We start from the raw sequence: 48,406 nt of genomic DNA, 5'->3' as shown, positions 1-48,406 counted from the left end.
CGGCCCGCCCGGGGCTGGTGGGCGGCGCGGCGCCCGCGCCGGGCCGGCGCCCCCCCGCCGCCCCCCGGGGGGGGGGGGCCGGGGGGGGGGGGGGCGGCGGCCCCCCCCCCCCCCCCCACCTCAGGCCACGTCCAGGCGCCGCTCCAGAAGGATCACCCCGTACACCCGCCCGTCCGCGGCCTGCTTCGACGGGAACTCGCCGACGATGCGGTAGCCCGCGTCCCGGTAGTAGCCGAGCAGCCGCGGATTGGTCGAGACGCAGTCCAGGCGGGAACGCTCCCGCCCGGTCCGGGCGATCCGCCACTCGGCGTGTTCGAGCATGCGCCGGCCGGCGCCCGGGGGCGCGGCCTCGCGCTCCACCATCAGCCGGTGCACGTAACCGGCCACGGGCGGCTGCACGCCCCAGGCCTCTTCGTCGGACCACCACAGCTCGTACCCGCCGACGACCCGGCCGTCGGCGTCCTCGGCCAGCCACACCTCACCGTCGCGCATGCGCGCGCGGAAGTGCGCCACGTCCTTCTCGCCGGGCTTCCACTGGTCGATCCCGTTCTTGCGCATCCACCGGGCGGCCTGGTCGTACAGCTTCACCAGCGTGCCGGCGTCCTTCTCCCCGGCCTGCCGGAACAACATCCCGTCGTCAATGATCACGCGGGCATTATCACGCGGCGCCCGCGCCGCGTCATGATCACCGGGTGCCCGGCACCAGCGCCGCCAGCCGCCCCACGAGCACCCCGAACGGCCCGTCGGCCGGTTCCGAGGACAGGATGCGCACCAGGATCTGTGCCATCTCCTCGTCGTAGGCGGCGCTCACGGCGGCCAACGCCGCGAAGTCGTGCACCAGTTGCAGTTCCAGCTCGGAGCGCGGGATGCGCCGCCCGTCCAGCCAGATCAGCGCCGTGGACTCGGCCAGGGACACCCACGACCGCACGACGAGCTCCAGCCTCGCGGGCGGGGAGTCGGGCGGGACGCCCAGGTGCTTGAGGATCTCCTCGTACGCGGCCTGCCGCACCTCGTCGATCATCGCGTTCGCGCGGCTGCTGCCGACGGCCGGACCGCCCCGCATCAGCGCCGAGAACCCGGGCCCGTGGTCGTCGACGAACGCGAAGAACCGCCCCATCACCCGCAGCAGCCGCCCCCCGAGCGGCCCCTCCTGCGGCTCCACGAACCGCAGCGCGAGTTCGTCGGCCGCCCGGCGCAGCGCCGCCTCGTACAGGCTCAGCTTGCCGGGAAAGTAGTGGTAGACGAGCGGCCGCGATATGCCCGCGGCCGCCGCGATCTCATCGATCGACACATCGTCGGGAGACCGGTGGCTGAACAGCTCCAGGGCCACCCCGATCAGCTGCTGCCGCCGCTCCTCGACACCCATCCTGCGCCGCACCCCGGTTGTCATGCGGACACCCTACTTCCACTCCGCGGGGCGTCCGGCGGGGTGTTCGCGCCGCTACAAGTCCAGGACCAGGCGCGCCGATACGGCGCGGGAGACGCACAGCAGCATCGAGTCCTCGCGTTCGGCGTCGGCGAGGAGGTCGTCGCGGTGGTCCACCTCCCCCTCCAGCACCCGGTGCCGGCAGGTCCCGCAGAAGCCCTGCCCGCAGGAGTACGGGGTGGCGGGCACGGCGCGGCGCACCGCCGCCAGGGCGCTCTCGTCCGCGGCGACCTCGACGGCACCGCCGGAGCGGCGCAGTTCGATCGTGAAGGCCCTCTCCCCGCCCCCGGGTGCCGAGGGGGTGAAGCGTTCCAGGTGCACCGCCGAGGGGTCCGGCGCGGCGGCCAGCACCGCGTCCATCAGCGGCTCCGGGCCGCAGCAGTAGACCGGGACGCCGGCGGCCGCGGCGAGCGGGCCCAGGTCCGGCAGGCCGGCCTCGTCCTCGGGGACGAGCGTGACCCGGTCCCCGTACGCGTCGAGTTCCGCGAGGAACGGCATCGAGGCGCGGGAACGGCCGCCGTAGAGCAGCGTCCAGTCGGCCCCCGCCGCGGTGGCCGCCCGCAGCATCGGCAGGATCGGGGTGATACCGATCCCGCCCGCCACGAACACGTACGCCGGGGCGGCCACGAGCGGGAACCTGTTGCGGGGCGCACGCACCCGCAGCACGGCGCCTTCCACCAGCCGGTCGTGCGCCTCGCCGGAACCGCCCCGACCGTCCTCGACACGCCGGATCGCGATCGTGTAGCGGCCGGTGTCCGCGGGGTCGCCGCACAGGCTGTACTGGCGCACCAGCCCCGAGGGCAGTACGACGTCCACGTGCGCCCCGGGGGTCCAGGCGGGCAGCTCCGGCGACTCCAGGGTCAGTTGGACGACGCCCTCGGCGGGCTCGCTCCGCGCGACGACCGTGGTCCGCAGCAGCCTGCGCGGGGAGTGGCCCGACACCGGTTCCTCCAGGGCCGGCAGCGGCCACAGGGGGGAGCGCCGGATGCGGCGGCGCAGGGCGCGCCGGGTGAGGAGCGCCGCGCCCGCGGCGGCCGTGAGCGTCAGGGCGCGCCTCATGCCGGCACCCCGTGGTCCGCCGCCTGCGCACCGGTCCCGCCGCCCGCGCCCCCGCCCGCGCCGGCGTCCGCACCGGTCCCGCCGCCCGCGCCGGGCGACGTGGCGAGGTAGGCCACGGCCTGGGCCGTCGAGCCCTCCTGCGAGGGGTGGTAGGTGCGGGAGAGGTAGGTCGGGATGGACCTCAGCATCGAGCCCGCCGAAGGGAGCACGCCCTGCCGGCCGGCCCGGAACAGCTGGCCCAGCGAGGCCTTGGCGGCCGGGAGTTCGGGGTCGTTCTCCACGAAGAAGCGGGTACCGCGCTGCCACAGGAACGTCAGGGCCGCGAAGGCCGTCGCCCAGGTCCGCACCCGTCGCCGGTAGCCGCCGTCGACGTGCATGAACAGGTCGAAGGCCACCGAGCGGTGCTCGACCTCCTCCGCCCCGTGCCAGCGCAGCAGGTCCAGCATCATCGGATCGGCGCCCCGGCGGTCGAGTTCGTCGGCGTTCAGGACCCAGTCGCCGAGGAACGCCGTGTAGTGCTCGACCGCCGCGATGATCGCGACCCGCTCCATCAGCCACCACTTCCGGGCCCGGCCCGGGGGCAAAGTCCGGTCGCCGAGCAGCTTCTCGAAGAACCAGTCGACCTGCGCCGTGTACGGGGTCGGGTCCAGGCCGAGCCGTTTCAGGTGCGGCAGCACGTCGTCGTGTGCGGCGGCGTGCATGGCCTCCTGGCCGATGAAGCCGACGACGTCCGCCCGCAGCCGCTCGTCCGTGATGTACGGGAGCACCTGCTTGTAGACGTGGACGAACCAGCGCTCCCCGGCGGGCAGCAGCAGGTGCAGGACGTTGATGGTGTGCCCGGCGAACGGGTCGCCGGGCAGCCAGTGCAGCGGGGTGTCCTCCCAGGAGAAGGACACGTTCCGCGGCTGGAGGCCCATGTGGTCGTACAAGCCTATGTGTTCCGACGCCACGGGGGCGGGAGCGTGCGGCGTATTAGACATGCTGTCAATGTACTGAGGGGTAGCGGGGAGCAGAACCCCTGTGCGGCGGGATTTTCCACCCCGCCCCCGCCCCCGCCGTGCCCGCGTCCGCTGCGGTCAGCGCAGGGCTTCCGCCTTCGAGCCGTCCGTCAGCCTGCCCGAGAGGTCGACCTGTGTGCCCTGCGTCGCCTTCAGCGCGAGGCGGTTCCCGTTCACGCTGCCGCTCACTCCGCCGCCCGACGCCGTGACGGAGCCGAACTGCGCGCTGCCCGCGGCCAGTACGTACCACTGGCCCGCCTTCGACTTCCACAGCACGCCCGCCAGCACCCGGGGCTCCCGGGGGCCGCACGCAGGGGAGCCCTCCGCCTTGGCCGCCTGCGCCGCGAGCGGCGCCCCCGGAGCCAGGAACTGGGCCTGGACCCGGTCCGCGGTGCCCTGCCAGGTCTCCGCCCGGCTGCACAGCCAGGTCGCCGTCCCGTCCCCCTCGGGCAGCGGCTGCTTCGCGTACGTCCAGGCGTTGACGCTGCGCACCCCGTGCGAGCGGACCGACGGCAGCAGGCACGCCGTCCGGGACCACTCGCCCAGCTCGGCCGGCTCGGTCACGTCCCGCTCCGCGCCCGGCGCGCCCGAGGTCAGCCGGGCCGGGGTCAGTTCACCCAGGTCCGTCACCAGCCGGGTCGCGCCGTCGCCGGTCAGGGCCAGCGCGTTCCAGCTCGTACAGCTGCCCGCCGGGGCGGGGCCGGGCACCGGCGGCGTCATCCCGTCGGGGGTCAGCTTGAGCACCGAGGGGGACTCGCCCGGCTTGAGCAGGTCCCGCAGCGAGGCGCCGAGCACCCAGGGGGCGGTCAGGTAGCGGACGTTGCCGTCTACGCGGCTGAGCACCAGAGCGGTCGCGGTGTCCGCCGACGCCCCGTCCGTACGGGCGAAGTCGAGGGCGGCTCCGGCGGTCCCGCTGCGCGGCTCCGCGTACCGCACCACGCGCAGCCCGTCGTACAGCAGGACCACCACCGCCTGGTCCACGGCCCCCGCGAAGAGCAGCTGCGGCGGGCCCATCGGCGGCCCCGACGGCGTGCCCGGGGTGGCCGAGACCACCACCGAGCGGCCGGGGCGGGCCCACACCGCGAGCGCCCGGCGCAACAGCGCGGTGTCACCGGAGCGGTCGCCGCGGGCCGGCCAGGCGGAGAAGTCCGTACGGGAGGAGGTGTGCCAGAGCGTCGGCGCGACCCGGACCAGCTGGCCGGGGTCCAGCGCCTGCTCCGCCACGGTGTTCTTCGCGTAGAGCGGGGCGGCGGGCCCGTCCGAGCCCCAGCCGCCGCCCGGCAGCGCCAGTAGCGCGCCGCACACCGCGAGGGCGGCCGCCGCGGCGATCCCGGCCCGCGTGAACCGGCGGCGCCGCAACAGGTCGGTCGGCCGGGCCTGGAGCACGCACGGGTCGAACTCCGGCGAGGCGAAGAGGGCGTCGTGCGCCGGGTCCCCGGACTCCGCGACCGCACCCGTCGGGTTGGCCACCCCGGCGTCCGCGAGCACCCTCAGGACGTCCGGCTCCGCCAGCCCCTCCAGCGCCCGCAGCACGCAGGCCGCGCGCCCGGGACCGCTCAGGGTGGTCAGCCACTGGTCCAGCGCCAGCTCCTCGGCCCCGCCCGAGCGCGGGAACAGCCGCAGCCCCCACACCTGGGGGAGCACCCGGGGCAACTGCCCCCGCAGCGGGAGCGCCCGGAAGGTGAACGGCACACCCGCCTCCAGGGCGGAGCGCAACACGCGCAGCCGCACGTACGGGTACCCCGACTCGGCGCCGTCCAGGCCGCCCCGCTGCGCCGGGACCCCGCCGCGCACGGCGGAGGCGTCACCGCCGCGCCGGCCGCGCGGCAGCGCGCGCTGGGTCAGCGAATGGGCGGTGAGGACCCGCCGGTTGCGCCCGAGCGAGGGCGGCAGCACCAGGTAGGCGAGCCGCACCAGCCGGGGGTAGTGCTCGACGATGGCGGCCTCGGCCTGCTCCAGGCCGGGCGTCAGGGGAGGCTGGGGGCGGGTGGCGGTATCCGGCGCAGTCACGTTCAGCAGAACGAGCGAATCGTCGGATGGTCACCCGCTTCCGGCGCACCCGTTCGAGCGGTTCCGCGCCGCGGGCGGTGACCGGCCGGCCGGGTGACGGCCGCCGGGTGGCCCGGGGGCCGCGCGCCCGTCGGCGATCAGGCGATCAGACGGGCCCGCAGCGCGTCCACGGTCCCGTCGGGAACGCCGAGGCCCTCCCGTACGTACTTCTCCATGGAGCCGTAGCGGGCGGCCACCTCCTCCAGCGCCGTCTCCAGGTACGAGGGGAACACCCCGATCAGCGCCAGTGCGATCTCCGGATCGCCGCCGGCCACCGTGAAGCCTTCGATCATCGGCGCGAACGCCCGCTTGACCGCAGGGTTCACCGACAGGTACTCGTCCATCAGGGTGGCGTCGTCCGCGCCGAGCAGTGACAGGATGACCGTCGCACCCCACCCCGTACGGTCCTTGCCGGCCGTGCAGTGGAACAGCAGCGGCCCCGCCTGCGGATCGGCCGCCTCGGTGAGCAGCAACCGGTAGGCGCTCTGCGCGGAGGCCGAGTTCACGAAGGACCGGTAGACCTCCCCGAAGACGACCTGTGCCTTGCCCCCGCCCAGGTGCTCCTCGGCCACCACGGGGTCCGCCATCAGGTCCTTGAGCTGCGCGGCCGGGGGCATCTTCCCTATCCCCGCGTGCATCTTGTCCGCCAGCACATCACTGACCAGCAGCCGCGCGCCCGCCGGCAGCCGGTCCGGGTGGTCGGCGCGCTCGGCGTCGCTGCGGAAGTCGATGACCGTACGGATCCCCAGCGCGGCCACCGCCGGGTCGGCGTCCAGGTCGAGCCGGTCGAGCGCACCGGAGCGCAGGACCAGCCCCGGGCGGACGGTGCGGCCGCCCGCGAGCGGGGTGCCGCCGAGGTCGCGGAGGTTCGCGACGGTGGTGGACGGGGTGGCGGTCATCGGGTGGCTCCAGTCTCCGGCGGCGGGGAGGAGAAGGCGGTGGCGTCGGGGCGGGGGTCGGTTACTCGTGTCATGCGGGATGTTCGAGACCGATTTTCTGATGATTCGTTCCGGAAAGACAATCGACGGCGAGCGAGAGGCCGATGCCGAGCCCGAGGGCGACCAGGTGCCCGGCGTCGGTGAAGGTGCGTCCGCGCCTGACCACCGGCCGCGCGACGAGGGCCAGCAACCCCGCCCGGGCGGCGGACCGGACGCGCCCGCGCGGCAGCGCCGAGGTGAGTGCCCCGAGCACGGCGCCCAGCCCGTAGCTGGTGCCGACGTCCACGGCGCGCCGGGTCCCGCGGTCCGCCCCGCCCCGCAGTGCGCCGTAAACGAGCAAGGTCGCCGCCGCGTGCCCGAACAGGAACACCGCGGCCGTCCACCAGGCGCCGTACGCGTACTCGGCGTACCCGAGCACGGCGACCAGCAGCAGGGCGTAGGGCAGCGGCATGGGCTCCTCGACGGTGAGGGCACTGCTCAGCAGGGTCCCCCAGCGGCCCGCGTCCAGGTTGTCGACGTTCGTCGAGCAGCGGCGCAGCAGCCGGTCCCGCTTCTCGGGGTCGAGCCGCTCCAGCGCGTGGGCCCCCAGCTGGACCCCGGCGGCGTAGACCACGCCGAGCGGCACCGGCCACGAGGAGGGCGACCGTGTCGACTTCGGCCGTGTCGACGTCGACGGGGACGGGGACGGAGACGTCGACGGGGACGGAGACGGCGACGACCTCGGCCACGGCGGCTGTTTCACCCGTCCATGATCGGACACGGCCTCCTCGCGGAGGGCGGCGGGGTCCGTGGGAACATGACCCGGACATGTCTGACTCCCGCGCGCCGCTGCGTGCCCTGCGGGCCGCGATGTTCGCGGCGGTATGCGTCGCCCTGGCCGCGGTGGGGCATTCGTACATGTCCGGGACGGATGTTCCCATTACAGGGCTTCTGGGGTCGTTCGGGGCGATCGGCGTCCTCGCCCGGCTCGCCGCCGGGCGCCGAAGGGGCCCGTGCGCGATCACCGCCGCGCTGCTCGGCGCGCAGGGTGTGCTGCACCTGGCCTTCACCGCGAGCCAGGCGGGCGGACCGGGTTCCGCCCCGGCCGCGGCACCCGCGCACCACCACATGCCCGGCATGGACCACATGCCCGGCATGGACATGAGCGCCATGGGCGCCGACGCCACCGCCATGGCGGGGATGCCCGCAATGGCGGGGATGCCCGGCATGGAGGGGCACGGCCACGGCGGCCTCGGCATGATCGCCGCCCACGTCCTGGCAGCGGTGTTCTGCGCGGCCTGGCTGGCCTGTGGCGAGGCGGCCGTCTTCCGGCTCGCCGCAGCCCTCGGAGCCACCGCGCTCGTCGCGGCCCGGCCGCTGGCCCGCGCGTGGGTACTCCTGCGGACCCGGGTGGTCCCCGTACCGGCTCCGCCGGCGTCCTGGGCCCCGTACGAACGACCGCGCCGACTGCGCGGTGCCGTGCCCGCCCACACCGCGGTCCGGCGCGGGCCCCCTGTCCGACGGGACACCCGAGCCACGGCCCCCGGCCTGCCCGCCACCGCCTGAACGACGCGTGCGGCGAGGCCAGGGGCCGGTCCCCCATGCCTCCGCCGAATCTCAGGACACCCATGTCTCTCGACGAGTTCCAGGCCGACCCCTCACGGGCGGCCGAAGCACCTTCCGACCCGACCGCCGACGCATCGGCGCCCCCCACCCCGGGAGCCTGGGCCGCGCTGCGGCCGCTGCTCCTGCGGATGCACTTCTACGCCGGGCTGCTCATAGCCCCGCTGCTGTTCGTCGCCGCCGCCACCGGGCTGCTGTACGCCGGCTCCTGGCAGGCCGAGAAGATCCTCTACGCGGACGAGCTGACCGTCGCCCGCGTCGGCGACCACACGCTCTCCCTCGGCGACCAGGTCCAGGCGGCCAGGTCGGCCGCGCCGCAGGGCGAGGTCGTGGCCGTCTGGCCCGCGCCCGACGCCGAGGCGACCACCCGGGTGATCATGGAGGCCCCGGGCCTCGCGGAGGACGAGAACCTGACCGTCTTCGTCGACCCCTACACGGCGGACGTACGCGGGCAGCTCACCACCGCCGGCGACGCACTGCCGCTGCGCGCCTGGCTGAGCGGGCTCCACGCCGACCTGCGGCTCGGCGCGTTCGGCCGCAACTACAGTGAACTCGCCGCCAGCTGGCTGTGGGTGGTCGCGCTGGGCGGGCTCGCCCTGTGGATCGGCCGCCGCCGCGGCCGCAGGGCCCGTCTGGTCCTGCCCGACCGCTCGGCGACCGGCCGTCGACGGACCCTGTCCTGGCACGGGACGGTGGGCCTGTGGGCCGCCGCCGGACTCGTCGCCCTCTCCGCCACCGGCCTGACCTGGTCGAAGTACGCCGGTGAGAACATCGGGCGGCTCCAGGACGGCCTCGGCGGCGCCACCCCGTCCGTCTCCGCCGTCCTGTCCGGGAGCGCCGGCGCGGACGGCGGGGACGAGCACGCGGGGCATCTCATGCCCGAGGGCATGGAGATGCCCCCGCCGGCGCCCACCGCGGACGTCGGCATCGACCGTGCCGTGGCCGCGGCCCGGGCGGCCGGCGTCACCGAGTCGCTGCGCGTGACGCTGCCCGCCAAGGGCAAGGGCTACGTCATCAAGGAGGCGGACAAGCAGGTGCCCGTGCACCTGGACTCCGTCGCCGTCGACCCGGCCGACGGCAAGGTCATCGACGCACTGCGTTTCGACGACTACCCGTTGCTCGCCCAGCTGACCCGCTTCGGCATCGACCTGCACATGGGTCTGACGTTCGGCATCGTCAACCAGCTGGCACTGGCGGCGCTGGCCGTGGCGGTGATGTTCCTCGTCTTCTGGGGCTACCGGATGTGGTGGCTGCGCCGGCCCACCAAGGAGCGCAGGCTCTCCGCGGGCCGGGCCCACCCGCGCGGGGCGTGGCGCAAGTTGCCCGTGACGCTGCTGCTTCCGCTCGCCGCGGTGACGGCGGTGGTGGGCTGGTTCGTGCCGATGCTGGGCATCAGCCTGCTCGCGTTCCTGGCGGTCGACGTCCTGCTCGGCTTCGTCGCCCGCCGCCGCGCGGCGGCCCGGTAGCCCAGGGGACGGCCCCGTAGTCCACGGGGCGGGCCGGCAGTCCACGGGGTGGGCCCGTAGTCCACGGGGGTGGGCCCCGTCAGTCCGCGAGGTGGGCCCGTACGCGCCTCCTCGCGCGCACGGGCCCGCCCCTGCCGGCCTGTCGGTCCGCCGGTTCAGGGGGCGTACTTGTAGCCCACCCGGCGCACCGTCCGGATCGCGTCGCGGTGGGCGGCGCCCAGCTTGCGGCGCAGGCGGGCGATGTGGACGTCGACCGTCCGGCCGTCGCCGACGTGGCCGTAGCCCCACACCGTGGTGACCAGCTGGTCCCGGCTGTGCACCCGGTGCGGGTGCGCCACCAGGTGGGCCAGCAGCTCGAACTCCAGGTACGTCAGGTCCAGTACCCGGCCGTCGACCTCGGCGGTGCGCTGCGCCGAGTCGATCCGTACGAGGGCGTCGCCGGTGATGTCCGGCGCCGCGGCGGTCTTCGCCGGGGCGGGAACGGAATGCGGCGCGAAGGCGATCGGCGGCTGCTGGTCGGCCGGTACGAGGACCAGGTAGCCGACCATCGGCGGGTTTCCGGGCAGCGCCGGCAGCGTGTGCTGGGGCGCGGGCAGCCAGGTGGCGCCGGGCGGGAGGAGGTCCGCCACCCGGACCGCCTCGTCCCGGTCCACGGCACGCAGCCGGTGGCGCGGACTGGGCGGGCGGGTCAGGGCGGCGGAGGAGGTCGCAGCGGAGGCGGCAGAAGCGATGGAGCGGGTGTTCGCCATGAGTGGTCAGCTCTTTCACGCGGAGTGGTCGGCAGGAGACGTACGTACGTGGTCGTCCGTCGTCGTTGTCGTACCGCGCAGACCGAAGGCCTCGGGGAGGTCCGGTGGTCGGGTCCCGGGGGCTTTAGAGGGCCGGCGCGTTCTCCGCGCGGCAACACACCCGATCGAAATCGTGGTCCTGACGGGACGGCCAGAACGGCTCCAGGTCGCTGCGACCTGACGAGGTGTGCGAGTGGCTGGCCATGAGCGCCATTCAAGCAGACGTCCGGGGCCCGGGGCAGAGTGCGTCTCACTTCGTGGAGCGGTATCTCATATTCCGCCGCCATAGCCCTACGAGACTGCAACAAACCCGACAAAGGACCGGCCTCCGAACCCGGCCGGGCGGCCTGGTTCCCCTACCCCGTACCGCATGCTGGGCAGATCCGTCCCGGCCGTTGACGACGGCGCCCGCCGGACCGGGTGCGGTCGGCGGGCGCTGTGGCGTTCGGGCGGCGGTCAGACGAGGCCGTCCTTCTCCAGTCCGGTGCAGCAGGTGTCGGTGATCAGGCGGGTCACCACGTACGGGTCCACGTTCGCGTTCGGGCGGCGGTCCTCGATGTACCCCTTGCCGTCCCTCTCCACCTGCCACGGGATGCGGACCGAGGCGCCGCGGTCGGAGACCCCGTAGCTGAACTCGTTCCAGGGGGCGGTCTCGTGCAGACCCGTCAGGCGCTCGTCGATCCCGGCGCCGTAGTTCTTCACGTGGTCCATCGGCTTCGACCCCTCGCCCAGGGCCTCGCACGCCGAGATGATCGCGCGGTAGTCCTCGCGCATCGCCCTCGTGGAGAAGTTGGTGTGCGCGCCCGCGCCGTTCCAGTCGCCCTTGACCGGCTTCGGGTTCAGCGTCGCCGAGACGTTGAACTCCTCGGCCGTGCGGTACAGCAGCCAGCGGGCGATCCACAGCTGGTCGGACACCTCCAGCGGGCCGACCGGGCCGACCTGGAACTCCCACTGGCCCGGCATGACCTCCGCGTTGATGCCGGAGATGCTCAGACCTGCCGCCAGGCAGTGGTCGAGGTGCTTCTCGACGATCTCGCGCCCGAAGATCTCGTCCGAGCCGACGCCGCAGTAGTAGCCGCCCTGCGCGGCCGGGAAGCCGTTCACCGGGAAGCCGAGCGGGCGGGTGCCGTCGAAGAAGGTGTACTCCTGCTCGATGCCGAAGACCGGCTCCTGCCCGGCGAACCGCTCCGCGACCGGGCGCAGCAGGGCGCGGGTGTTCGACTCGTGCGGGGTCATGTCGATGTTCAGGACCTCGCACAGGACGAGGACGTTGCTCCCGCCGCGGATCGGGTCCGGGCAGGAGAAGACCGGCTGCAGCACGCGGTCGGAGGCGTGCCCCTCGGCCTGGTTGGTGCTCGAACCGTCGAAGCCCCACACCGGCAGCGCGTCGCCGTCGGCGAGGATCCTCGTCTTGGAGCGCAGCTTCGCCGTCGGCTCGGTGCCGTCGATCCAGATGTACTCAGCCTTGTAGCTCACGGGCCCCATCCTTCGGTACGTCGCTCCGGCGCAGACCCCGTCTGAACCGCCCTGCTCATCGCAGCGTGCCCCGTGGCGATTTCTCATCCGTTGCCCGTGTGTGAACCCCGTGTTACCGAGGTTCACACCGCAGGTGGGGGTGGCTGTGCGGGTCGAGGAGGGCACACCCGTTCGGGTGGGGCAGACTGGGCGGGTGAGCGTTTCGTACGATTTGAACTCCTCCGCCGACCCCGCCCCGCCGGCCGGTGGCGGCCCCCGCCCCCGGGTCGGCCTGCTCGGTACCGGTCCCTGGGCGCACCGCACCCACGCCCCGGCCCTCGCCGCGCACGCCGGGGCAGAGTTCGCCGGGGTGTGGGGCCGGCGCCCCGAAGCGGCGGCCGAGCTGGCGCGCGCGCACGGCGTGAAGGTGTACGAAGACCCCGACGCGCTGTTCGCGGACTGTGACGCCGTGGCCTTCGCCCTGCCGCCGGACGTGCAGGCGCCGCTGGCCGTGCGGGCGGCCGGAGCGGGATGCCACCTGCTGCTCGACAAGCCCGTCGCGACGACCGTGGAGGAGGCCCGCGCCGTCGCGGACGCCGCCGCCCGCAGCGGTGTGGCCTCCGTCGTCTTCCTCACCCTGCGCTTCGCGGAGCCGACCGCGACCTGGGTCGAGGAGCAGGCCGGGCGCAGCGGCTGGTTCACCGCCTCCGCCCACTGGCTCGGCGCGGTCTTCCCGCCCGACGGCGAGCCCAGCCCGTACGCCGACTCGCCTTGGCGCAAGGCCAAGGGCGGCCTGTGGGACGTCGGGCCGCACGCCCTGTCCGTACTGATCCCGGTGCTCGGCGACGTCACCGCCGTCTCCGCCACCCGGGGGACCTCCGACGTGGTCCAACTCGCCCTGCGCCACACCTCGGGCGCGGTCAGCACCGCCGTGCTCAGCCTGGGCGCGCCGCCCGCCGCGGCGGGGGTCGGCCTTGAGCTGCGCGGCACCGCGGGCGTCTTCGGCCTGCCCGACTGGAGCGACGTACCCGGCGCCTACGGCCGGGCGCTGGACGCGCTGCTCACCTCGGCCCGGACGAAGGTGCCGGATCCGCGGGACGCGGCGTTCGGGGCCAGGCTGACGGAGATCCTGGCGGAGGCGGAGCGCCTGGCGGCGGGGACCGCCTGACGGGCCGGCGTCCGTGCGGGGCCGCTGCCCGTGACGGCGGCGGTCCGTGGGCGCGGCTACTTGATGAGGGCGTTGGCCACGATGACCACCACCCCGATCCCGGCGTCCGCCAGCCCGATGAGCAGCGCGGAGCTCAGCCGGTAGCCGACCCGCACGGCCGCGAGGGTGCCCCAGCCGAACAGCAGCGCGGTGTTCAGGGCGAGCGCGACACCGGTGACCCCGTTCTCGGGCCACCCCGTGAGCCCCGCGAGCAGCAGGAGTACCACGCTGGGCAGGGTGGCCGCCACCATGGGCCACTCCTGCCACATGGCGCGCCCGAGCCCCCGCCACCGGTGGCCGGGCGAGCCGGGCTGATGGGTGGTCATGTGATGGGCGTAGCCGTGCGCGAGCCCCGCCGTGACGGCGGTGATCAGGACCCAGGTGGCGTCGTAGTACGGCGTGTACTGCTCACCCGTCCGCTCCAGCGCCGCCATCAGCCCACTGGCGAGCACGGTCCCGTACACCCCGCTGAACCGCCAGCCTGCGTGCCGGCGGGGCGGGGGGAGCGGCAGTGAGCGTTCCTGCGGTGATGCGGTCACAGTGGTCCTTTATGGCGTATTGGGGTGGTGTGTACTCCTTTGTCGTGATCCAGGGTAGGGGGTCGCGGATGGGCCCCGGGTAAGCGCCTGCTTTCGGTAGACCCCCGGCGGCGACCCGAAGTGCCGTTTGAAGGCCTTGGCGAAGGCGAACTCCGACGTGTAGCCCGTGTGCTGCGCGATCGTGCTCAGCGGGGCCGGCGAGCGGTGCAGCAACCGCGCCGCGGTCGCCATCCGCCAGTTGGTCAGATAGGTCAACGGCGGCTCGCCGACCACCGTGGCGAAGCGGCGGGCGAACGCCGCGCGGGACAGCCCGGCGCGGGAGCCCAGCGACTCCACGGTCCAGGGGTGGCCGGGATCGTCGTGGATCGCCCGCAGGGCCGGGGCGACCGCCGGGTCGGTCAGCGCGGCCGCCCACCCCCGGGTCCGCTCCTTCGGCAGTTCGGCGTACCACGACCGGAGGATGTACAGCAGCAGCAGATCGACGAGCGCCGTGACGACCGCGTCCGAGCCCGGTTGCGGGGCGTGGAACTCGGCGCAGAGCTGATCGACCGCCGAGCGCAGTACCGGGTGGCGGCCGGGCACCGCGGGGAGGTGGACGACCTCCGGAAGATCGCTGAACAGCGGGTGCGGGCGGTCGACGTCGATGGCGTACGCGCCGCACACCAGCACCGTGTGCGGCCCCGGTCCGCCCACGGCGACCCGGCCGATGGGCGAGGAGCGGTCCACGCGGTCCGGTACGAAGTCCACCGGATCGCGGTCGGGCGCGTCGCACAGGACGTGTCCGCTGCCGCGCCGCAGGAACACGATGTCGCCGGGTCCGAGCGCGATCGGCCGGCCGTGCGGTGGCAGCAGGTGGCAGTGCCCTTCCACGACCACATGGAATCCGGCGCCTGAGACGGGCCGGAACCTCAGGGCCCAGGGGGCGTGCGCGTCGGTGCGGGTCACCATCGGGCGTCCCGTGCGCAGGACTTCGAGGGTGTCGCTCAGGATGTCCATGGCGCCACTCTATTGCCTTGGCGGCAAGACGATATGACAGGGAATCGAGATCTTGGGTTATTCATCGTCTCGATGCGGAGGCGTACGTTGCTGACCATGGGCGGCTGCCTCACCGCGCGCCGCATCGACGAAGGAACGAGTTGCATGTATCTGGCCGGCAAGAAGATCGTGATCATCGGCGGAAGCTCCGGCATCGGCTTCGCCGTAGCCCGACAGGCCGTGGCGGCCGGCGCGCACGTCGTGGTCGCCTCCAGCAATCAGGACCGCGTGGACGCCGCGACGAAGCGGTTGGGTGAGCCGGCCGAAGGCCGCCGCCTGGACGTCGCCGACGGCGACGCCATCGCCGCGTTCTTCGAGCAGACCGGGGAGTTCGACCACCTCGTCTACACCGCGGGCGAATCCCTGCTGATCAAGCCGTTGGCCGACACCACCCCGCGGGAGGCCAGAACCGTCTTCGAGCGCCGGTTCTGGGGCGCGTTCCTCTCCGCCAAGTACGCCGCACCACGCCTGCGCGACGGCGGCTCGATCACCTTCAGCTCCGGCGTCCTCGCGACCCGGCCCCTGTCCGGAACCGCGCTCACGGCGGGCATCACCGGCGGCATCGAGGCCCTGTCCCGGGCACTCGCCGTCGAACTCGCCCCCCTGCGCGTCAACGTGATCCAGCCCGGTGTGATCCGCACCGAGCTGTGGGACGGCAGTGTCCCGGACCCGGAGGCATTCCTCCGGGACGCCGGGTCCGAGCTGCTTACGCGGCGGGTCGGCACGGCCGAGGAAGCCGCGGCGGCCTACCTCTTCGTCGTGGCCAACGCCTACGTCACCGGCACCACGCTCGCGGTGGACGGCGGCGCGGCACTGGTGTGACACCTGTGACGCGGGCGCCGGAGGAGCGTCAGCGGCGGGAGAGGGCGTCGCGGACCGCTTCCTCCGAACGGGCCACCACGGCGGTGCCGTCCTCGGCGGTGATGATGGGGCGCTGGATCAGCTTCGGGTGCGCCGACAGGTGGGCGATCCAGCGCGAGCGCGCCTCCTCGGTCTCCTCGCGCGGCAGTTCCCGTACGCCGGTCTCCTTCGCCAGCGGATCCGAGGTGCGGGTGATGTCCCAGGGCTCCAGGCCGAGACGGTCCAGCACCTCGCGGATCTCGGCCTCGGACGGTACGTCTTCCAGGTAGCGGCGCACCGTGTACTCGGCGCCCTCCGCGTCCAGCAGGGTCAGCGCACTGCGGCACTTCGAACAGGCGGGGTTGATCCAGATCTCCATGTCCCCCAGCGTAGCCAGGCGCCGTCTGGCCTGGGGCGATTGTCAGTGGCCCCCACTAAAATCGAAGGAGCACGACAGGAAGCCAACTACCGTTTGGGAGGCTGTAGATGGCCGCTGCCGCGATCATTGCGATGCCCAAGAAGAAGCCACTGCCGGCCGGGCTGCCGCGCGAGTGGTACGAGAGCCACAACCGCCGCCTCAAGGCGATGCGGCTGGCGATATCCCTGCTCGACACGGGGACGTACGACGCCAAGCGCGCCACCAACCGCAAGATACGGACCATGGCGGTCCGGGTGGGCATCCACCGCCCGTCCAACACCACCTGCCGGATGGTGCGCTCCTTCATCCGCGACGGCGGCTGACGCCTCGGCGGCGGGGGCCGGCCGGCCCGTTCCGGGGGCGGGTCCGGGGGGCCGTTCCGGGGCCGGATCCGAGGGCCACGGAACGGGCCCTCGGATCCGGCTACTCCGGTACGGCACCGGCCCCCACCGCCGACAGCACCAGCACGGCCACGTCGTCGCGCGGCCCGCCGTCGGTGAAGGCCAGCAGGTCCCGCCACACCGCGCGCGGCAGTCCCTCCGGATCCTTCACCAGCACCGGGACCCGCTGCGCCAGCGGGTAGAAGTGCCCGGCGGCGTCCCGCGCCTCCGTCACCCCGTCGGTGTGCACGAGGAGCCGGTCGCCCGGCAGCAGCGGGACCTCCGTGAGCCCGGTCGGCGCCGGGCCCGCGAGCCCGAGACCCAGCGGCGGGCCGGGTTCCGTGGCCAGCTCGCAGGCCACGAAGTCCCGCAGCAGCAGCACCGGCGGATGCCCGCAGGAGACGATCCGCACCACGTCCCGTTCCGGCGGGAACTCCAGCAGCACCGCCGTCGTGAACAGCTCCGGGTGCTCCTCGCCCCCGTTCGAGGCGTCCTGCACCAGCCGCCGGTCCAGCCGGGCCGCGACGGCCTCCAGGCCGGGGTCGTCCAGCACCGCCTCCCGGAAGGCGCCCAGCAGCGCGGCCACGGTCCCGACCGCGGCCAGCCCGTGACCCTGTACGTCGCCCACCACCGCCCGCACCCCGTACGGCCCGGCCCGTACGTCGAACAGGTCGCCGCCGACGAGCGTGCCGCGCTGGGCCGCCCGGTAGAGGCCGTCACAGCGCACCCGGCCCACGCGCTCCGGCACGGGGGGCAGCAGCGCCAGCTGCGCCGCCTCGGCGACGGTACGGACGCTGACGAGCTGTGCGTCCCGCCGCCGCCGGACCCAGGCGATGACCACGCTGAGCAGACCGACGGTGGCCACGGTGGCCAGGTCGGCCCCGCGGGCGTGCCCGACGCCCAGCTGGGGGAAGCCGAGCAGCACCAGCACCACGACCGCGAAGGCGGCCGTCACGGTGGCCCCGTAGGAGAAGGCCGCCACGGCCGGGAGCGCGGCCAGGAAGTAGCCGAGCTCGGCGACGCCGGGGGTCAGCCACTGGACGCCGGTCAACACCACCAGGGCCACCAGGGGCGCGGCCCGGGCCCAGCGCGGCGGCGGCGCACCGCGCAGCCAGCCGGGCTCCTCGCGTCCGTGCATCACCCCTCCACCCTGGCGCCGGTGACCGCCCCCCGCACGCCGGGTGGCCCCGAACGCGCCGACACCGCACAGTGGCTCCGTGGCGGAAACGGCGGACACCCGCAGCGGGGCCATCAGCACCCGGCTGAACTGGCTGCGGGCAGGGGTGCTGGGCGCCAACGACGGGATCATCTCCACGGCGGGCCTGGTGGTCGGGGTGGCCGGGGCGACGACCGCGCGCGAGACGATCCTGGCGGCGGGGGTGGCCGGGCTGCTGGCCGGGTCCTTGTCGATGGCGGCGGGGGAGTACGTGTCGGTCAGCTCCCAGCGGGACTCCGAGCGGGCCGCGCTGGAGGTCGAACGGCGGGAGCTGGCGCAGGAGCCGGACGCGGAGCTGGAGGAACTGACCGCGCTGCTCGCGCAGCGGGGGCTGAGCCGGGAGCTGGCCCGGGAGGCGGCCGAGCAGCTGACGGAGCGCGACGCTTTGCGGGCGCACGCGCGGGTGGAGCTGGGGATCGACCCGGACGAGCTGGCCAACCCCTGGCACGCCGCGTGGGCCAGTCTGATCGCCTTCACGGTGGGGGCGGTGCTGCCGTTGCTCGCGATCGTCCTGCCGGGGCCTTCGGCGAGGGTGCCGGTCACGGTGGCGGCCGTACTGACGGCGCTGACGCTGTGCGGAGCCGCCGGCGCCCGCCTGGGCGGCGCCCCGCCGGGCCGGGCCATCCTCCGCAACGTCCTCGGCGGCGCCCTGGCCATGGCCGTCACCTACGCGGTGGGAACCCTCCTGGGCGACACGTCCTGACGCCCCCGCGCCCGCCCGCCGGCGGGTCCGTCCCGCACACTGGGCCCATGCGCATCGCAGTCACCGGATCAAGCGGGCTCATCGGCAGTGCCCTCGTGCGGGACCTCCATGCAGACGGCCACGACGTCGTGCGTCTCGTGCGCCGCGCCCCGGCGCGGCACGGGGAGGCGCTGTGGGACCCGGCCGGGGGCTACGTGGACCCCGCCGGGCTCGCCGGCTGCGAGGCCGTGGTGCACCTGGCCGGCGCCGGGGTCGGGGACCACCGGTGGACGGCCGCCTACAAGCGGGAGATCCGCGACAGCCGCGTGCTCGGCACCGCCACGATCGCCCGGGCCGTCGCGGCGATGGAGCAGCCCCCGGCCGTGCTCGTCAGCGGCAGCGCCGTCGGGTACTACGGCGACACCGCCGACCGCACCGTCGACGAGGACGCCCCGGCCGGGGAGGGGTTCCTGCCCTCCGTGTGCGTGGAGTGGGAGGCCGCCGCCGCGCCCGCCCGGGCCGCCGGGATCCGAACCGTCTTCGCCCGTACCGGCCTCGTGGTCTCCGCCGAGGGCGGGGCCTGGGGCAAGCTCTTCCCGCTCTTCCGCGCCGGACTGGGCGGCCGGCTCGGCAACGGCCGCCAGTACTGGTCGCACATCTCGATGCACGACGAGGTCGCCGCCCTGCGCCACCTCATCGACACCCCGGGCCTCGCCGGCCCCGTCAACCTCACCGCCCCCGAGCCGCTGACGAACCGTGAGGTCACCGCCGCGATGGGCCGCGTCCTGCGCCGCCCGGCGGTGTTCGCCGTCCCGGCCCCGGCGATGCGCCTGGTCCTCGGGGAGTTCGCCCACGACGTGCTCGGCAGCCAGCGGGTGCGGCCCACCCGCCTGCTGGAGTCCGGCTTCGTCTTCCGGGACCCGGACATCGACGCCTCGATCCGGGCGGCCCTGGCCGGGCAGGCCTGAGGGCCGCCCCGTAGTCCCCGGCGGCCCGGGGGAGCGCCGGCCGCCCATGTGCGACCGTTCGTGACCCGTATGCGACCGCCATGCGACCGGAGTTGTGCGCAATACCCCACAGCACTTGGGTTCTGCCGCAGCCCGAGTGGGGAAGGAGGACCCCACACAGCCGCGCCGACCTCGGGGAGGGGCACGTGCTCAGCAGCGCACACCATGCGGACGTCGTCATCGTAGGAGCCGGAGTCTCAGGACTCGCGGCCGCACACCACCTGATCGCCCAGGGGGTCACCGTCACCGTGCTGGAGTCCGCCGACGACCCCGGCGGCCGCATGGCCACCGAGTCGGCCGACGGATTCCGGCTCGACCGGGTCGGCCAGCTCCTGAACACCTCGTACACCGAACCCGCCCGCACTCCGGGCCTGGAGGCCCTCACCCTGCGCACCTTCGCGCCCGGCGTCCTCGTCCACGGCGCCGACGGCAGGCAGCAGCGCGCCGGGGCCCTCACCCCCGCCCGCGCCCTGGCCAGCGGCTCACTCGACCAGGCCCGGCTCAGCGCCGCCCTCGCCCGACTCGCCGCCCAGCCCGAGGAGCGTCTGCTCGCCCGGCCGGAACGCACCGCCCTCGCCGCCCTCACCTCGCGCGGCCTGCCCCCGCGCACCCTGAACGGCGTACTGCGCCCCCTCCTGGCCGCCTTGCTGCGCGACCCGGGGCTCACCACCTCCAGCCGCGTCGCCGACCTCGCCCTGCGCGGCTTCGCCCGGGGGCGGCTGGCCGTCCCCGAGGGCGGCGCGGCGGCCCTGCCCGCCCTGCTCGCTGCCGGCCTGCCTCCCGGCACCGTGCGCACCGGGGTCCGCGTCCGCTCGGTGGCGACCAACCTGGTCACCACCGACGAGCACGGCGACTTCGGCTGCCGCTCCGCCGTCCTGGCCACCGGCGCCCGGGCCGCCGCCGGGCTGTTGCCCGGGCTGCGGGTACCCGACTTCCACGACGTCACCGTCCTGCACCACGCGACGCCGGCCGCCCTGCCCTGGGACGGCTCGCTGCTCCTGGACGCCGACCCGAGGTGGCCCGTCGCCCACACCACCGTGATGAGCGCCGTCGACCCGACGCGCGCCCCCGCCGGACGCGGCCTGGTCACCACCACCGTGCACGGACCGCCGCCGCCCGCGCGGACGGTCGCCTCCCGGCTGGCCCGGCTCTACGACACCTCCACCCGGGACTGGGAGCTGCTCGCCGTCCACCACACCCCGGAGGCGGTGCCCGCCATGCCCCCGCCCTACGACATGCGGCGCCCCGTGCGGGTGCTGGCCGGGCTGTACGTGTGCGGGGACCACCGGGACGCCAACACCGTCCAGGGCGCCCTGCACTCCGCCCGCCGCGCCGCGGCCGCCGTCCTGCGCGACTTCGGCATCCCGGTGCCGGCCGCCACCGAGCGCCCGCTGCGGGTGGCGGCCTGAAACCACCGCCGCCCACCGCGGGGCCGGTCTGGGACCACCGCCGCCCACTGCGGGTGGCGGCCTGAAACCACCGGTTCCCGGCCGGGTCGCGGCGGCTCACGCCATCGCCGCGACCCGGTCCCGGTAGGTCCGTACCGCCGGGGCGTCCCGGTACGGCTCCAGCCGCCGCTCGAAGTCCCGCACGTACTCCACCGCGCGCACCGAGCGCATCTCCATCGCCTGCTGCGCCGCCTCCGCGCCCAGCGCGCACGCCTGGTCCAGCTCACCCAGCCCCAGCCGGGCCGTGGCCAGCACCACCCGGCAGAACAGGCGCGAGCGCGCGTACGCGGGGGCCCGCAGCTGGAGGGAGCGCTCGGCGTGCTGCGCCGAGGCCCGGTACTGCTGCAGGTCCCGGTGGCAGTGGCCGAACTCGTCGGCGAGCTGCGCCTCGTCGTAGTCGCGCGCCCAGTGCGGCACTTCGTCCCCCGGGCGGGCCGCCCCCAGCGCCCGCTCGGCCCGCACCAGTGAGGCCGTCGAGGCGCGGACCTCCCCGAGCACGGCGTGCCCGCGCGCCTCCGCCGAGTGCAGCAGCGCCTGCACCACCGGCGGCGGCCCCGATCCCACGCCCTGCTGGGCGACCCGGGCCAGCTGCACCGCCTCCCGCCCGTGGCCGAGGTAGACCGCCTGCCGGCTCATCGTCACCAGCACGTACGACCCGTACGGCCGGTCCCCGGCCGCCTGCGCCAGGCGCAGCGCCTGCACGAAGTACCGCTGGGCCAGTCCGTGGGCGGCGATGTCGTACGAGGTCCAGCCCGCGAGCCGGGTCAGGTCGGCGGCGGCGGAGAACAGCCGGCGTCCGGTGGTCTCCCCGTAGGTACCGCGGAGCATGGGCTCGGCCTCGTGCTCCAGGTACCGCACCAGGGCCTGGCGGGCGTGCCCGCCGCCGTAGGCGTGGTCCAGGGCCCGGAACAGCTCGCTCACCGACCGCAGCGCCGCGATGTCACCGCCCGTCACCCGCTGCCCGGGGCCGCGGTCGATCTGCCGCTGCCGGGGCACCGAGGTGCGGCCCTGCATCGGGACGCGGGCGGCGGCGGCCTCCGCGCCCCGCCCGACCCGCTCGTCGGCGCGGCCGATCAGCCAGTCCCGGCTGGGGACGACCAGCCCGGCCGGGGTGAAGGCGATCTTGCGCAGCTCGGCGTGGGAACCGGAGTCCTTGCGCCACAGCCCGCTCGCGATGTCCACGGCCTCCTCGGGGGTGGCGGCGAACTCCAGCCCCGCGTAGACGGGTGCGCAGGCGTCGAGCCCCAGGTCCTGCGCCGACAGCCGCCGCCCCAGGCGCCGGGTGAAGACCTCCGCGATCAGCGCGGGGGTGGTGCCGCGCGGCTGCTGCCCGCGCAGCCAGCGGGTCACGGAGGTCTTGTCGTACCGCAGATCGAGACCGTGCTCCAGGCCGAGCTGGTCGACGCGGCGGGCGAGCCCGGCGTTGGAGAACCCGGCTTCGGCGATCAGCGCCGCGAGCTGCCGGTTGGGGACACGCTGGGCAGGTCGTTCCGTCATCGGCTCCACGGTTCCTGACGTGACGGACCGGAGTCACCGGCCCTGTGAACGGCGTGAATGTAGCGGCGAACTCCGCCCGTACCGCCCGCTCTGTCCCACATTCATCCGATCGTGTGCAGAACGATCCCGGGGGTGGACAAACCGGCGTGACCAGGAAGTATCCAAGCGGCCAATATGACCTGACGGCCGGTGTCAGTCCCGGCCGTCACGGCGCAGCCGTGCGCCGCGGCGGCGGCCGATGGGTGCGTGCGGGGGCCTTAGCAGCCCGTCGCGTCCTCGCACGCAGGGCAGGGCTCAGGCCACCCCTTCGTGTGTACGAGCGGGATGACCCTTTACGGATCGGGCCGCTCCGCCCGCATAGGCTGACGGCATGACCCGCCGTACCACCGGGGCGCCGTTCCGAGGCGACTGCGCAGAGTCCGCCGCCCCGCTGCCCGCGCCCGAGCTGACCGAGGCCGAGTGCCGGCGGTGCGGTACGTACATCGCCGGGCTCGACGGGCGGTACGCCTGCGGGGTGTGCGGCTGGGTCAACGACCACTCCGAGGGGCACCGGCGGCTGCCGCGCGCCGAGGAGGACCCGGACCGGCCGCCGAAGGGGCGCCGGCGGCCCAGGCCGGGGCCCTGAGGGGCCGCGCCGGGACGGCCGTACCCTTGCTGGTGCGATACGTGCACACAGCAGGTTCAACGAGGAGGCGCTGCGGTGACTGACCTTCGGTTTGTCCATCTGGGCTTCGGGCCGGATTACGTCGAGTACACCGAGGCCTGGGAAGAGCAGCGCCGCGTCCACGCCGCCCGCTTCGCGGACGAGATCGACGACACCTGCCTGCTGCTGGAGCACCAGCCCGTCTACACCGCGGGCCGGCGCACCGACGACAGCGAGCGGCCCCTGGACGGCACGCCCGTGGTCGACGTGGACCGCGGCGGGAAGATCACCTGGCACGGCCCCGGCCAGCTGGTCGGCTACCCGATCATGAAGCTGCCCCGACCGGTCGACGTCGTCGCCCATGTCCGCCGCCTGGAGGACGCACTGATCCGCACCGCCGCCGAGTTCGGCCTGGAGACCACGCGGGTGGAGGGCCGCAGCGGCGTGTGGGTGCTCGGCGACCCCGTGGAGCAGCGCCCGAAGCTCGGCGGCCTCTCCCTCGACTTCGACCCCCGCCTGCACGACGAGGAGTTCGACCCCCGGCTGAACGGCCCCGAGTACGCCCCCTCCAACGCCGGCCAGCGCCGCGAGGACCGCAAGCTCGCCGCCATCGGCATCCGGGTCGCCAAGGGCGTCACCATGCACGGCTTCTCCTTCAACGTGAACCCGGACAACACCTGGTTCGACCGGATCGTGCCCTGCGGCATCCGGGACGCCGGTGTGACCTCGCTCTCGTACGAACTGGGCCGGGAGATCACCATCGCCGAGGTGCTCCCGGTCGTGGAGCGCCACCTCAAGGACGTCCTGGAGCAGGCGGAGCTCAAGCCCCGGGAGATAGAGCCGGCCGCCGGCTGACGCTCGGGAATGGGTCGGGCGGCCCCCGGGTTGCCGGACGTAAGAGCGTACGAAATTACGGGCGTACCCTGGTGGGCGCCGAAGAATCGAAGTCACAGGGAGCCGGTCGTGTCCGCAGTCGCACCCGACGGACGCAAGATGCTGCGCCTGGAGGTCCGTAACAGCCAGACCCCCATCGAGCGCAAGCCCGAGTGGATCAAGACCCGGGCGAAGATGGGTCCCGAGTACACCAAGATGCAGGCCCTGGTGAAGGGCGAAGGACTGCACACGGTCTGCCAGGAAGCCGGCTGTCCCAACATCTACGAATGCTGGGAGGACCGCGAGGCCACCTTCCTCATCGGTGGCGACCAGTGCACCCGGCGCTGTGACTTCTGCCAGATCGACACGGGCAAGCCCGAGGCCCTCGACCGCGACGAGCCGCGCCGCGTCGGCGAGTCCGTCGTCACGATGGACCTGAACTACGCCACCATCACCGGCGTCGCCCGCGACGACCTGGCGGACGGCGGTGCGTGGCTGTACGCCGAGACCGTGCGCCAGATTCACGAGCAGACGGCCGGCCGCGAGGGCGGCCCCACCAAGGTCGAGCTGCTGGCCCCCGACTTCAACGCGGTGCCGGAGCTGCTGGAGGAGGTCTTCGCCTCCCGCCCCGAGGTCTTCGCGCACAACGTCGAGACGGTGCCGCGGATCTTCAAGCGGATCCGCCCGGGCTTCCGCTACGAGCGCTCGCTCGACGTGATCACCCAGGCGCGTGCCTACGGCCTGGTCACCAAGTCGAACCTCATCCTCGGCATGGGCGAGGAGCGCGAGGAAGTCACGCAGGCGCTCAAGGACCTCCACGAGGCGGGCTGCGAGCTCATCACCATCACCCAGTACCTGCGGCCCTCGCCGCGCCACCACCCCGTCGAGCGCTGGGTGAAGCCGGCGGAGTTCGTGGAGCTGGCGAAGGAGGCCGAGGAGATCGGCTTCTCCGGCGTGATGTCCGGCCCGCTGGTCAGGTCGTCCTACCGGGCGGGTCGCCTCTACACCCAGGCGATGGAGAAGCGCAGCCGAGCTGGAGCGTAGGTTGCGGGTCCGCCCGAGGGACGAGGGCGGGCACGCGGCCGGAGCGGTGGCGAGGCGGAGCTCGACCGAGGGAACAGGGAAGCGCAGCCGAGCTGGAGCGTAGGTTGCGGGTCCGCCCGAGGGACGAGGGCGGGCACGCGGCCGGAGCGGTGGCGAGGCGGAGTTCGACCGTGGGAACAGGGAAGCGCCGCCGGGCCCGAGCGTAGGTTGCGGGTCCGCCCGAGGGCGTGCGAACGCCTGACGGCCGACCGTGTGAAGTCCCGCACAAATGGCTACCAACGGGTAACACCGCTGTGACGCGGCCCCTAGGCTCTTGAACAGAGCCCGGCGGGCCGCGTCGCCTTGTACAACGTGTCGGTCACATTTGACCCGCCGGTCATGCCCTGGTAACACCGTTCAGTGACGCTTGGTCCACGCACCGCACACACCTACGCACGCCGTCTCCACCCGTGAGCACCGTCCCGTGAGCACTGTGAGCACCGTGAAAGGGATCGACATCATGCAGGCCGCGCCCGTACGCGCCATCGCCATCCCGACCTTCTCCGACGCCTTCCGCGGCATCGAGTCGCTGCTGATGAGCGGCGCCCGCCGCAACGCGTGGACCGCGGTCCTCGAAGACCGCCGCAGGGCCAAGGACCGCGTCGAGACCGAGTACGTACTGGAGGCCGCGGCGACCCGGACCCCGCAGGCCACGTAAACTTCGCCTTATGGCGAGGAAGTCAAACGCAGAGACTGCTGCGAACCCCGGGCGACTGAAGCAGATCGCCCTGACGTACAAGATGACGCGCAAGGCCGACCCGAAGGTCGGTCTGATCGTCGCGGGCGTGGGAATCGTCACCTTCGGTGTCTTTCTTGCGATCGGCTTCCTGATCGACCACCCGGTCTACCTGGGCATCCTGGGCTTCCTGGTGGCGTTCCTCGCGATGGCGATCGTCTTCGGGCGACGGGCCGAGCGGGCTGCCTTCGGGCAGATGGAGGGACAGCCGGGCGCGGCCGCGGCCGTACTGGACAACGTGGGACGGGGCTGGACTACCACCCCGGCCGTCGCGATGAACCGCAGCCAGGACATCGTCCACCGGGCCGTCGGCAAGGCCGGTGTGGTGCTGATCGCGGAGGGCAACCCGAACCGGGTCAAGACCCTGCTCGCGGCCGAGCGCAGGAAGATGGCCCGCATCCTGCCCGACGTCCCGGTCCACGACTTCATCGTCGGCACCGGTGAGGGCGAGGTGCCGCTCAAGAAGGTCCGTACGACGCTGCTCAAGCTCCCGCGCGTCCTGGCCGGCCCCCAGATCACCCAGGTCAACGACCGCCTCCGGGCCATGGGCGACCTGATGAGCAACATGCCGGTGCCGAAGGGCCCCATGCCCAAGGGCATGCGCATGCCGCGCGGCGGAAAGATGCGCTGAGCGCGGTCCTTCCCGCACGCGAAAGTGGGGCGCCCCCCCCCCGAACCGGCCGGTTCGGGGGGCGCCCCACTTTCGCGTCCTGCTTTCGTCACTGCGGTACCGCTTCGTATGCGATCCGCGTGATCCGCTTACATGCGCACCTGGACGGCGCGGGAGAGGCGGTCGTGGAGGCCGCGGCCGTCGCGGTCCCAGACCAGGGCCGGGATGACGAGGGCCAGCAGGACCGTGCGGAGCAGCACGCGGAGGACGCCGAGGCGGCCGCCGTCCTCCGCGGTCACCCGGAGGCCGAGGATCCGCTTGCCGGGGGTGAAGCCCACGGTGGCGACCGTCAGGAACGACAGGGTCACGAAGAGGGCCAGGGTCCAGTTGCGCGTGCCGGCCATGTCGCCGTGCGTGATCAGCCCGTAGGCGATCAGCTGGCAGCCGACCCAGTCGATGGCCACGGCGCCGAGACGGCGTCCGAAGCGGGCCACCGAGCCGGGCCCCGACCGGGGCAGGCCGAGGCGCTGGCCGCGGTAGCCGAAGTCGACGCCCATCTCCTCGGCGGCCGCGCGGGGGCCGGAGAGCCAGGATCCGATTGCTTGCCTGTTGTCCACTCGACCACGGTACCGGTGGCGCTCCATGCGACCTGGACGGGGCCCTGGTTAACTTGTGCGAAACAAATGGGTCATGCTTGAGAAATCCCGTGTGCTTATGGTCGGGTCAGCGTGCGGCACCGCACTGACGCGCCACGAGCTATAAAGCCCGTCCCTGCCCCGGGGCCGGGAGTAGGAGGAGTTGGATGTTCCAGAACGCCGACGAAGTGAAGCAGTACATCGAGGAGAACGACGTCAAGTTCGTCGACGTCCGCTTCTGCGACCTGCCTGGTGTGATGCAGCACTTCACCATTCCGGCGCGGGCGTTCGACCCGGCGGAGGAGCTCGCCTTCGACGGCTCCTCGATCCGCGGGTTCCAGGCCATCCACGAGTCCGACATGGCTCTGCGCGCCGACATCAGCACCGCGCGTCTGGACCCGTTCCGCCGCGACAAGACGCTGAACATCAACTTCTTCATCCACGACCCGATCACGGGCGAGGCCTACAGCCGCGACCCGCGCAACATCGCGAAGAAGGCCGAGGCGTACCTCGCCTCCACCGGCATCGCCGACACCGCGTACTTCGGGCCGGAGGCGGAGTTCTACGTCTTCGACAGCGTCCGCTTCGCGACCACCGCGAACGAGTCCTTCTACCACATCGACTCCGAGGCCGGCGCCTGGAACACCGGCTCCGAGGAGAACAACCGCGGCTACAAGGTCCGCTACAAGGGCGGCTACTTCCCGGTCGCCCCGGTCGACCACTTCGCGGACCTGCGCGCCGAGATCTCCCTGGAGCTCGACGCCCAGGGCCTCCAGGTCGAGCGCCAGCACCACGAGGTCGGCACCGGTGGCCAGGCCGAGATCAACTACAAGTTCAACACGCTGCTGGCCGCGGCCGACGACCTGATGCTCTTCAAGTACATCGTGAAGAACGTCGCCTGGCGCAACGGCAAGACCGCGACCTTCATGCCGAAGCCGATCTTCGGTGACAACGGTTCGGGCATGCACGTCCACCAGTCGCTGTGGAACGGCGGCGAGCCGCTGTTCTACGACGAGGCCGGCTACGCGGGCCTGTCGGACACCGCCCGCTACTACATCGGCGGCATCCTCAAGCACGCCCCGTCGCTGCTGGCGTTCACCAACCCGACGGTGAACTCCTACCACCGCCTGGTGCCCGGCTTCGAGGCCCCGGTCAACATGGTGTACTCGCAGCGCAACCGCTCCGCGGCCATGCGCATCCCGATCACCGGCTCGAACCCGAAGGCCAAGCGCGTCGAGTTCCGCGCCCCGGACCCGTCCTCGAACCCGTACCTGGCGTTCTCGGCCCTGCTGCTGGCCGGCCTCGACGGCGTCAAGAACAAGATCGAGCCGATGGAGCCGATCGACAAGGACCTCTACGAGCTCTCCCCGGACGAGCACGCGAGCGTCCCGCAGGTCCCGACCAGCCTGGACGCGGTCCTCAAGGCCCTCGAAGAGGACCACGAGTACCTCCTGGCCGGCGGTGTCTTCACCCCCGACCTGATCGAGACCTGGATCGACTACAAGCGCACGCACGAGATCGCCCCGATCGCCCTGCGTCCGCACCCGCACGAGTTCGAGATGTACTTCGACATCTAAGAAGCGGCGCGCGCAGCGAAGCCCCGCCCCTCTCTCCGGAGAGGGGCGGGGCTTCGCCGTTCCCGGGCCGAGTGCGCCCGGGGCGCGGGATCAGCGCAGGAGGGGCATGGCGCCCGTGAGGGCGTGGAGGCAGCGGACGGCGAGTTCGGCGGGGGAGCCGGGGCCGGAGGCGGGGGCGTCGGTCGCCGACCAGAGTTCCAGGGCGATCCGGATGGAGTCGGTCGCGGCGGCGGCCAGCAGCCGGATCTCCACGGGGTCGGCGTCCGGGCCGGCGAGGCGGGAGATGACCGGGACCAGGCGCTCCTCGGAGTCCTGGTTCACGCGGTACCAGACCGCGCGCAGGGCCTCGTCGGTCGCTGCGGCGCGGAGCAGGCCGCGGGTGACCTCCAGGCCCTCCTCGACGGACTGCAGGTCGCTGAGCGAGCGGGTCACCGCGCGTTCCAGGGCCCGGGCGAGGGGGCTGCCGGGGTCCTCCTCGGCGAGCAGCGCGCGCCAGGCGTCGCCGCCGCCCGCGAGCAGCGGGGCCACGGCCTCCTGCTTGTTGCGGAAGTAGCGGTAGAAGGTGCGCAGGGCCACACCGGCCCGGTGGGCGATGTCCTCGGCGGTGGTGCCGTCCGGGCCGTGCTCGGCGAAGAGTTCGCAGGCGGCGCGGGCGATGTCGAGCTGGGTGGCTGCCTTGCGGCGCTCGGTCAGCGACTGCGCTCCGGGACCGGCCTGGGGGGAGTACGGACGAGGGGATCTCACGGGTGAAGCCTACCGCTCGGACATATGTCTCTTGCATGTTTTGACATGCTGGCAAAATATGTCATCGCAGGAGTACCCTTCCTCCCATGAACCGTTACGAAGGACGTCGTGTCCTCATCACCGGCGGTGGCTCCGGCATCGGCCAGGCCACCGTCCACCGCATCCTCGCCGAGGGCGGCCGCGTCCACACCGTGGACGTCAACGAAGCCGGCCTCAAGGCCACCGCCGACCAGGCCGCCGTCGACGGGCACGCGGACCGCCTGACCACCGCCGTACTGGACATATCCGACGAGCAGTCGGTCAGGACGGGTGTCACCGCCGGCGTCGGCGCGCTCGGCGGGCTGGACGTCCTCGTCAACGCCGCGGGCATCCTGCGCTCCGCGCACACCCACCAGACCACCCTCGACTTCTGGAACAAGGTCATCGCGGTCAACCTGACCGGCACCTTCCTGATGATCCGCGAGTCCCTCCCGGCGCTGCTGGAGGGCGACCGGCCGGTCGTCGTCAACTTCAGCTCGACCTCCGCGTCCTTCGCGCACCCCTACATGTCCGCCTACGCGGCCAGCAAGGGCGGCATCCAGTCGATGACCCACGCCCTCGCCGCCGAGTACAGCAAGCAGGGCCTGCGCTTCGTCTCCGTCGCCCCCGGCTCCATCGAGAGCGGCATGACCACCGGTAACGGTCCCGGCCTGCCCGAGGACACCGACTGGAGCCTGTTCACCAAGCTCGCCCCGGCCCTCGGCCAGGGCTTCGCCGGCCCGCAGACCGTGGCCGGCGTCGTCGCGATGCTGGGCTGCGAGGACGGCGCCTTCATCACCGGTACGGAGATCCGTATCGACGGCGGCACCCACTACTGAGCCGGCCGTCAGCCCCTGAACCGGTCCCACAGCCGGGGGAAGCGCTCCGCGAGCACGGCTTCGTTCTCGAAGTCCAGCGGCGTGCCCTCCGGCTCGGCCGGTTGCAGCGCGACACCCAGGTCCGGCGCCACCGCGCCCGTCAGCTGCTCGTACGCCTCGTCGGCCGCGTACCCCAGCTCCTCGCCGTCCCCGTCGATCTCCTCGTCGAAGTCGCCCAGCAGCTCCGCCAGCGAGTCCGGGTCGTGCACCCCGCCCTCGAAGACCTCCCGCCCCTGGCCGATCAGCCAGCAGCGGAAGTAGTCGAACGCGTCGTCGCTGGCCCCGTCGAGCAGCACCCAGGCGGCGCCCCACAGGTCCCAGGTGTACGCCCGGTTGTAACGGGACTCGAAGTGCCGGGCGAAATCGAGCACGGAGTCCGGGTCGAGCTGTGCGAGGCGCTCCACGAGCAGCTCGGCGTGCTCCTCGGGGTCGCCCTCGGCGGCCTCGCGGGTACTGTCGACGATCTCCCAGAACTCCGTCTCGTCCATCACGGCTCAAGCATCACGGGTCGGCCCCCGCGCCGCCACCGCTCATACGGCCAAAGGCCGGTCAACGCCCCCCGCGTGGCCGCAGGAACCGGCCACGGAAAACGCGTGAGGCGGCCCGCACCCCCCACGGGGCGGACCGCCTCACCGGCGTGGCGCGCGCGGCCTACAGGCCGTAGCGCTCCCGGGCCTCCTTGATGGCGGACGCCGGGACCTCGCCGCGGCGGGCGAGCTGGGCCAGCGCGGCCACCACGATCGACGGCGCGTCGACACCGAAGTGGCGGCGGGCGCCCTCGCGCGTGTCGGACAGGCCGAAGCCGTCCGTACCCAGCGAGGTCCAGTCCTGCTCGACCCACTGGCTGATCTGGTCCGGGACCTGGCGCATCCAGTCGGAGACGGCGAGGACCGGGCTGGTGACGCCCTCCAGGGCGCGCGTGACGTACGGGGTGCGCATCTCGCCGCGCAGCAGCGCCTCGTCGCACTCCAGCGCGTCGCGCCGCAGCTCGCCCCAGGAGGTGGCGGACCAGACGTCGGCGGCCACGTTCCAGTCGGCGGCGAGCAGCTGCTGCGCCTCCAGGGCCCAGTGGATCGCCGTACCGGAGGCCATCAGCTGGATCTTGGGGGCGTCGGCCGCCGGGGCGGACTCCAGCGAGGCGGCCGTGTTGAAGCGGTAGAGGCCGCGCAGGATGCCCTCCTCCACGCCCTCGGGCATGGCCGGCTGGACCTTCGGCTCGTTGTAGACCGTCAGGTAGTAGAAGACGTCTTCCGGCTTCTCGCCGTACATGCGGCGCAGACCGTCCTTGACGATCACCGCGATCTCGTACGCGAAGGCCGGGTCGTAGTTCAGCGACGCCGGGTTCGTGGACGCGATCAGGTGCGAGTGGCCGTCCGCGTGCTGGAGGCCCTCACCGGTCAGCGTGGTGCGCCCGGCCGTCGCGCCGACGATGAAGCCCTTGCCGAGCTGGTCGGCGAGCTGCCACATCTGGTCGGCGGTGCGCTGCCAGCCGAACATCGAGTAGAAGATGTAGAACGGGATCATCGGCTCGCCGTGCGTCGCGTACGACGTGCAGGCGGCGATGAAGTCGGCCATGGCGCCGGCCTCGGTGATCCCCTCGTTGAGGATCTGGCCGTCCTTGGCCTCCTTGTAGTACATGAGCTGGTCGCGGTCGACCGGCTCGTACGTCTGGCCCAGCGGCGAGTAGATGCCGGCCGACGGGAACAGGGACTCCATACCGAAGGTGCGGGCCTCGTCGGGGACGATCGGCACCCAGCGCTTGCCGGTCTCCTTGTCCCGCATCAGGTCCTTGACGAGCCGGACGAAGGCCATGGTGGTGGCCATCTCCTGCTTGCCGGAGCCCTTGAGCAGCGGGGCGAAGGAGCGCTCGGCCGGGGCCGGCAGGGCCACGTGGTGCACCTTGCGCGCCGGGGCCGGGCCGCCGAGGGCCGCGCGGCGCTCGTTCAGGTAGCGGACCTCGGGGCTGTCGGCGCCCGGGTGCCCGTACGGGACCTGGCCGTCGGCGAAGGCGCTGTCGGGGATCGGGAGGCCGAGGAGGTCGCGCATGTCCTTGAACTCGTCGATCGTCAGCTTCTTCATCTGGTGGTTCGCGTTCTTCGACTCGAACCCGGCGCCCAGCGTGTAGCCCTTGACGGTCTGCGCGAGGATGACGGTCGGCGCGCCCTTGTGCTCCAGGGCGGCCTTGTACGCGGCGTACACCTTGCGGGGCTCGTGGCCGCCGCGGGAGCTGTGGAAACACTCGGCGATCTTGGCGTCGGTCAGCACGGCCGCCAGCTGCACGAGCTCGGCGTCGGCACCGAAGAAGTGCCGGCGGATGTAGGCCACGTCGCGGGTCGCGTACGTCTGGAACTGCGCGTCCGGTACCTCGCGCAGGCGCCGTACGAGGGCGCCCGTGGTGTCGAGCTGGAACAGCTCGTCCCAGGCGGAGCCCCACAGCGACTTGATGACGTTCCAGCCGGCGCCGCGGAACTGGGCCTCCAGTTCCTGGACGACACGGAAGTTGGCGCGGACCGGACCGTCGAGGCGCTGCAGGTTGCAGTTGATGACGAAGGTCAGGTTGTCGAGCCGCTCGCGGGAGGCCAGGGCCAGGGCGGCGGTCGACTCGGGCTCGTCCATCTCGCCGTCGCCGAGGAAGGCCCAGACGTGCGAGTTGGAGGTGTCCTTGATGTTCCGGTTCTGCAGGTAGCGGTTGAAGCGCGCCTGGTAGATCGCGGAGAGCGGGCCGAGGCCCATGGACACCGTCGGGAACTCCCACAGCCAGGGCAGCCGCCGCGGGTGCGGGTAGGACGGCAGGCCGTTGCCGCCGGACTCCTGGCGGAAGTTGTCGAGCTGCTGCTCCGAGACGCGGCCGTCGAGGAAGGCGCGGGCGTAGATGCCGGGGGAGGCGTGGCCCTGGATGTAGAGCTGGTCGCCCGATCCGTCGGCCTCCTTCCCGCGGAAGAAGTGCTGGAAGCCGGTCTCGTAGAGCCAGGCAGCCGAGGCGAAGGTGGCGATGTGGCCGCCGACGCCGTACTTGGAGCCGCGGGTCACCATGGCGGCCGCGTTCCAGCGGTTCCACGCGGTGATCTTGGCTTCCATCTCCATGTCACCGGGGAACTCGGGCTCCGCGGAGGTGGGGATGGTGTTGACGTAGTCCGTCTCCAGCAGCTTCGGCAGGGCGAGGCCGGCGGCCTCGGCGTGCTGGAGGGTGCGGCGGAGCAGGTATTCGGCGCGGCGCGTACCGGCGGCCTTGGCGACGGCGTCGAGGGAGGCCGCCCATTCGGCGGTCTCCTCGGTGTCGCGGTCCGGGAGCTGGTCGAGCTCGCTCGGAAGCTTTCCTACGGGGTCGGACATCGGTGTGCGCCGCCTTCCGGACAAAGGAGAGGTGGTGAAGAAAATCCCTGACGGGCAGGACAGGGTCGGCGGACCCGGGTAGGGGTCCGCGTCGACTGTAAATCGCTGATCGATGATCGATCAAACGAAAGTGGCGAAGAAATGTCGATCCGGCGAAAGTCGGCACCGGGTGCCATGAAAATGGGCACCCGGTGCCGGGCAAACCGGGGCAAGCCGACCGCTCAGGCGCGGGGGGCGCACCCCAGGACGTGCCGCTTCACCAGCACGCCGATGTCCGGATCCTGATTGCGGAAGGCCTCCACGAGGGCCGCGTGCTCCTCCGCGTACGACTTCTGGACCGTGCCCAGCCACCGGATGGACAGGGCAGTGAACACCTCGATGCCCAGGCTCTCCCAGGTGTGCAGCAGCACGCTGTTGCCCGCGGCCCGCACCAGCTCGCGGTGGAAGCCCACCGTGTGCCGCACCTGCGCCGTTCCGTCCTCGGCCCGGTCCGCGTCCCACAGGGCCGCCACGTGCGGCTCCAGCGCCGTGCAGTCCGCCGCCAGGCGCGGCGCCGCCAGCTCGGCCGCGATCTGCTCCAGACCGGCCCGGACCGGGTAGATCTCCTCCAGATCGGCGGCGGAGAGGTTGCGTACGCGCACGCCCTTGTTCGGCGCCGACTCGATCAGCCGCAGCGTCTCCAGCTCGCGCAGGGCCTCGCGGACGGGCGTCTGGCTGACCTCCAGCTCGACGGCGATCCGCCGCTCGACGATCCGCTCGCCGGGCTTCCAGCGGCCGCTGACGATCCCCTCCACGATGTGCTCGCGGATCTGCTCGCGCAGCGAGTGCACGACGGGTGGGGTGATCATCGGCGCTTCATCTCCTGGGGGCGCGCGGGGCTGATGCGTAGACAATACGGCGGTGTCGGCCGACGCGAAGCGTTCCTGGTCAGGGACCCGGGGTGAGGCTGGTTACAGCGCGGGCACGGGGATGCGGGCGATGCCGGAGCACAGGACGGCGCCGCGGACGGCGCCGGGACCTGCGGACGGCGCCCGGACCGACGACGGCGCCCCCGCCCGGAAGGTTCCGGACGGGGGCGCCGTGCGCGACAGCTGTGCGGCTACCGCCGCGGCAGGCCCTACAGGCCGAGCTCGACCTCGAACTCGCCGGCCTCCAGGATGGCCTTGACGGCCGAGAGGTACCGGGCCGCGTCCGCGCCGTCCACCAGGCGGTGGTCGTAGGACAGGGTCAGGTACGTCATGTCGCGGACGCCGATGACGGTGCCCTCGGGGGTCTCGATGACCATCGGACGCTTGACGGTGGCACCGATGCCCAGGATGGCGACCTGGTTCGGCGGCACGATCACCGTGTCGAACAGCGCACCGCGCGAGCCGGTGTTGCTGATGGTGAAGGTCGCGCCCGACAGCTCGTCCGGCGTGATCTTGTTGCCGCGGACCTTGGCGGCCAGGTCGGCGGTCGCCTTGGAGATGCCCGCCAGGTTGAGGTCACCGGCACCCTTGATGACCGGGGTCATCAGGCCCTTCTCGGAGTCCACGGCGATGCCGATGTTCTCCGAGTCGAAGTAGGTGATGGTGCCCTCGTCGTCGTTGATCCGGGCGTTGACGACCGCGTGGGCCTTGAGCGCCTGGGCAGCGGCCTTGACGAAGAACGGCATCGGCGAGAGCTTGACGCCCTCACGGGCCTGGAAGGAGGCCTTGGCCTGCTCGCGCAGCTTCATGATCTTGGTGACGTCCACCTCGACCACGGAGCTGAGCTGCGCCTGCGTGTGCAGGGCCTTCATCATGTTGTCGCCGATGACCTTGCGCATGCGGGTCATCTTGACCGTCTGACCGCGCAGCTCCGACACCGCGGCCGGAGCCTGGGCGGCGGCCGGGGCGGCAGCGGCGGCGGCCGGAGCCGGGGTGGCGGCGGCCTTGGCGGCCTCGGCGGCGGCCAGGACGTCCTGCTTGCGGATACGGCCACCGACACCGGTACCCGAGACCGTGGACAGGTTGACGCCGGACTCCGAGGCGAGCTTGCGCACCAGCGGGGTCACGTACGCGCCCTCGTCACCGGCCGACGGGGCCGGGGCGGCGGGGGCGGCGGGGGCGGCGACCGGAGCCGGAGCGGCGGCCGGGGCCGGGGCCGCGGGGGCCACCGGAGCCGGGGCTGCCGGAGCCGGAGCGGCGGCCGGAGCCGGAGCCGGAGCTGCGGCCGGAGCCGGAGCCGGAGCCGGAGCAGCGGCCGGGGCCGGGGCGGCCGGAGCAGCGGCCGGGGCGGCACCGGCGACGCCGATGACGGCCAGACGGGCGCCGACCTCGGCGGTCTCGTCCTCGCCGACCAGGATCTCCAGCAGGGTGCCGGAGACCGGCGCGGGGATCTCGGTGTCGACCTTGTCCGTGGAGACCTCGAGCAGCGGCTCGTCGGCCTCGACGGACTCGCCGACCTGCTTGAGCCAGCGGGTGACGGTGCCCTCGGTGACGGACTCGCCCAGCGCGGGCAGCACGACATCGGTGCCCTCGGCGGAACCGCCACCGGCGGCCGCCTCGGCCGTCGGGGCCGGAGCCGGGGTCTCGACCTCGGTCGACGGGGCGGCCTGCGGGGCCTCCGGCGCCGGGGCGGCGGTCTCGGCGGCCGGGGCGGCGGCGGTCTCGGCGGCCGGAGCGGCAGCCTCGGCCGGAGCGCCCGTGCCGTCGTCGATGACGGCCAGCTCGGCGCCGACCTCGACGGTCTCGTCCTCGGCGACCTTGATGGAGGCCAGGATGCCGGCGACGGGCGACGGGATCTCGGTGTCCACCTTGTCGGTCGAGACTTCGAGCAGCGGCTCGTCGGCCTCGACGCGCTCGCCCTCGGCCTTGAGCCAACGGGTGACAGTGCCCTCGGACACGCTCTCTCCGAGCGCCGGAAGGGTTACGGAAACCGGCATGGTTTCGGTTGCTCCTAACGAAAGTGCGGAAGTGGTCGTCGCGCCCGTGACGATCAGTCGTGGGAGTGAAGCGGCTTGCCGGCCAGGGCCAGGTGGGCCTCGCCGAGCGCTTCGTTCTGGGTCGGGTGCGCGTGGATGAGCTGCGCGACCTCGGCCGGCAGGGCCTCCCAGTTGTAGATCAGCTGGGCTTCGCCGACCTGCTCGCCCATCCGGTCACCGACCATGTGGACGCCGACCACGGCACCGTCCTTGACCTGGACCAGCTTGATCTCGCCCGCGGTCTTGAGGATCTTGCTCTTGCCGTTGCCGGCCAGGTTGTACTTCAGGGCCACGACCTTGTCCGCACCGTAGATCTCCTTGGCCTTGGCCTCGGTGATGCCGACGGAGGCGACCTCGGGGTGGCAGTACGTGACGCGGGGAACACCGTCGTAGTCGATCGGGACGGTCTTCAAACCGGCCAGACGCTCCGCAACCAGGATGCCCTCGGCGAAGCCGACGTGCGCGAGCTGGAGGGTCGGGACGAGGTCACCGACGGCCGAGATGGTCGGCACATTGGTCTGCATGTACTCGTCGACCAGGACGTAGCCGCGGTCCATCGCGACGCCCTGCTCCTCGTAGCCCAGGCCCTGCGAGACCGGGCCGCGGCCGATGGCGACCAGCAGCACCTCGGCCTCGAAGGTCTTGCCGTCGGCCAGGGTGACGCGCACACCGTTCTCGGTGTACTCGGCCTTGTCGAAGAAGGTGCCCAGGTTGAACTTGATGCCGCGCTTGCGGAACGCGCGCTCCAGGAGCTTGGAGCTGTTCTCGTCCTCGACCGGCACGAGGTGCTTGAGGCCCTCGATGACGGTGACGTCGGTGCCGAAGGACTTCCACGCCGAGGCGAACTCGACGCCGATCACGCCGCCGCCGAGGATGATCGCGGACTCGGGCACGCGGTCCAGGACCAGCGCGTGGTCCGAGGAGATGATGCGGTTGCCGTCGATGTTCAGGCCCGGCAGCGACTTCGGCACGGAGCCGGTCGCCAGCAGGACGTGGCGGCCCTGGATGCGCTGACCGTTCACATCGACGGACGTCGGGGAGGAGAGTCGGCCCTCACCCTCGATGTACGTCACCTTGCGGGAGGCGACGAGACCCTGCAGGCCCTTGTACAGGCCCGAGATGACGTCGTCCTTGTACTTGTGCACGCCCGCGATGTCGATGCCCTCGAAAGAGGCCTTGACACCGAACTGAGCGGCTTCGCGCGCCTGGTCCGCGATCTCACCGGCGTGCAGCAGAGCCTTCGTGGGGATGCAGCCGTTGTGCAGGCAGGTGCCACCGAGCTTGTTCTTCTCGATCAGCGCAACGTCGAGACCCAGCTGGGAGGCGCGCAGCGCCGCGGCGTAACCGCCACTGCCACCGCCGAGGATCACTAGGTCGAAAACGGTGCTGGCGTCGTTCGCCACGTCACGTCCTCCATGCATGTGCGCCGGGCACCGGTCCTCTGTGACCGGGCGGCGGCTGGTATTCGGCCGCTTGTTTCTTCGGCCCTGTGGTGGGGGCCCTGTCCTGCCGAGAACCCATCTTCGCATTTGTCGGGGGAACGCGGGACGCCGGGCCCCGGCTGAGAACGGCCGTTCCGCCGGAATCAGGGTTACCAGTGCGTAGAAAACTACTGATCGTCGAGATTACGTCCAGAGCGAACGCGCCCCGGGACCTCGTGCGGGTCCCGGGGCGCGTGTTCGCTGGGCGGTGGCGTCAGCCGAGGTCGCCCGTCGCGGTGCGCTCGGCCAGCCGCACCAGGGTGCGCACGGCGGAGCCGGTGCCGCCCTTGGGGGTGTATCCGTACGGGGCGCCCTCGTGGAAGGCGGGGCCCGCGATGTCGAGGTGCGCCCAGGTGATGCCCTCGCCGACGAACTCCTGGAGGAAGAGGCCGGCCACCAGGCCGCCGCCCATCCGGACACCCATGTTGGCGATGTCGGCGGTGGGGGAGTCCATGGTCTTGCGCAGGTCCTCGGGGAGCGGCATCGGCCAGGAGGCCTCGCCGACCTCCTCGGCGATCTCGTGGATCGAGGTGCGGAAGGCGTCGTCGTTCGCCATGATCCCGAAGGTGCGGTCGCCCAGCGCCAGCACCATCGCGCCGGTCAGGGTCGCGACGTCGACGATCGCGTCCGGGTTCTCCTCGCTGGCGCGGGTCAGCGCGTCGCCCAGGACCAGGCGGCCCTCGGCGTCGGTGTTGAGGACCTCGACGGTCTTGCCGCTGTACATGCGCAGCACGTCGCCGGGCTTGGTGGCGGAGCCGGAGGGCATGTTCTCGGCGAGCGCGAGCCAGCCGGTGACGTTGACCTGGAGGCCCAGCTTGGCGGCCGCGACGACGGAGGCGAAGACGGCGGCGGCGCCGGCCATGTCGCACTTCATCGTCTCGTTGTGGCCGGCCGGCTTGAGGGAGATGCCGCCCGAGTCGTAGGTGATGCCCTTGCCGACGAAGGCGAGGGTCTTCTCCGCCTTGGGGTGGGTGTAGGACAGCTTCACCAGGCGCGGCGGGTTCTCGGAGCCCTTGCCGACGCCCATGATGCCGCCGTAGCCGCCCTTGACCAGGGCCTTCTCGTCCAGCACCTGGACCTTGACGCCGTTCTCCTTCGCGGTCGCGGTGGCGACGGCGGCGAAGGCCTCGGGGGTCAGGTCGTTCGGCGGGGTGTTGACCAGGTCGCGCGCGATGTTGACCTCGGTCGCGACGACGGTGGCGCGCTCGGCGGCGGCCTTGTGCTCCTTGTCGCGCGGCTTGGCGCCGAGCAGGGCGACCTCGGCCAGCGGCTGCTTCGGGCCGCCGTTCTTCGCGCCGTTCTTCGCGGCCTTGTCCTCGCCGCCCTGGTAGGCGGTGAAGGCGTACGCGCCGAGCAGCGCGCCCTCGGCGACGGCGGTGACGGCGGAGGCGTCGTCCAGGGGAAGGGCGAAGGCGGCCTTCTTGGAGCCGTGCAGGGCGCGGGCGGCAGCGCCGGCGGCGCGGCGCAGGGCCTCCTCGTCGTACGACTCGTCCTGTTCCGGCAGGGAGCCGAGCCCGACGGCCAGCACGACCGGGACCTTGAGACCGGCGGGTGCGGGCAGCTTGGTGACTTCGCCTTCGGCGCCCGAGGCACCCATGGCGTCGAGCACGGCGGCCAGCTTTCCGTCGAACGCCTTGTCCACGGCCTCGGCGCCCGCGGCGACGACGGGCCCCTTCGGGCCCTTCGCCACGCCGACCACGAGGGCATCGGCGCGGAGCGTCGCCGCGCCGGCAGTGCTGAGAGTCAGAGCAGTCACGGTGGTGAAGTCTCGCTTCCGTTTGTGTATGTGTGCGCTGCGGTCGCGTCAGGGTCGCCGGCCGCTCCGCAGCGATCGTATTCGGGCGCGGCGGCACCCGGAAACGAGCCTACGCGTACGCGGTCGTCCGTACGTCACTCGAAGGTTTGGCAAGTTGTTCGACGGGACCACTGACAGGTTCACCCATCTGTGGTCTCTGTTCCAGGTTTCAGCTTTAGACCTGACGAGGTCCGAGAGACTCGACCCACTCTCGCAAGGGGGCGTGGGGTCCCTTTGCATGATTTCCACAGAGCCTCCCCGGCCGGCCGTCCGCCATGGCCGTCGTCGAGGGAGCCTGCGGGGGGAAGGCCGAAATGGTCAGCAAGAGCAGGAACCGGATGAACAGGCTCGCGGCCGCGATGGCCGCGACCGCGCTGATGTCCGTGGTGGTGCCCGCGGCGACCGCCCAGGCGGCCACCGTCGTACCGCGCATCGACCTGAGGGTGCTGGTCGTCGACGACGGCGGCAGCTCGGTCGCGGCGATCACCGCCGAACTCCGGGACACCGGAGTCCCCTACACCCGCGTCGACCTGGGCAGCAGCAGCCGCCCGGTCATCGACGCGGCCTTCCTGAGCGACACCGTCGACGGCCGGCCGCGCGCCAAGTTCCAGGGTGTCGTCCTGCCCAACGAGAACCCCTTCGGCGCGGGCTCCGCCGAATCCGCCGCGCTCACCGCCTACGAGACGACGTACGGCATCCGCCAGGTGGACGCCTACACCTGGGCCCACCCCGAAGTCGGCCTGGAATACACCGACAACGGCGGATACAGCGGCACCCTCGACGGCACCCGGGCGGCCGTCACCGCCGCGGGCCAGGCCGGCCCGTTCGGCTACCTGGGGGGACAGGTCACCTTCGAGGACAACTCGCCGCTGATCCCGGAGAGCTACGGGTTCATCGCCAAGCCCCGCACCGGCTACACCAGCTACCTCGACGCCCCCGTCGGATCGGGCCGCGCCTCGCTCGTGGGCGAGTACGCCCACGACGGACGCAGCGAACTGGTCGTCACCTTCGGCTACAACCAGTACCAGCAGCAATTCCGGCTGCTGGCCCGGGGCATCGTCGAATGGCTGACCCAGGGCGTCCACCTCGGCCAGGAGCGCAACTACTTCGCGGTCCACGTCGACGACGTCTTCGCCCCCGACGCCCGCTGGGACCAGACCCTCAACTGCACGCCCGGCGACTACGCCTGCGCGGGCGGCGAGGGCAAGGAGAGCACCATCCGGATGACCGCCGCCGACGCCCAGTACGCGGTGCAGTGGCAGAAGAGCAAGAACTTCAAGCTCGACATGCTCTTCAACGCCGGCGCCGGGGAGGAGTGGAAGACGGAGAACGGCGGCACCGACGCCCTGACCGCGCAGCTCGTCGCGGACCGGGCCCAGTTCCGCTGGATGAACCACACCTACACCCACCTGTTCCTCGGTTGCGTCCAGGACGTCACCACCGTCCCCTGGACCTGCACGAAGAACGCCCAGGGCGCCGTCAACTGGATGAGCCGCGCCGACATCTCCGCCCAGATCCGCGACAACAACAACTGGGCCGCCGCCAAGGGCATCACCACCGACCGCTCCGAGATCGTCACGGGCGAGCACTCCGGCCTCAAGACGCTGCCGCAGCAGACCGTCGACAACCCGAACCTGGCGGGCGCGTTCGCCGACAACGGGATCAAGTGGGCGGGCAGCGACAGCTCGCGCGAGCCCGGGCAGCGCGCGGTCGGCGCCGCCCTGACCGTCCCTCGCTACCCGATGAACGTGTACTACAACACGGGCACCAACGCGGAGATGGCCGACGAGTACAACTGGATCTACACCAGCCGCGCCCAGGGCGGCAGCGGCGCCTGCGAGGACAACCCGGCGACCTCCACCTGCCTGCCCGCCCCGCTCGACACCGGCACCGGCTACCTCGACTACATCGTCCCCACCGAGGCCCGCACCGCCCTGCGCCACGTCCTGGACAACGACCCGCGCCCGCACTACGTCCACCAGTCCAACCTCGCCGAGGACCGCACCCTCTACCCGGTCCTCAACCAGGTGCTCGACACCTACCGCACCCTGTACGCCCCCAGCGCCCCGATCGTGAACCAGAGCATGAAGGACTCCGGCGTCGAACTCGGCCGCCGTGCCGCCTGGGACGCCGCCCTCGCCGCCAACAAGGTCACCGCCTACCGCATCGGCAAGGACGTCACCGTCAAGGCGCCCTCGGGCGTGGTCGCGCCCGTCACGGCGCCCGTCGGAACCAAGAAGCAGCTCCTGCTCGGTACCGCGGACTTCGGCACCGCGTACGCCGGCACCCGCTCCGCGTGGACGTCCCCGGAGCTCCTCCAGTCGGCGGTCACGCTCAAGCTGGCCTGACGGCCGCCCCGGCCGTCCGCCCGGCCGAACCGCTCCATCCGCACGCGTACGCAGCATCACCTTGCGCCGGCGCTCCGCGAACCACGGGCGCCGGCCCCTTTTCCGTCCTGGGGGGACACACCGCATGAGCCATGGGCGTCACGTCACCATGCTCACCGAAGGCACCTACCCGCACGTCCACGGGGGCGTCAGCACCTGGTGCGACCAGCTGGTCCGGGGAATGCCGGAGGTCGACTTCAACGTCATAGCCCTGACCGGCTCCGGACGCGAGCCGGTCACCTGGGAACTGCCCCGCAACGTGTACCGGCACACCGCCGTGCCGCTCTGGGGCCCGCCGCCGCCCCGCACGCTCCGCTCGGCCCTGCGCGGCAAGGCCCGGCGCCGCTTCACCGACACCTACGAAGCGTTCCTGCTGTCGATGCTCGACCCCGCGCGCGGCGGATTCTCCGAAGCCCTGCGCGAACTGGCCCTGCTGGCCCGCTCCGGCCGCCTGGCCCCCGCCCTGCGCTCCGAGTCCGTGCTGCGGCTGCTGATGGACCTGTGGACCCGCCCGGGCATGGGCACCGCCGAGGCCGAGCCCACCATCCACGACGCGCTCACCGCCACCGACCTGCTGGAACACGCGCTGCGCCCGCTCGGCGTGCGCATCCCGCCGGACAGCGTCTCCCACGCCGTCAGCAGCGGCCTGGCCACCCTGCCGGCGCTCGCCGCGAAACACCTCGACCAGGTGCCCTTCCTGCTCACCGAGCACGGCATCTACCTGCGCGAGCGCTACCTCGGCTACCGCACCGCCGAACAGCGCTGGCCGGTCAAGGCCCTGATGCTCGGCTTCTACCGGGAGCTGAACACCGAGGGCTACCGGCAGGCCGACCTGATCACCCCCTGCAACCAGTACAACCGCCGCTGGGAAGAGCGCGGAGGCGCCGCCTCCGACCGCATCCGCACCGTCTACAACGGCGTCGATCCGTACGCCTTCCCCGAGGCCGGCCCCGAACCCGAGGTGCCCACCCTCAGCTGGTGCGGCCGCGTCGACCCGATCAAGGACCTCGAAACCCTCATCCGGGCCTACGCGTTCATGCGCCAGGAGATCCCCGCCCTGCGGCTGCGCCTCTTCGGCCCCGTCCCGGCCGGGTGCGAGGACTACAAGCTCCGCCTGGAGAAGCTCGCCGCCGAGACCGGGGTGTCCGACGGCATCACCTTCGAAGGCCGCATCGAGCAGGTCGCCCGGGCCTACGCGGCCGGCTCGGTCGTCATGCTCTCCTCCATCAGCGAGGGCTTCCCGTTCAGCATCATCGAAGCCATGTCCTGCGGCCGCACCACCGTCTCCACCGACGTCGGCGGAGTGCGCGAGGCCGTCGGCGACACCGGGCTGGTCGTCCCGCCCCGCGAACCCGAGACCATGGCCCGCGCCACCCTCGCCCTGCTCCGCGACGACGCGCGCCGCGCCGAACTGGGCAGGCTCGCGCGCCGACGGGTCGTGGAGAAGTTCACCCTCCACCAGTCCGTGGACGGGTTCCGCCACATCTACCGGGAACTCGCCGGCCAGCCCGTGCTGCCCGTCCACCCGGGCGACGACTGGACCCAGCGCCTGGCCGACCCCTGGTACCGCGAGCTCGCCGCCGAAGGGAACCCGTCGTGAGTGGATCCCTGTGGCTCAAGGTGCCCGGCGGCAACACCCTGCCCGCCATCCCCCGTCCCCGGCGGACGGCCACGGCCGCGGCCGCCGCCGACCCGATGGACGAACTCGTCGAACGCTTCGACGCGTTCATCGCCGCCGCCGTCCATCCCGACGAGATCGCCGCCATCCTCGAATCCGACGGGATGAACGACGAATACATCCGCCTCACCTACGGCCGCCACGACTCCTTCGCGCTCGCGGAGGAGCTCTACGCCCGGGTGCCCCGCTCCTTCCCGGAGCCCCGCAGCACCCCCGACCCGTGGAAGGTCTCCCTCACCGCCTGCCTGCTGCGCGGGGTGATCTTCGCCCTGCCGGGCCTGGCCTACCTGCTCGGCGCCCCCCTGCTGGAAGGGTCGCCCGACCGGCTCGGCCTGCCCGCGGGGACGCTCACCCTGCTCGCCGGCGCCCTGATCGGCTGGGTGTGGGACCAGACCCTGTCCCACCGGGCCTACTCCCGGCTCGGCCTCGGCGACCGGGCCGCCGCCGGGCGGACCCTGCTCGCCGGGGCCCCCGCCGGGGCGCTGCTGGGCACCGCCGCCGCCCTGGCGGTGCCCGGCGGACCGCCGTTCTCCTACGCGTTCGCCGCCGGGCAGGCGCTGTACGTCGGCGCGGCCACCGTCCTGCTGGTCCTCGGCCGGGAGCGGGTGCTGCTCGCCGCGCTCGCCCCGATGGCCGCCGGGGCGGTGCTCGTCCTCTTCGTCGACCTGCCCGTCAGGGTGCGGGTGGCCCTGCTCGTGGTGTCCCTGCTGGCCGCCTGCTCCCTGGCCGTACGGGAACTGCCGCTGGCCGAGGGGGTACGGGCCCTCGTGGGCCGGGTCCGGGAGCGGACGCGGGCCCGGCCGGGCGGCGGCCCCGTGCGGTGGCGGATGCTGCGCGGCGCCGAAGAGGAGTACGCGCCGCGCGAGCCCCGGCTCGCGGACTCCGTGCCGTACGGCGTCTTCGGCCTGGGCACCGGGCTGCTGGTGCTGTACGCCGCCCTGGGGGAGGTGCTCGCCGGGGGTCCCGCCGAGGCGGTCGCCGCGCCCTCGGCGGTGGCCCTCACCCTCAGCATGGGCCCCGCCGAATGGCTGCTGCACCGGTTCCGCAGCGGCAGCCTCGCCGGACTGCGGGCGGCCCGCTCGCCCCGGGCGTTCCGGCGCCGGATGCTGGCCACCCTGGCCCGCTGCCTGGCCCGGTACCTGGCGGTGCTCCTGGCGCTGGGCGTGGGCGGGACCCTGCTGTGGCCCGGCGCGCCCGCCCTGACCGGGGCGCGGGCGGCGACGTTGCTGCTGCTCGGCGCCGTCATGTGGACCGGGTTGCTGCTCCAGTCCTTCGGGGCGGTCCGGCCCGCCGCGGTGGTCTGCGCCTCGGCGGCCTTCGTGCAGAGCCTGGCCGTGCTGACCGGTTACGGGCAGCCGCGGCTGGTGCAGTTGGCGGTGGCGGGCACGGCCGCGGCCGCCCTGGCCATCCTCGTCTGCCTGCTGCTGGGCCGCGCCACGGCCCACCGCTGACGCAGGTGCCCCCGTACGAGACGCACAAGAAGAAGGACCTCATGCTGCTGGTGCCCCTCTACGAGCACCCCGCCGACCGGCCCGAGGCGTGGGAGCTGCTCATCGCCTCGGCCGGCCGGCTGCATTCGGTGGTGCTCAACCCCGACAGCGGGCCGGGCGCGGCCCCCGACGAACGGTTCGCCGCGGTCGCCGGGCGGTTGCGGGCCGCCGGGGTGCCCGTCCTGGGGTACACCGACACCGACTACGGGAGGCGGCCGCACGCGGCCGTCGTCCAGGACCTGCTGCGCCACCGCGACTGGTACGCGACCGACGGCGCCTTCCTCGACCAGGCGAGCGCCGACCCGGAACTGCTGCCGCACTACGGGCGGCTCGCCGTCGCCGCCCGGGCCGCCGGCGCCCGCACCCTCGTCCTGAACCACGGCGTCCACCCGCACCCCGGGTACGCCGCGCTCGCCGACCTGCTCGTCACCTTCGAGGGCCCCTGGGACGCCTACCGCGACGCGGGCGCCGCCCCGGGGTGGACGGCCGACCACCCCGCCCAGCGGTTCTGCCACCTGGTGTACGCCGTCCCGCCGGGCGCACCGGCCGCCGAACTCGCCCTGGAGCGGCGGGCCGCCGTGCACTGCGCGGTACCCGGCACCGGCGCGCACCCGTGGGGAACCCTCCCCTACGCCCTGGAGGCCACCGCATGAGGCGCCGCGCGCTGCCCTGGCTGCTCGTCGGCCCGCTCCTGCTGCTGGCCTCCTGCACGTCGGCGCCCGAGCCGCCGGAACCCGACGACCTGTCGCCCGATCCGGCGCCCGGTCAGCGCTGGCAGCCCGCGCCGCAGGTGAGCTGGCAGTGGCAGCTGACCGGCACGCTCGACCTCTCCGTGAAGGCGGCCGTGTTCGACGTCGACGGCTTCAACACGACGAAGGAGCAGGTCGCCGCCTTGAAGAAGGCCGGCCGCAAGACGATCTGCTACCTCTCCACCGGCGCCTGGGAGGACTTCCGCCCCGACGCCGCCGACTTCCCGAAGGAGCTGCTGGGCAAGGGCAACGGCTGGGAGGGCGAGCGCTGGCTCGACATCCGGCGGTCGGCCGAACTGGAACCGCTGATGGCCAAGCGGTTCGACATGTGCAAGGCCAAGGGCTTCGACGCGATCGAGCCCGACAACATGGACGGGTACGCGAACTCGTCCGGGTTCCCGCTCACCGCCGCCGACCAGCTGTCCTACAACCGGCTGATCGCGAAGCTCGCGCACGACCGGGGGCTGTCGGTCGGGCTCAAGAACGACCTGGACCAGATCCCCGATCTCGTCGGCGACTTCGAGTTCGCCGTCAACGAGCAGTGCGCGCAGTACGACGAGTGCGAGCGGTACCGGCCGTTCGTCGCGGCCGGGAAGGCCGTCTTCCACGTCGAGTACGAGGGCAGGCTCCGCGAGTGGTGCCCCACCTCGCAGCGGGAGAAGCTCAGCTCGCTCCAGAAGAAGACCGACCTGGACGCCTGGCGCCGCTGGTGCCCCCCGAAGGGCGAGCCCTAGTACTGCAACGGTGTTTGCCGTGACGGTTGGGCAGGTCGGTCGTTGGTCGGTTCATGGGTGGGGAACTTGCTGATGCCCGGTCGTGGGCTGGTGAACTGAAGTCTTTGCACGAGCGGTTCGTGCACCGCTTCTCCAGGTCGGAGCCGCGGGAGTCGGCTCTTGCCTATATGCGGGGGCTGGTCGCTCCGCTGGAGCGGAAGAACGGCTGGACGCTCGCGGAAGAGGCCGGGCATACGGGTCCGGACCGGATTCACCGGCTGTTGAACCGGATCGACTGGAACGCCGATGAGGTCCTCGACGATGTGCGGGACTATATCGTCGAGCATCTCGGCGATCCGGACGCGGTGCTGATCGTGGACGACACCGGATTCCTGAAGAAGGGCGTCCGCTCGGCCGGGGTCCAGCGTCAGTACTCCGGCACCGCCGGGCGGACGGAGAACTCCCAGATCGGGGTGTTTCTCGCCTATGCCGGCGACCGTGGCCGCACGTTGATCGACCGCCGTCTGTATCTGCCCACGTCGTGGACGGATGACCGGGAACGGTGCCGGGCGGCCGGCATCGATGACACGGTCGCCTTCGAGACGAAGGTGGTGATGGCCAAGGCCATGGTCCGCCGGGCCATCGCGGACCGGATTCCGTTCCGGTGGGTGACCGCGGACGCCGCCTACGGCTTCTCCAAGGGCTGGCGTTCCGAGCTGGAGCGGGCGGATGTCTTCCATGTCATGGCAACCACCCGCCATGACACCGTCGTCTCCCGCTGGGCCATGGATCATCCCGTTCACGACCTGTTTCCCGGGCTGCCGAGGCAGAAGTGGAAGCGCCGTTCCTGCGGCGACGGTGCCCACGGCCCCAGGGTCTACGACTGGGCGAGGGTCGAGGTCCGTCCCTGGCATCGCGAGGACCGCCGGCACTGGGTGATCGCCCGCCGCAGCGTCCGCCGGCCGGACGAAATCTCCTACTACATCGCCTACTGCCCGGCCGAAACCACCTTGGACGAGCTGATCCGCATCGCGGGAAGCCGTTGGGCGGTCGAGGAATGCTTCCAGAGTGCGAAACAGGAGTGCGGCCTGGACGACTACCAGGTCCGCCGCTACGACGGCTGGCACCGCCACATGACCCTGGCGATGGCGGCACACGCCTGCCTCACCGTCCTGCGGGCCCGCGAACTCGACACCGGGAAAGCAGAAACGGATCCTCCCAGCTCATACCCCTGACCCTCCCCGAACTCCGACGCCTGATCTACCGCCTCGCCCACCGTCACCCGGCACCCGTCGACCACGTCCTGCACTGGTCACACTGGCGCCGACGACGACAGTTCCAAGCCCGCATCAGCCACTTCAAACGACGCGGCCACACACCACCCGAAGCCAACAAACCATCACGAAAGAGACCGTTGCAGTACTAGGGCGACCGGCCGTGGGCGGACGAGGAACGCCCCGCCAGCGTACGGTGCGCAGGCCAGGATGCGCACCGTACGGCCGGTGGCCGGTTCCGCGCGCTCCGGCCGCCGCCTCGGCGCCGGCGGCGGACAGCGTCCGGCGCTGTCGCCTGAGCGCAGGACGTCCTCGGCGGGGAGGCACGGGCCCCCTCGGCGTGGGCGGAGCCGTGGCGGCCGGGCCCGGCATCCGGGCGGCCGCGCCGGGTCGCACCCCGCCGACGAGGCGACGGCGGCGGCGCTCACACCGCCGGGGGTCCCGGGGCCCCGCCCCGCCGAGGTCGTCGGAGACCTGCCCACGACGACGCGGCGGCACGGCCCTCCCGAGCCGGGTCCGCTTTCCGGGGCGGCGTCGCTCAGGCCGGCAGGACCGCGTGGACGCGGTATCCGCCGCCGTAGCGGGGGCCGGCGGAGCAGGATCCGCCCAGGGCGCCGGTCCGCTCGCGCATCCCCAGCAGGCCGTGGCCGCCGCCCGGGTCGGCCGGGCGGGGGGCGGAGTCCGCCGAGGTGCCCCCGTCGTCCAGCACGGTCAC

The 48,406-nt window shown here is 72.8% G+C and carries 44 protein-coding genes (1 of these 44 running past the window's edge); 21 read left to right on the top strand and 23 right to left on the bottom strand.

The window, feature by feature from the left end; all coding sequences use genetic code 11:
• Positions 1–120 precede the first annotated feature (120 nt).
• The 7 genes from ACIA6C_RS02015 to ACIA6C_RS01985 all read right to left on the bottom strand — a co-directional run bounded on the left by ACIA6C_RS02015 (position 121) and on the right by ACIA6C_RS01985 (position 7,095).
• Positions 121–648 (bottom strand): GNAT family N-acetyltransferase, encoded by a 528-nt coding sequence (locus tag ACIA6C_RS02015; protein ID WP_361136275.1) that lies wholly within the window; start codon positions 646–648, stop codon positions 121–123.
• Positions 649–685: 37 nt separating this feature from the next.
• Positions 686–1,390, bottom strand: a complete 705-nt coding sequence (locus ACIA6C_RS02010) for a TetR/AcrR family transcriptional regulator (RefSeq protein ID WP_366082393.1) — start codon at positions 1,388–1,390, stop codon at positions 686–688.
• Positions 1,391–1,441: 51 nt separating this feature from the next.
• A complete protein-coding gene (locus tag ACIA6C_RS02005; RefSeq protein WP_399272239.1) occupies positions 1,442–2,485 on the bottom strand; it encodes a PDR/VanB family oxidoreductase in 1,044 nt (347 codons plus the stop codon).
• Positions 2,482–3,465: a metal-dependent hydrolase gene (locus ACIA6C_RS02000; protein ID WP_399272237.1), complete on the bottom strand. Its 984-nt coding sequence runs from the start codon at positions 3,463–3,465 to the stop codon at positions 2,482–2,484. Before ACIA6C_RS02000 ends, ACIA6C_RS02005 begins: the two co-directional genes overlap by 4 nt.
• Before the next feature lie 96 nt (positions 3,466–3,561).
• On the bottom strand, positions 3,562–5,493 hold the full coding sequence (locus tag ACIA6C_RS01995; RefSeq protein ID WP_399272235.1) for a hypothetical protein: 1,932 nt from the start codon (positions 5,491–5,493) through the stop codon (positions 3,562–3,564).
• A gap of 137 nt (positions 5,494–5,630) precedes the next feature.
• Positions 5,631–6,431 carry a tyrosine-protein phosphatase gene (locus ACIA6C_RS01990; protein ID WP_399272233.1) on the bottom strand — a complete coding sequence of 267 codons (801 nt, stop codon included), beginning with the start codon at positions 6,429–6,431 and terminating at the stop codon, positions 5,631–5,633.
• Positions 6,432–6,501: 70 nt separating this feature from the next.
• The gene (locus ACIA6C_RS01985) at positions 6,502–7,095 is read right to left on the bottom strand and encodes a rhomboid-like protein (RefSeq protein ID WP_399272231.1); all 594 of its coding nucleotides are present in this window, start codon (positions 7,093–7,095) and stop codon (positions 6,502–6,504) included.
• Positions 7,096–7,277: 182 nt separating this feature from the next.
• On the opposite strand from ACIA6C_RS01985, the gene ACIA6C_RS01980 reads away from it, so the two are divergent.
• Complete coding sequence (locus ACIA6C_RS01980) at positions 7,278–8,015, top strand: hypothetical protein (RefSeq protein WP_399272229.1); 738 nt, start codon at positions 7,278–7,280, stop codon at positions 8,013–8,015.
• A gap of 62 nt (positions 8,016–8,077) precedes the next feature.
• Positions 8,078–9,538, top strand: a complete 1,461-nt coding sequence (locus ACIA6C_RS01975) for a PepSY-associated TM helix domain-containing protein (protein WP_399272227.1) — start codon at positions 8,078–8,080, stop codon at positions 9,536–9,538.
• Between the two features lie 155 nt (positions 9,539–9,693).
• On the opposite strand, the gene ACIA6C_RS01970 is transcribed toward ACIA6C_RS01975, so the two are convergent.
• Both ACIA6C_RS01970 and glnII read right to left on the bottom strand, forming a co-directional pair.
• Positions 9,694–10,287 carry a winged helix-turn-helix domain-containing protein gene (locus ACIA6C_RS01970; RefSeq protein WP_361136259.1) on the bottom strand — a complete coding sequence of 198 codons (594 nt, stop codon included), beginning with the start codon at positions 10,285–10,287 and terminating at the stop codon, positions 9,694–9,696.
• Positions 10,288–10,782: 495 nt separating this feature from the next.
• Entirely contained in the window at positions 10,783–11,802 is a 1,020-nt protein-coding gene (gene glnII, locus ACIA6C_RS01965) for a glutamine synthetase (protein WP_399272225.1), read from the bottom strand.
• A gap of 211 nt (positions 11,803–12,013) precedes the next feature.
• Between glnII and ACIA6C_RS01960 the strand changes: the two genes are divergently transcribed.
• Positions 12,014–12,949: a Gfo/Idh/MocA family protein gene (locus ACIA6C_RS01960; RefSeq protein WP_399274426.1), complete on the top strand. Its 936-nt coding sequence runs from the start codon at positions 12,014–12,016 to the stop codon at positions 12,947–12,949.
• A gap of 56 nt (positions 12,950–13,005) precedes the next feature.
• On the opposite strand, the gene ACIA6C_RS01955 is transcribed toward ACIA6C_RS01960, so the two are convergent.
• Positions 13,006–13,527: a hypothetical protein gene (locus ACIA6C_RS01955; RefSeq protein ID WP_399272223.1), complete on the bottom strand. Its 522-nt coding sequence runs from the start codon at positions 13,525–13,527 to the stop codon at positions 13,006–13,008.
• A gap of 9 nt (positions 13,528–13,536) precedes the next feature.
• Positions 13,537–14,523, bottom strand: a complete 987-nt coding sequence (locus ACIA6C_RS01950; protein ID WP_399272221.1) for an AraC family transcriptional regulator — start codon at positions 14,521–14,523, stop codon at positions 13,537–13,539.
• A 72-nt stretch (positions 14,524–14,595) separates the two neighbouring features.
• Between ACIA6C_RS01950 and ACIA6C_RS01945 the strand changes: the two genes are divergently transcribed.
• A complete protein-coding gene (locus tag ACIA6C_RS01945; protein ID WP_399272219.1) occupies positions 14,596–15,384 on the top strand; it encodes an SDR family oxidoreductase in 789 nt (262 codons plus the stop codon).
• A gap of 28 nt (positions 15,385–15,412) precedes the next feature.
• Here ACIA6C_RS01945 and ACIA6C_RS01940 read toward each other — a convergent pair whose 3' ends face one another.
• Positions 15,413–15,781, bottom strand: a complete 369-nt coding sequence (locus ACIA6C_RS01940) for an ArsC/Spx/MgsR family protein (RefSeq protein WP_329194733.1) — start codon at positions 15,779–15,781, stop codon at positions 15,413–15,415.
• A gap of 107 nt (positions 15,782–15,888) precedes the next feature.
• On the opposite strand from ACIA6C_RS01940, the gene ACIA6C_RS01935 reads away from it, so the two are divergent.
• Positions 15,889–16,143 (top strand): hypothetical protein, encoded by a 255-nt coding sequence (locus tag ACIA6C_RS01935; RefSeq protein WP_361136249.1) that lies wholly within the window; start codon positions 15,889–15,891, stop codon positions 16,141–16,143.
• Positions 16,144–16,243: 100 nt separating this feature from the next.
• Here the strand turns inward: ACIA6C_RS01935 and ACIA6C_RS01930 are convergent, their stop codons facing one another.
• Positions 16,244–17,338 (bottom strand): PP2C family protein-serine/threonine phosphatase, encoded by a 1,095-nt coding sequence (locus ACIA6C_RS01930; protein WP_366081857.1) that lies wholly within the window; start codon positions 17,336–17,338, stop codon positions 16,244–16,246.
• A 79-nt stretch (positions 17,339–17,417) separates the two neighbouring features.
• Here ACIA6C_RS01930 and ACIA6C_RS01925 point away from each other — a divergent pair, with 79 nt between their 5' ends.
• The 3 genes from ACIA6C_RS01925 to ACIA6C_RS01915 all read left to right on the top strand — a co-directional run bounded on the left by ACIA6C_RS01925 (position 17,418) and on the right by ACIA6C_RS01915 (position 20,514).
• Positions 17,418–18,119 (top strand): VIT family protein, encoded by a 702-nt coding sequence (locus tag ACIA6C_RS01925; protein WP_399272216.1) that lies wholly within the window; start codon positions 17,418–17,420, stop codon positions 18,117–18,119.
• Positions 18,120–18,166: 47 nt separating this feature from the next.
• Positions 18,167–19,066 carry a TIGR01777 family oxidoreductase gene (locus ACIA6C_RS01920; RefSeq protein WP_399272214.1) on the top strand — a complete coding sequence of 300 codons (900 nt, stop codon included), beginning with the start codon at positions 18,167–18,169 and terminating at the stop codon, positions 19,064–19,066.
• Positions 19,067–19,251: 185 nt separating this feature from the next.
• Positions 19,252–20,514: an FAD-dependent oxidoreductase gene (locus tag ACIA6C_RS01915; protein ID WP_399272212.1), complete on the top strand. Its 1,263-nt coding sequence runs from the start codon at positions 19,252–19,254 to the stop codon at positions 20,512–20,514.
• Positions 20,515–20,610: 96 nt separating this feature from the next.
• Here ACIA6C_RS01915 and ACIA6C_RS01910 read toward each other — a convergent pair whose 3' ends face one another.
• Positions 20,611–22,050, bottom strand: coding sequence for a regulator (locus tag ACIA6C_RS01910; protein WP_366081853.1), 1,440 nt, complete (start codon positions 22,048–22,050; stop codon positions 20,611–20,613).
• A gap of 370 nt (positions 22,051–22,420) precedes the next feature.
• On the opposite strand from ACIA6C_RS01910, the gene ACIA6C_RS01905 reads away from it, so the two are divergent.
• The 5 genes from ACIA6C_RS01905 (at position 22,421) to ACIA6C_RS01885 (ending at position 26,016) form a co-directional block, all read left to right on the top strand.
• A complete protein-coding gene (locus ACIA6C_RS01905) occupies positions 22,421–22,675 on the top strand; it encodes a hypothetical protein (RefSeq protein WP_366081852.1) in 255 nt (84 codons plus the stop codon).
• 75 nt (positions 22,676–22,750) lie between these two features.
• Complete coding sequence (gene lipB / locus ACIA6C_RS01900; RefSeq protein WP_366081851.1) at positions 22,751–23,548, top strand: lipoyl(octanoyl) transferase LipB; 798 nt, start codon at positions 22,751–22,753, stop codon at positions 23,546–23,548.
• 108 nt (positions 23,549–23,656) lie between these two features.
• Positions 23,657–24,610: a lipoyl synthase gene (lipA, locus tag ACIA6C_RS01895; protein ID WP_399272209.1), complete on the top strand. Its 954-nt coding sequence runs from the start codon at positions 23,657–23,659 to the stop codon at positions 24,608–24,610.
• 499 nt (positions 24,611–25,109) lie between these two features.
• A complete protein-coding gene (locus ACIA6C_RS01890) occupies positions 25,110–25,307 on the top strand; it encodes a hypothetical protein (RefSeq protein WP_361136631.1) in 198 nt (65 codons plus the stop codon).
• A gap of 10 nt (positions 25,308–25,317) precedes the next feature.
• A complete protein-coding gene (locus ACIA6C_RS01885) occupies positions 25,318–26,016 on the top strand; it encodes a DUF4191 domain-containing protein (protein WP_361136232.1) in 699 nt (232 codons plus the stop codon).
• 128 nt (positions 26,017–26,144) lie between these two features.
• Here ACIA6C_RS01885 and ACIA6C_RS01880 read toward each other — a convergent pair whose 3' ends face one another.
• On the bottom strand, positions 26,145–26,612 hold the full coding sequence (locus ACIA6C_RS01880) for an RDD family protein (RefSeq protein ID WP_366083073.1): 468 nt from the start codon (positions 26,610–26,612) through the stop codon (positions 26,145–26,147).
• Between the two features lie 185 nt (positions 26,613–26,797).
• Between ACIA6C_RS01880 and glnA the strand changes: the two genes are divergently transcribed.
• Complete coding sequence (gene glnA, locus ACIA6C_RS01875; protein WP_366083072.1) at positions 26,798–28,207, top strand: type I glutamate--ammonia ligase; 1,410 nt, start codon at positions 26,798–26,800, stop codon at positions 28,205–28,207.
• Between the two features lie 90 nt (positions 28,208–28,297).
• Here the strand turns inward: glnA and ACIA6C_RS01870 are convergent, their stop codons facing one another.
• A complete protein-coding gene (locus tag ACIA6C_RS01870; RefSeq protein ID WP_399272206.1) occupies positions 28,298–28,951 on the bottom strand; it encodes a TetR/AcrR family transcriptional regulator in 654 nt (217 codons plus the stop codon).
• An 86-nt stretch (positions 28,952–29,037) separates the two neighbouring features.
• Here ACIA6C_RS01870 and ACIA6C_RS01865 point away from each other — a divergent pair, with 86 nt between their 5' ends.
• Positions 29,038–29,808, top strand: a complete 771-nt coding sequence (locus tag ACIA6C_RS01865) for an SDR family NAD(P)-dependent oxidoreductase (RefSeq protein ID WP_399272204.1) — start codon at positions 29,038–29,040, stop codon at positions 29,806–29,808.
• Positions 29,809–29,816: 8 nt separating this feature from the next.
• Here the strand turns inward: ACIA6C_RS01865 and ACIA6C_RS01860 are convergent, their stop codons facing one another.
• From ACIA6C_RS01860 to ACIA6C_RS01835, 6 genes are all read right to left on the bottom strand, one after another.
• Positions 29,817–30,335: a DUF4240 domain-containing protein gene (locus tag ACIA6C_RS01860; protein WP_361136195.1), complete on the bottom strand. Its 519-nt coding sequence runs from the start codon at positions 30,333–30,335 to the stop codon at positions 29,817–29,819.
• Between the two features lie 163 nt (positions 30,336–30,498).
• Positions 30,499–33,180, bottom strand: coding sequence for a pyruvate dehydrogenase (acetyl-transferring), homodimeric type (aceE, locus tag ACIA6C_RS01855; RefSeq protein WP_399272202.1), 2,682 nt, complete (start codon positions 33,178–33,180; stop codon positions 30,499–30,501).
• A 221-nt stretch (positions 33,181–33,401) separates the two neighbouring features.
• Positions 33,402–34,025: a GntR family transcriptional regulator gene (locus tag ACIA6C_RS01850; protein ID WP_361136197.1), complete on the bottom strand. Its 624-nt coding sequence runs from the start codon at positions 34,023–34,025 to the stop codon at positions 33,402–33,404.
• Between the two features lie 272 nt (positions 34,026–34,297).
• The gene (sucB, locus tag ACIA6C_RS01845; RefSeq protein WP_399272200.1) at positions 34,298–36,085 is read right to left on the bottom strand and encodes a 2-oxoglutarate dehydrogenase, E2 component, dihydrolipoamide succinyltransferase; all 1,788 of its coding nucleotides are present in this window, start codon (positions 36,083–36,085) and stop codon (positions 34,298–34,300) included.
• A gap of 53 nt (positions 36,086–36,138) precedes the next feature.
• Complete coding sequence (gene lpdA, locus ACIA6C_RS01840) at positions 36,139–37,527, bottom strand: dihydrolipoyl dehydrogenase (protein WP_399272198.1); 1,389 nt, start codon at positions 37,525–37,527, stop codon at positions 36,139–36,141.
• 292 nt (positions 37,528–37,819) lie between these two features.
• On the bottom strand, positions 37,820–39,361 hold the full coding sequence (locus tag ACIA6C_RS01835) for a leucyl aminopeptidase (protein WP_366081591.1): 1,542 nt from the start codon (positions 39,359–39,361) through the stop codon (positions 37,820–37,822).
• Positions 39,362–39,738: 377 nt separating this feature from the next.
• Here ACIA6C_RS01835 and ACIA6C_RS01830 point away from each other — a divergent pair, with 377 nt between their 5' ends.
• The 6 genes from ACIA6C_RS01830 (at position 39,739) to ACIA6C_RS01805 (ending at position 47,652) form a co-directional block, all read left to right on the top strand.
• On the top strand, positions 39,739–41,748 hold the full coding sequence (locus ACIA6C_RS01830) for a hypothetical protein (RefSeq protein WP_399272196.1): 2,010 nt from the start codon (positions 39,739–39,741) through the stop codon (positions 41,746–41,748).
• A gap of 124 nt (positions 41,749–41,872) precedes the next feature.
• Positions 41,873–43,387: a GT4 family glycosyltransferase PelF gene (pelF, locus tag ACIA6C_RS01825; protein ID WP_399272194.1), complete on the top strand. Its 1,515-nt coding sequence runs from the start codon at positions 41,873–41,875 to the stop codon at positions 43,385–43,387.
• Positions 43,384–44,916, top strand: coding sequence for a hypothetical protein (locus ACIA6C_RS01820; protein ID WP_399272192.1), 1,533 nt, complete (start codon positions 43,384–43,386; stop codon positions 44,914–44,916). Before pelF ends, ACIA6C_RS01820 begins: the two co-directional genes overlap by 4 nt.
• A gap of 41 nt (positions 44,917–44,957) precedes the next feature.
• On the top strand, positions 44,958–45,608 hold the full coding sequence (locus ACIA6C_RS01815) for a spherulation-specific family 4 protein (protein WP_366081603.1): 651 nt from the start codon (positions 44,958–44,960) through the stop codon (positions 45,606–45,608).
• The gene (locus ACIA6C_RS01810) at positions 45,605–46,438 is read left to right on the top strand and encodes an endo alpha-1,4 polygalactosaminidase (protein ID WP_366081595.1); all 834 of its coding nucleotides are present in this window, start codon (positions 45,605–45,607) and stop codon (positions 46,436–46,438) included. The genes ACIA6C_RS01815 and ACIA6C_RS01810 overlap by 4 nt, the downstream gene beginning before the upstream one ends.
• A 53-nt stretch (positions 46,439–46,491) precedes the next feature.
• Positions 46,492–47,652: an IS701 family transposase gene (locus ACIA6C_RS01805; RefSeq protein ID WP_399272189.1), complete on the top strand. Its 1,161-nt coding sequence runs from the start codon at positions 46,492–46,494 to the stop codon at positions 47,650–47,652.
• Between the two features lie 577 nt (positions 47,653–48,229).
• Here ACIA6C_RS01805 and ACIA6C_RS01800 read toward each other — a convergent pair.
• Positions 48,230–48,406, bottom strand: the 3' portion of a protein-coding gene (locus ACIA6C_RS01800) for a histidine kinase (protein ID WP_361135584.1). Its footprint extends 1,050 nt past the window's final position; only the last 177 of its 1,227 coding nucleotides appear in the window; the start codon falls outside the window, past its right edge; the stop codon is at positions 48,230–48,232.

Origin of the sequence: Streptomyces sp. NPDC051578 (assembly GCF_044454045.1) — a bacterium.
Taxonomy (GTDB): domain Bacteria; phylum Actinomycetota; class Actinomycetes; order Streptomycetales; family Streptomycetaceae; genus Streptomyces.
Note: the sequence above shows the minus strand (reverse complement) of the source record. Positions and strands in the feature narration are given on the sequence as shown.

Coding starts and splice junctions, on each gene's coding strand:
- ACIA6C_RS02010 (WP_366082393.1), bottom strand. CDS start 1,390: ATGACAACCGGGGTGCGGCGCAGGATGGGTGTCGAGGAGCGGCGGCAG.
- ACIA6C_RS02005 (WP_399272239.1), bottom strand. CDS start 2,485: ATGAGGCGCGCCCTGACGCTCACGGCCGCCGCGGGCGCGGCGCTCCTC.
- ACIA6C_RS02000 (WP_399272237.1), bottom strand. CDS start 3,465: ATGTCTAATACGCCGCACGCTCCCGCCCCCGTGGCGTCGGAACACATA.
- ACIA6C_RS01990 (WP_399272233.1), bottom strand. CDS start 6,431: ATGACCGCCACCCCGTCCACCACCGTCGCGAACCTCCGCGACCTCGGC.
- ACIA6C_RS01980 (WP_399272229.1), top strand. CDS start 7,278: ATGTCTGACTCCCGCGCGCCGCTGCGTGCCCTGCGGGCCGCGATGTTC.
- ACIA6C_RS01975 (WP_399272227.1), top strand. CDS start 8,078: ATGTCTCTCGACGAGTTCCAGGCCGACCCCTCACGGGCGGCCGAAGCA.
- ACIA6C_RS01970 (WP_361136259.1), bottom strand. CDS start 10,287: ATGGCGAACACCCGCTCCATCGCTTCTGCCGCCTCCGCTGCGACCTCC.
- ACIA6C_RS01950 (WP_399272221.1), bottom strand. CDS start 14,523: ATGGACATCCTGAGCGACACCCTCGAAGTCCTGCGCACGGGACGCCCG.
- ACIA6C_RS01945 (WP_399272219.1), top strand. CDS start 14,596: ATGCGGAGGCGTACGTTGCTGACCATGGGCGGCTGCCTCACCGCGCGC.
- ACIA6C_RS01940 (WP_329194733.1), bottom strand. CDS start 15,781: ATGGAGATCTGGATCAACCCCGCCTGTTCGAAGTGCCGCAGTGCGCTG.
- ACIA6C_RS01935 (WP_361136249.1), top strand. CDS start 15,889: ATGGCCGCTGCCGCGATCATTGCGATGCCCAAGAAGAAGCCACTGCCG.
- ACIA6C_RS01930 (WP_366081857.1), bottom strand. CDS start 17,338: ATGCACGGACGCGAGGAGCCCGGCTGGCTGCGCGGTGCGCCGCCGCCG.
- ACIA6C_RS01920 (WP_399272214.1), top strand. CDS start 18,167: ATGCGCATCGCAGTCACCGGATCAAGCGGGCTCATCGGCAGTGCCCTC.
- ACIA6C_RS01910 (WP_366081853.1), bottom strand. CDS start 22,050: ATGACGGAACGACCTGCCCAGCGTGTCCCCAACCGGCAGCTCGCGGCG.
- ACIA6C_RS01905 (WP_366081852.1), top strand. CDS start 22,421: ATGACCCGCCGTACCACCGGGGCGCCGTTCCGAGGCGACTGCGCAGAG.
- ACIA6C_RS01890 (WP_361136631.1), top strand. CDS start 25,110: ATGCAGGCCGCGCCCGTACGCGCCATCGCCATCCCGACCTTCTCCGAC.
- ACIA6C_RS01885 (WP_361136232.1), top strand. CDS start 25,318: ATGGCGAGGAAGTCAAACGCAGAGACTGCTGCGAACCCCGGGCGACTG.
- glnA (WP_366083072.1), top strand. CDS start 26,798: ATGTTCCAGAACGCCGACGAAGTGAAGCAGTACATCGAGGAGAACGAC.
- ACIA6C_RS01865 (WP_399272204.1), top strand. CDS start 29,038: ATGAACCGTTACGAAGGACGTCGTGTCCTCATCACCGGCGGTGGCTCC.
- ACIA6C_RS01860 (WP_361136195.1), bottom strand. CDS start 30,335: ATGGACGAGACGGAGTTCTGGGAGATCGTCGACAGTACCCGCGAGGCC.
- aceE (WP_399272202.1), bottom strand. CDS start 33,180: ATGTCCGACCCCGTAGGAAAGCTTCCGAGCGAGCTCGACCAGCTCCCG.
- sucB (WP_399272200.1), bottom strand. CDS start 36,085: ATGCCGGTTTCCGTAACCCTTCCGGCGCTCGGAGAGAGCGTGTCCGAG.
- ACIA6C_RS01830 (WP_399272196.1), top strand. CDS start 39,739: ATGAACAGGCTCGCGGCCGCGATGGCCGCGACCGCGCTGATGTCCGTG.
- pelF (WP_399272194.1), top strand. CDS start 41,873: ATGAGCCATGGGCGTCACGTCACCATGCTCACCGAAGGCACCTACCCG.
- ACIA6C_RS01815 (WP_366081603.1), top strand. CDS start 44,958: ATGCTGCTGGTGCCCCTCTACGAGCACCCCGCCGACCGGCCCGAGGCG.
- ACIA6C_RS01810 (WP_366081595.1), top strand. CDS start 45,605: ATGAGGCGCCGCGCGCTGCCCTGGCTGCTCGTCGGCCCGCTCCTGCTG.
- ACIA6C_RS01805 (WP_399272189.1), top strand. CDS start 46,492: ATGGGTGGGGAACTTGCTGATGCCCGGTCGTGGGCTGGTGAACTGAAG.